Genomic DNA, 57,671 nt, shown 5'->3' on the forward strand with positions numbered 1-57,671 from the left:
GCTCAGCTGGGTACGGTGGCGATGGGCGGCGGCAGCGCCATCACGCTGACCTTCGACGGCAGCCGCCTGATGCATCTGCAGGTGGATCGCAGCACGCTCGACAACCTGGTCGAGAACCGTCAGCTGGTGCAGGCCGACGGCGGTCGCGTCTTCATGACGGCGGGCGCGGCGGACTCGCTGCTGGCCAGCACCGTGAACAACACGGGCGTCGTGCGCGCGCAGACCGTCGAAAACCACAACGGTCAGATCGTTCTGCTGGGTGGCATGAAAGCCGGCCACGTCAACGTGGAAGGCACGCTCGACGCCAGCGCGCCGAACGGTGGCGATGGCGGCACGATCGAGACCTCCGGCGCTTACGCGCACATCGGTGCGGCGGCCATCACCGCCAGTGCGCCGAAGGGCAAGTCGGGCACGTGGCTGGTCGATCCCTATGACCTGACCATCGACGCGACCGCCGCGAATACGATCTCCACCACGCTCAACGGCGGCACCAGCGTTACCGAGCAGACGACGGCCACCGGCGCCAGCGGCCAGGGCGTGACGAACGCCTCCGGCTCGGGCGACATCACCGTCAACGCGCCGATCGCCTGGACCAACGCCAGCGCCACGCTTACCCTCGACGCCTACCGGGCGGTCAATGTCAACAGCGCGATCACCGGCGCGGGTGGCGTCGTGATCAAGGCCAACGGCAACGGTGGCAACGGCAACATCACGCTGGGCACGGCGGGCACTATCGCAGGCGGCACCGGCGTCACGCTGACCGCGGCGAACCAGTTCATCAACAACGCGGGTGCCAGTGCGTTGTCGTCCGCTTCCGGCAAGTGGCTGGTGTATTCGGCCAGCCCGACGAGCGACACGCGCGGCGGCCTCACCCCGCAGTTCATCCAGTACAACGCCGGGGCGGGCGCGACGCCCCAGGGCACCGGCAACGGTTTCCTCTACCAGCTCGCGCCGACGGTCGCGATCACGGCGCTGACCGGTACGGTTGAGAAAGCGTACGACGGCACCACGGCCGCCAGTCTGACCGACGCCAACTTCACCCGGACCGGCCTCGTCGACGGCAACACGATGCGCGCGGTGGCCGGTACGTATGCGAGTAAGGACGCCGCGAGCGGCATCGTCGTCACCGCCCCCTCCGCGACGTCGGCCTATACGTTCGTCGACGCGACCGGCGCGATCCCCGTTTACGGCTATACGGTCACCGGGACGGGCCAGACGGCCAGCATCGGCCTGATCGATCCGAAGCAGCTCGGCATCGCGATCGTCAACAACCCGACCAAGACGTACAACGGGACGCAGACGGCGACACTGACGTCGTCCAACTACCTGACCAGTGGCCTGGTATCGGGTGAGAGCATCACGTTCAGCCAGCCGAACAGCGTGCTCTACGATTCGGCCAGTGCGGGTGCGGTCAACATCACCGCCAACTTCGTGGCATCGAACTTCGTCGCCGCCAACGGTACCAACCTGGCCAACTACGCGTTGCCCACGGTCGCCACGGGCATGGGCACCATCAACAAGGCCAAGGTTCAGCTCTCAGGCCTGATCGGTACCGACAAGATCTACGACGGCAGCGCGGTCGACACACTGGATAAGTCGCGCGCCTCCATCTTCGGCGTGATCTCGGGCGACACGGCGGACGCGACGCTCGACACGAGCGCCGGCGCCGGCCTGTTCGCGAACGCCAATGCCGGCAACGGCAAGTCGGTCACCGCGACCGGCTTCCAGCTGGTCGGCAGCAAGGCGTCCAATTACGACCTGGTACTGCAGTCGGACATCACCGCGTCGATCACGCCCAGGGCGTTGACCATCAACGGCGTGTCCGCCGTGAGCAAGGACTACGACGCCACCACGGCGGCGGCTCTGCTGTTGCAGAATCCCCAGCTGGTCGGCGTCGTCAGTTCCGACGCGGCCACGGTTTCGCTGGTGACCACGGGCGGCACGGGTACCTTCGCCAGCAAGAATGTCGGCACGGGCATCGCTGTGTCGGCGAGCGGCTTTTCGCTGGCGGGCAACGGTCTGGGCAACTACACACTGACCCAGCCGACCGGCCTTTCCGCCAATATCGCCCAGCGCCACCTCGACCTGAGCATCATCGGCAACCCGACACGCCTCTACAACGGCACCACGACGGCCAACCTGGTGGAAGGCAACGTGCAGATCGTCGGCCTGCAAGGCGGCGAGACGGCGACGGTGAAGCAGGCGTCGTCGGCTTCCTACGACAGTGCCAACGCGGGTTCGCGTACCGTCACGGCGCACCTGGAAGGTTCCGACTTCACGCTGGGCAACGGCGCGTCACTGTCGAACTACAGCTTCACCAGCGACATCGTGGGTGCGGGCACGATCGCCAAGGCGCCGCTCACCTGGACCATCGTCGGCAACCCGTCGCGTCAGTACGACGGTACGACCGCCGCCACGCTCAACGCCAGCAACTATCAGGTGTACGGTTTCATCGCCGGCGAGGGCGCCACGGTCAATCAGACCGTCGGTACGTATAGCGACAAGGACGTGGGCACGCGCGACGTCACCGCGGCCGTCGGCACGAACAACTTCGTAGCGACCGGGAGCACGCTGCTCTCCAACTACGTGCTGCCTACCAGCATCAGTGGCTACGGCACGATCACCCAGCGCGACCTCGGTGCGCTGTCGGTGGTGATCAGCGGCAACCCGACCCGTGCCTACGACGGCACCCTGCTGGCGACGCTCATCGCGGGCAGCCCGACCAGTGGTGGCGATTACACGATTACCGTCAACGACCCTGCCAGGGCATTCGCGCCGGGCGAGGGCGTCTACATCACCAAGACCACGGGAACGTACGCGAGCAAGAACGTCGGCAGGCAGCCGGTCAGCGTCTCGCTCGCCGACTCCGACTACACGCCCTACGGCGGCACCGACCTGTCCAACTACACGCCGCTGCCCACCGCCGCCTACGGTACGGGCGAGATCACGCCGGCATTGCTGACCGCCGCGATCATCAATACGCCGACGAAGGTGTACAACGGCACCACCTATATCTCGCTCACGGCGGACGACTACGCGATCTCCGGTTTCGCCAACGGTGAGGGCGCGCAGATCGTTCCTTCGAAGTTCGTCGACTTCGACAACCGCAACGTCGGCACCGGCAAGACCATCACGGCCCAGATGGCGACCACGTCGTACCTGGCCAACAGCGGCACCGACCTGTCCAACTACACGCTCGATCTGACCGCCACCGGTCCGGGTTCGATCACGGCGGCGCCGCTGTACATCCTCGGCGTGTCGGCGGTGAACAAGACCTACGACACGACGACCGCCGCCACGCTCAACAGCGCTGGCGCATCGCTTGTCGGCCTGGTCGCCGACGACGCGAGGAACGGTACGGTCACGCTGACCCGCGGAACGACCGGCACGTTCGCCACCGCCGACGCGGGCACCGGCAAGGCCGTGACGCCGCTCGGCTTCTCGATCTCGGGCAGCGACGCCGGTAACTACGCGCTGCAGCCCCTTACGGGCCTGACCGCAACGATCAATCCGTACACCCTGACGCTTACCGGCATCACGGCGATCAACAAGACCTACGACGGCAACACCACGATCGGCCTGAACTCGAGCGGCGCCGTCCTCGGCGGCGTGTTCTCCAGCGATCAGGGCAATGTCGCGCTCGACGCCACCGGCGCCACCGGCACCGTTCGCTCCGCGAACGCGATCTCCGGTCAGGCGGTCACCGTGACGGGCCTCGGCCTGAGCGGCAGTCGTGCGTCGAACTACCGTATCGACCAGTTCAGCGGTCTCACCGCCGATATCGCCAGGCGCGCCGTGACGGCATCCATCACCGGCAATCCGACCAAGCCGTACGATGGCTCGGACTCGGTGACCCTGCTGGCGAGCGATTACACCCTCGACGGCTTCGTCACCGGCCAGGGCGCCACCATCCCGCAGTCGTCCACCGCGAATTACGTCACGGTGAACGCCGGCAGCCATATCGGTCTGAAATCCACGTTGTCGGTTTCCGATTTCGTCGCCGACAGCGGTACCAATCTCTCGAACTACTCGCTGCCGACCGCGGCCACCGGCACGCTCGGCACCATCACGCCGTTCATCATCAACCTGATGAGCACGCGGGTCTACGACGCCACCGTCGGCGCGGACGCTTCCCTGTTCACCTCAGGCGGCACGGTCGCCGGTGTCAACGGCGAGAAGCTGACGCTGACCGGCTCCGGTAACCTGGTGACCAAGAATGTCGGCTCGAAGCGTGCCTTCGCGGACTTCGGCACACTGACCTTGGGTGCCAGCGGCGGCAGCACGGCCAGCAATTACACGCTTGCCGGCGGTATCGACTGGGTGACCATTACGCCCGCGTCGCTGACCGTGATCAACACGACGGCGGCGGACAAGGTCTACGACGGCAACACCGTCGCGCAGTTGAGCGGTGCGACGCTCCAGGGTGTGCTCGGCAGCGATACCGTGACACTCGATGGGGCGACCACGGCCACCGGTACGTTCGCCAGCAAGAATGTCGGCACGCGTGGCGTCACGACATCGATGCAGGTGACCGGCAACGACGCGACCAACTACGTCGTGATTCAGCCGACGGATATCTCGGCGACGATCTCGGCGAAGGCCATCACCGCCACGGCCACCGCGCAGAACAAGCAGTACGACGGTACGACGGCAGCGACCACGGCGCTGGCGTCCGCCGGTGTGGTCGCGGGCGACACGGTCACGTTCGCCAGCACCTCGAGTAACTTCGACGGCAAGGATGTCCAGGACGGCCGTACCGTCACGGTCAACGGCATCACCAAGGGCGGCGGAGACGCCGGCAACTACACGCTGAGCAACAACAGCGCGACGGCCACGGCCAACATCACTCCGCGCGTGCTGAACCTGTCCGGTTCGCGGACCTACGACACCACGACGGCCGCGTCGGCCGGTACGCTGAGCCTCGGCAACCTCGTCTCCGGCGAATCGCTGGTGTTGGGTGGCGCAGGTACTCTGAGCAGCAAGAACGTGGGCACCTACAAGAACGGCACCGGCTTCGATGCGAGTGGTCTCACGCTCGGCAACAATGGCGCCTACCTGGCATCGAACTACACGCTGACCGGCGGCGCGTATAACTACACGGTCAACAAGGCGACACTGAGGGTTACCGGTACGTTCGCGGACAGCAGGACCTATGACGGCACCCGAGATGCGGCGCTGCACGGCTCCGTCCTGGAAGGCGTACTGGGTGCCGATGTCGTCACGATGACCAACACGGCGCTCGGTACGTTCGATACGAAGAACGTCGGCACCAACAAGGTCGTGACCACGGCCATCGGCATCGACGGCGCCGACAAGAACAACTACACGATCGTCCAGCCCGCGGACGTCCGCGCCGACATCACGGCCAAGGCGATCGCGGTGGCCGCCACCGGCGTGAACAAGGTCTATGACGGCACCACCTCGTCGGGCGCCACGCTGGGCAGCACTGGCCTGGCATCGGGCGACAAGGTGACGTTCAGCGCGTCGACGAATACCTTCGATACCAAGGACGTGGGCGACGGCAAGCTGGTGTCGCTCACCGGGATCACCGCAAGTGGCGCCGACGCCGCCAACTACACGCTCAGCAATACGGCGGCCACGACGCATGCGAACATCACGCCTTACATCATCAGCCTGACGGGCACGCGTGCCTACGACCAGACGACGTCGGTGGCGGCGAGTCTTTTCGGTACCAACGGCGTGGTCAACGGGGTGAACGGCGAGAAGCTGGTCCTCACCGGCGCCGGCACGACCAGCTCGAAGAACGTCGGCACCTATAACCGGGCGGCCGATGGCACGGGTAATCTGGGGCTGGGAAGCCTCGCGCTGACGGGCATCGATACGGCGAGCGCGGGCAACTACTCGCTCGCCGGTGGTGTGGATCGCTTCGTCATCACGCCGTATGCGCTGACCGTGACGGCAACGGGCGTCGACAAGGTCTACGATGCCTCGCGCACCGCGTCGGTGTCGCTGGCGGGGGATCACATCTTCAGCGGCGACGATCTGAGCCTCGGTTACACGGGTGCGCTGTTCAGCGACAAGAACGCCGGCGCGAACAAGTCGATCGCCGTGACGGGGATCGGTGCGTCGGGAGCCGATGCAGGCAACTACACCGTGAACACCACGGCATCCGCCATCGCCAGGATCAGCCCGAAGAACATCACGGGCAGCATCGTCGCCGACAGCCGCACCTACGACACCACGACGAACGCGACCACGCACGGTACGCTCACCGGCGTCATTTCCGGCGACAGCCTGTCGTACAGCTCGACCACCGGCAGCTTTGCGGACAAGAACGCTGGCGCTGACAAGACGGTGACCGTATCGGGCGTACTGGCCGGCAACGATCTGAACAACTACGTCGTCACCGCCAACACGACGACGACGGCGTCGATCGCCAGGGCCAGCGTCATCGTGAGCACGGTCGCGAGCGACAAGGTTTACGACGGCAACACGGGCGCCTCGAGCGTACTGTCCGCCAGTGGCGTGCTCGGCAGCGACGTCGTCACCTTTTCCAGCAGCGGGGCCAGCTTCGACGACGCCAACGCGCGTACCGGCAAGACCGTGACCACCAGCGGTATCGCCGCCGGCGGCGCCGACGCGGGCAACTACATCTGGAATACGAGCTCGACGACGCTCGCGGCGGTCACGCCTTATGTCATCGATCTGCACGGCGAGCGTGTCTACGACGGCTCGACCGTCATCGCCGCCAGCGCGTTCGCCGGCGACTTCCAGGTGGACGGCATCAACGGCGACACCCTTACGCTCTCGGGCGCGGGGTCGGTCGCCGACAAGAATGTCGGGACCGGGAAGGGCCTCGTGTCGCTGGGTACGCTCGGCCTGCAGGGCAACGGCAGCGCGCTGTCGACCAACTACACGCTGGTCGGTGGTTCGCACTGGGCGACCATCACGCCGAAGCAGATCACCGTCGACGCGCAGGGCTCCACGAAGGTCTACGACGCGAATACGCTGGCCACCGCCGCGCTGTCGTCCACGGGCGTCATCGGTGGCGATCAGGTGGTCTTCAACGGCACCGGCGCGCTCTATGACGCGAAGAACGTCGGCACTGGCAAGACGGTTACCGTCACCGGCATCTCGGCCTCCGGTACCGACGCCGCCAACTACACGTATAACGCGACGGCGCTGACCACCGGCGACATTACGCCCTTGACCGTGCTCGGCACGATCGGCGCTCACGACAAGACCTACGACGGGACCACCACGGCGCAGACGCAGGGAGCGCTGACCGGTGTACTCGCCGGCGACGATCTCGGTATCGCCTCCCGCGGCGACTTCGTCGACAAGAACGCGGGCACGGCCAAGATGGTGAACGTCGCCGGTACCCTCACGGGTGCCGATGCGGGCAACTACACGCTGAGCAGCAACGCCACGACCACCGCCGACATCGGCAAGGTCGTGCTCGATCTGACCGGTACCCGCGTCTACGACGCGACGGCCATCGCCGGTGCCGCGATGTTCGGCAACCAGGGCGTGATCGCCGGTATCGCGGGTGAGTCGCTGACGCTCTCCGGCGCCGGCGTGCTGGCCAGCAAAAACGTCGCGACCCAGCGTGCGCTGTCCGGTCTGGGCACGCTCGCGTTGACGGGCAACGGCACGACGCTCGCCGACAACTACACGCTGGTCGGTGGCCGCGATGTGGCGACGGTCACGCCGCTGGGCATCATCGCCGGCATCGCTGCCGACGACAAGGTCTATGACGGCGGCACCGGCGCGGTGACGCATGGGACGCTCACCGGCGTGCTCGCCGGTGACCAGGTCGGCCTCTCGACCTCGGGGAGCTTCGTCGACAAGAACGCGGGCAACGGCAAGACGGTGAACGTGACCGGCGGTATCGCCGGCGGCGACGCATCGAACTACGCGCTGACCTTCAATCCGCAGACCACGGCCAGCATCACGAAGCGTTCCGTGGTCGTCACCGCGGTCGGTACCGACAAGTACTTCGATGGCAACAGCACCGACCGCGCGTTGCTCGGTACCAGCGGCATCCTGCCGGGTGACGTGGTGAACTTCATCGCGGGAAGCGCGCTCTTCGCCGATCCGGCGGTCGGTCTGCGCAAGCCGGTGTCGGTCAGCGATATCGGCGCGACCGGCGTGGATGCGGGCAATTACGCGTTCAACACGACGGCCGACACGGTGGCGAACATCAACCAGAACTCGTCGCAGGGTGCCTCGGCTACCGCGCTGACGCAGATCGATGCGGTGCTCAATCCGGACGCGATCGCTACGCCTTACGGTGTCGCCTCCAACGTCACCGTGGGCCAGTACAGCGGCAACCACAAGAAGACGCGTCAGCCGGTGGAGAAGAACGCGCAGCGCGCGGACTTCGTGCCGGGCCTCTCCCTGCAGGTGGTCGAGGGCGGCGTACGCGCGCCGGCGGATGCGATGCATTGATGCGTCGCTCCGCCGCCTCCGACCTCCCTTTTCCTTTTGTAACGGCTTATCGATGAAGACAGTCTCGTTCCCCCGCGGCACCGCGCATGTTCTCGGTGCGTGCATCGTCCTTGCTCTGGCCGGCGGCGCGCAGGCACAGACGCGCGCGCCTCAGACCGGCGACCTTCTGCGTCAGCTGCCGGCCCCACCGCAGCCGACGCGTAGCGACGACACGGGCTTGAAGGTCGCCCCGGTCGTTGCCGAAGCCACCGGCGACAGCGCACCGTTCCACGTCACAACGATCGAGGTGACCGGTGCCACGTTGCTTCCGGCGGCCGATGTGCACGCCCTGGTCGCGCCGGGCGAGGGCCGCGATCTCACGCTGTCCCAGCTCAACGAACTGGCGGCGAAGATCACCGCCGCCTATCGCGACAAGGGTTACCCGCTGACGATCGCCTATGTGCCGGCGCAGACGCTGTCGGGCGGCACGGTGCGCATCGCCGTGCAGGAAGCACGGCTGGGCAAGGTCACGCTGGAGAATCACAGCACCACGCACGACGGTCCGTTGCAGGCGACGCTCGATCCGCTGAGCAGCGGTATGCCGATCTCCTCGCACGGTTTCGATCGCAGCCTGCTGTTGTTCGGTGACATTCCGGGTGTGACGGAGAGCTCGGTGCTGCGTCCGGGCGACGAGCCGGGCACCTCCGACCTGGCCGTACGTGCGGATGACCGTCCGCGCTACACGGGTCTGGTCGCACTCGACGACTACGGCAACCGATACACCGGCCGCGCGCGGGCGACCGGTACTTTCAGCGTCAACAGCCTGCTGCACCAGGGCGACGTGCTCGATGCCACGGCGCTCAGCGCCGGCTCCAACATGAACTACGGGCGCCTGGGCTACCGCTACCTGCTCAATGGCCAGGGCACCGTGGTCGGCGCGGCGGTCTCCTCGCTCGACTACAAGCTCAAGGGCGATCTGCGCGTGCTCGACGCACACGGCACGGCCCAGGTGGCGAGCGTGTTCGTCAGCCAGCCCATCATCCGTTCCACGGAAGGCAACCTGTACGGTCAGCTCGGCTACGACCGCCGCCGCCTCAACGACATGATCGACATCGTCGACGTGCGTACGCGGCGTCACACGAACGGCTGGACGGCGACGCTCGCCGGCGACCAGCGCGACATGCACGGCGTGACCAACTTCAGCCTGGCCGCGACCTACGGCCGGCTGGGCTTCGACGACGCATTCGCCGAGTTCGTCGACGCGATCAGCGCGCAGACCAAGGGACACTACCTGAAGTACTCGCTGTCCATCGCCCGGCTGCAGCAGCTGTCGGAGAACAACGCGATCTACGTCGGCTTCCAGGGCCAGTGGGCGAACAAGAACGTCGACACCGCCGAGCAGTTCTATCTCGGTGGCGCCAACAACGTCCGCGGCTACGACACCGGCGCACTGGCCGGCACGCAGGGTCAGATGCTCAACCTGGAATATCGCCGTACGCTGCATCCCGGCATGCCGGGTACGTGGATCGCGATGGCCTTCGTCGACGGCGGTCGCGTATCCATCTACAAGGACACGTTCGCGCCGGGTACCAACAGCGTCCACACGCAGGACGCCGGTCTGGGCCTGCGCTGGCAGGGTGAGAACCAGTGGTCGGTCAGCGCCGACGTCGCCCACCCGATCGGCGCTCGTCCCGCGATCGTCGGCGAGACGCACGACGTCCGCGCCTGGGTACAGATTCAGAAGGGCTTCTGACGCTCGTCCGGCGTGTCGCGGATCGTGATGGCGGCCGCGACCGCCGCCATCACGGCGAGCGCCGCCGACAGCCACATGACGTGGCGAAAGCCGACGACGAAGGCCTCGCCCACCATACGGCGGGCCGCGGCCGAACCGGGCGGCAGCTCGATGCCGGCGAGTCTCGCCTTCTGCGCGAAGATCGTTTCGACGAGCTCGCTGGGCAGGCGCGTATGCATGCGTGCCGACTCCAGCGCCATGTCGAACCCATGCGTCAAGACGACACCGAACAGGGCGATGGCGAGCAGCCCCGCTACGCGCGACACGGCGTTGTTGATGCCGGACGCCGTGCCGGCCAGCGAGGGAGCAAGCGCGTTCATCACGGTGGTAGTCAGTGGCGCGATGGTGATGCTCATGCCGAGGCCGAGCACGACGGCCGCCGGAAAGAAGGTCGTCCAGTACGAGCCGCCCACACCGGGAACCGTGTAAAGCGCGAAGCCGGCGGCAGCCACGGTCGGACCGACGATCAGCGGCAGGCGCGCACCGACCACGTCCACCAGGCGCCCGCTCCAGCGCGACAGCACGAACATGATGGCGACGAAGGGCAGCAAGGAGGCACCGGCGGCGGTGGCCCCGTAGCCCTGCACCTGAATCAGGTTCAGCGGAACGAAGAACATGCTGCCACCCAGCGCGGCATACAGCAGAAGGGTCAGGATATTGGCACCCGCGAACCGCCGGTCGCGAAAGAGGCCGAGTGGCAGCATGGGCGCGGCGACGCGTCGCTCGACGATGACGAAGGCGATCAGCGCCGCGATGCCGGTGAGTGCCGCCAGCACGACATCGACGGCCGTCCACCCTTCTATCTGTGCTTCGATCAACGCATAAACGATACCCGCGAGACCGACTGTCGCCAGACACGCTCCCGCGATGTCGACCCGGCCCGTCGTCGCGCCACGGCTTTCCGGCACATGGGCGTGACAGATCGCCACCAGCGCGATACCCAGCGGAAGGTTGATCAGAAACGCCCAGTGCCACGACACGTGTTCGACGAGAAAGCCGCCGAGCACGGGACCGATGGCGGCGGTGACGCCACTGAAGGCCGACCATGTGCCGATCGCCGCACCGCGCAGATTTTTCGGGTAGGCCGAGGTGATCAGGGAGAGGCTGCCGGGCACCAGCAATGCCGCGCCCAGGCCTTGCACCGCCCGGGCCCCGACCAGCCAGCCGATGCCCGGCGAGGCCGCGCAGGCTGCGGAGGCGAGGGTGAATACGATGGCGCCGAGCGCGAACACGCGGCGTCGACCGAAGCGATCGCCCAGTACGCCGCCCACCAGCAGGAGTGCCGACAACAGCAGCGCATAGGCTTCCATGACCCACTGCGCATCTGCGGTGGTCGCCTGCATGGCACGCTGAATCGCAGGGAGCGCCACGTTGACGATAGTGCCGTCGACGAAGGCCATGCCCGAACCGACGATAGCGGCGACCAGGGTCCAGCGTCGCGCCGCCGCGGAGCAGGGGACGGCGTCGACCTCGTCTCCGGAGGGATGGTCGGTCGGGATCATGTGCGAAGGGTAGCGCGTCCACCAGGCCGTATCTTGGACACTCTGTTGACGGCGCGAGTGCTCTGCTCGCCAGACCTGATACCCGGAGTGCGGCCATGACGCATCGCGAAACGTACGACGAACCCACCACGGGCTCCGGCGATCCTGGCCACGGTGAGCAAGAATCGCCCGATGAACCCGTCAATACGGGATCGGGCGACCCCCAGCATAAGCCCGTCGATCGTTGACCTACGGACCCTGGAACGTAGGGCAAACCACGCCTGATCAGCCGCGTTGCATCGCTGCCACCGTTTCACGGACGAAGTTGCGATAGCTGCGCGGTGCGCGGCCGAGCACCGAGGTCATGATGTCGTTCGCCGCCGGCTTGGCCAGCATGCCGTCGGCGTGGAACCGCGCGAGCATCAGGCGCAGATCGTACGCCGCCCACGACGGCTGCTGGCGGGCGATGTTGGCTTCGGCGGTATCCAGGTCGTCGCCACCGTAGGCGACGGGACGTCCCAGCGCCTCGCTCCAGATCGCCGCGGCGCCTTCGCCCGTGATCGCGTCGGGACCGACCAGCTCGATGACTTCACGGGGCAGGGCGCCCGATGCGCGGCTACGGCGAAGCAACGACGCGGCGGCGACGTCGGCGATATCGCGGGTATCCACCATCGAAACGCCCACCTTGCCCAGCGCCATCGGGTAAACCCCGTGCTGGGCGATGACGTCCTTGATGTTGGCGTCGTTCTGCATGAAATACGACGGTCGCAGCACGGTCGCGGGCAGGTCGAACTGCTCGATCGCGCGCTCCACGGCGTACTTCACGGTGAAGTGCGGGACGTCGGTGAAGCGGTCGCCGTTGAGCACCGACAGGTAGACGATGCGCTGGATGCCCGCCTCGCGCGCCAGACCGAGGGTAGCGAGGGCCTGGGTGAGTTCATCGGGGACCACGGCATTCAACAGGAACAGGGTGTCGACGCCCTGCAGCGCGGCGCGCATGGATGGGATGTCGGTCATATCGCCGGCGACCGGCTGGACGCCGGCGGGTGCCTTGTACTTCCCGGGTGCACGGGTGAGTGCGCGGACCGGCGCGCCTTCGGCGGCCAGACGTTCGATGACGGCGGAGCCGATGCTGCCGGTGGCGCCAGTGACGAGAATGCTCATGATCGATGCCTTGGTGGTTGGGATGATCACTAATCTCGGTGTTTCGCATATGAGACGAAAGGCGCAACATCGGGACATCCTGTCTCGTCAGCGGAACACCATGGATCTGCAGGCCCTCTCGGACTTCAACGCCGTCGCGCTGCATGGTGGCTTCGGTGCGGCCAGCCGGGCCACGGGGCGACCCAAGGCGACCCTGTCGCGACGGGTACGCGAACTGGAGGATGTACTGGGAGCCCGGCTCATCGACCGCGGCGCAAGGCCTTTCCGCCTGACGGACGAGGGGGCGACCCTGCATGCCGAGACGCGCGCCATGCTGGACCGGATCGACGACGTGGCGGCGGACCTCGCATCGGCGTCCGGCGCGCCTCGCGGAAAACTCCGGGTCAGCGCGCCGGTCCTGTTCGCCCATCGCGGGCTGGGCCGGCTGGCGGCGCGCTTCGCACAACGGTACCCCGGCGTGCAGCTGGACGTCGTGATCGACGATCGCTTCGTCGACCCGCTGAAGGATGGCTTCGACCTGGTCATTCGGGCCAACCCTGAGCCCAGCACGGATCTGGCCGGACGCTGCTTCCTTCGCGACCGGCCGACGGTCGCCGCGGTGCCGTCGCTTAGGCGCCCGGCCGACGGGGGCGAGTTCCCGGCCATCATCCTGCGCGCGGCGCAGGGCGCCGAGCCCTGGCGCGTGAGGATGACCGATGGCGTGTCCACGCTGACGCCGCGCGAGGTGCTTCGTCTGTCGTCGATGGCGATGATTTACGACGCCGCGCTCGAGGGAATCGGCGCGGCGATCCTCCCCGCGTCGCTCATCCGGAAAGACCTCGAGGAAGGCAGGCTCGTCGAGTGGGGGCGTATCGACGGGCGCGGTCTGGAGGTCTGGGCGTTGTACCCGCCACAGCGGCATGTCTCCCTTAAAGTCTCCGCCTTCATCGGCATGCTGGTCGAGCAGTTCAGGGATGCGTCGCCGTCGCACTTCGACGATATATGAGACTCCGGTGCGTTGACACGTGCCGCCGTACCGACGAAAGTCGACCGTCATCCAATGTCGGGAGCGCGCCCTTGAATCGTCGTGACTTCGCGAAGGCGCTTGCCTTCGCCGGCACCATCGGGAGCGGCCTCTGGCCGGTTGCCAGGTCGACAGGGGCTCCGCTGATCGGCACGCGAGCGGGCGTCATCGTCGATCCGGTCCACATGCAGCAGTTGCAGCAGTCCTTCCTCGACCTTCGCTTCGGCATGTTCATCCATCTGAATATGGCGACCTTCGAAGAACGCGAATGGGGCGATCCGCTGCTTTCGCCGAAGCTGTTCGATCCGAAGCACCTCGACACCGACCAGTGGGCGCGCGCGGCGACATCCGCGAACATGGGCTACGCGTGCCTGACCACGAAACACCACGACGGCTTCTGCCTGTGGCCGACGAAAACCGGCAGCGCGAACGTCATGCAGTCGTCGTATCCGCACGATGTGGTGCGCCGCTATGTCGATTCGTTCCGAAAGGCCGGGCTCAAGGTCTGCCTCTATTTCTCGATCCTCGACCTGCGTCAGGACATCCGCGCGCGAACCGTCACACCTGAAAAAATCGCGCTGATCAAGGCGCAGCTCACCGAACTGCTCACCGGCTACGGGCCGCTCACCGCGTTGATTCTCGATGGGTGGAACGCATCGTGGTCGCGCATTTCATATGCTGAGTTACCGTATCGCGAGATCTACGACCTGGTGAAGTCCCTGCAGCCAAACTGCCTGGTGACGGACCATAACGCGGGAAGCTATCCGGGCACGGCGCTCTACTACACGGATATCAAACAGTACGAGCAGCACGCGGGCCAGAAGATTCCCGCGGACAGTCCGGTGCCGTCGCAGTCAGGTACGACGTTGCAAAGCGACTGGTTCTGGAAGAAGGCCTACCCCACCTCCGAGCTCGCCTCGGCGAAGACCATCGTCGACGAGTGGCTGGTGCCGTTCAACGAAAACCATTGCAACCTGATCCTCAACGTGGCGCCCAATCGCGACGGCCGGTTCGACGACAACGCGGTGGCGCGGCTCGCCGAGATCGGTTCACTGTGGAAGAACACGGGCCCGGCGCCGAAGGTGGGTCGCGCGGTGCTCATCACCACGCCCGACCTGGCCGCCGGCAAGCCCGCCTGGGCCAGCGCCAGTGACGAGGCGGTGGGTCCCGATCTCGCGTTCGACGATGATTACCGCTCGTACTGGCTGGCGGACAAGGGGAAGACCGACGGCTGGATCGAGATTCGATCCGAACAGCCGGTGTCGTTCAATACGATATCGATCGTCGAGCCGATACATGCCGATGGCTATGGCGATACTTCCAGGATCACCCGTTACAAGGTGGAGATGGAGCGTGACGGTGGCTGGGTGGAGATCGCCTCCGGCGGTACCCCGGCCCCTTACCAGTTTCACGAGATCGGGCGGGTCACGGCGAAACGGGTGCGACTGACGGTGTTCGGCAGGCAGCCCGGGGTGACGGAGCTGGGTCTGTACGACGAGCCGCGCTGACTGAGTCCGGCCGCAGGAGCGATACCCTTCACACCTTTAAAACCAGTCACTTGCCACCATCTAAGCGGGCTGAGGGCCAGTCCCGGAGGTGAGTCATGGCAACCGGATGGGCGGGTGACACCGCCGTACAGGACCAGATCGACGCGACCATCGAAGACGCCGTAAAACGGGCGCGCAGCCATATGCCCAGCGGCCCGGGTCTCGAGCACTGCGAAGCGTGCGACAAACCGATTCCGGACGCGCGCCGCAAAGCGGTGCCTGGCGTACGCCTGTGCGTGGCCTGCCAGGAAGAGGCCGATCGCGAGGAAGCCAGCTTCAGCGGCTACAACCGCCGCGGCAGCAAGGACAGTCAGCTGCGTTGACCGCGCCCGGTACAATCGCGGGCTCCCCCGCAGTACCGGCAGACATCCGTATGCTCGAACACCTGATCCTCGCCCGTCACGGCGAAACCGAATGGAATGTGGCCGGACGCGCACAAGGCCGAGCGGACAGCCCGCTAACCGCGGCGGGCATCGAACAGGCACGGTCGCTGGGACGCGTGCTCGCCGCGCGGGGCGTGGAGCACATCGTGACATCCACGCTGGGGCGGGCCATGCACACGGGTGAAGTCGCCGCGGGCATCGTCGGTTGCACCACCACCGTGGACGCGCGTCTGGTCGAGCGGGCCTTCGGGGTGCTGGAAGGCCGTTCGGTCGCGGACGTGTTCGAGGAAGATCCGGCGATGGTCGCGGTGTTGCGTGGCCATGATCCCGCCGTCGCCGCGGTGGGCGGCGAGTCGCTGCATGAGGTGGCGTCACGTATGCTTGCCGCGTTGGCGGATATTCGTGCGTTGCCGTACCGGCGCGTGGCGGTGGTGACGCACGGGCATTGCATGACGGCGACGCTGGGTGCGCTTCTGAACGGTGGCGAGTACGCGAGTTACCGACATGGCAATTGCGGATACACGCCGCTGGGGGTGAACTCCGACGGGTTCATCGTCGACCGGTGGAACATCAGTCCGGTCGAGGTCGCGACGGCCTGATTATCCCGGATCCTGCATCGTCTCATCCGCATCTCGTCGGATAGTCTTCATTCGCTTCCACCCCTAGCTTGGTAGTCGACCCGTCGCGCATCGCGACGACGCACTCCGAGGTGGGCACCATGAGCAAGACCTGGTTCATTACCGGCACGTCCTCCGGCTTCGGCCGCCTTCTGACCGAAATGCTGCTGGCGCGAGGTGACCGTGTCGTCGGCACGCTGCGCCAACCCGGCGCCCTCGACGATCTCAGGACGCGGTATGGCGACGCGCTCGATGTCGTCATCATGGACCTGACGAACACCGCGTCGATCCGCGAAGGCGTCCAGAAAGCCTTCGACGGAGGTCGCGTCGATATCGTCGTCAACAACGCGGGCTACGGGCTCTTCGGTGCGGCGGAAGAAGTCACCGACGAGCAGATCCAGCGCATCATCGACACCAATCTCATCGGATCCATCCAGGTCATCCGTGCCGCCATCCCCCGGCTGCGTGAGCAGGGTGGTGGCCGTATCGTGCAGGTGTCGTCCGAAGGCGGCCAGATCGCCTATCCCAACTTCAGCCTGTACCACGCATCGAAGTGGGGCATCGAAGGCTTCGTTGAAGCGGTGCTGCAGGAGGTCGCATCGTTCGGCATCGATTTCCTCATCGTCGAACCGGGTCCGTCGAAGACCGACTTCGGCAAGGGCCTGGTGACGCCTGAGCCGATGGCCATCTACGACGACACCCCGGTGGGCGAGCTTCGCCGTGGCATCGTGTCAGGCGCCTTCGTCATCCGTGGCAATCCCGAAAAGATGGCGCGCGCGATGATCGAAACCGTGGACCTGGACAACCCACCACGCCGGCTGGTGCTGGGCGGCGACGCCTACGACCACGTCGAGGCCGGACTCAGCGCGCGCCTCGAGGAACTTCGCACGCAGAAACGTGGCGCATACGACGCCGACGACGACGCAACGGCGTGAACGTGGCGACTGCCAGAGCGAGCCACCCCCGGATGCTGTCATGACATCTTCAAGTCATTGAAATAAAAACATAATATTCGGATTTTCGCTAAAGTCCCGGCACGCGGAGCCGATAGGGAGGCACCCCCGCTCTCCCCGAGTGTGTCATGCCCTTTCCTCGCTTCGCCCTGCCGACGCTCACCCTGCGTGCACGTCTTTCGCTTCGTCTCGCCGGCACGATCTTTTTGCTGCTGGCGCTCTGGATCGTCGGCGGGGTGCAGCTTCGCACCGCCGACGACCGCCTGCAGTCCGTGGTGACAGACACGCTGGCGCCCGTCGCCGATGTCGGTCACATCCAGAACGATTACAACGACCTGCTCGATGCGCTGGTGCATGCGACGCTGATGCGGTTGCCCTCCGCCGTCGACGACGCGGTCACCGCGATCGGCAGCAACCGCCATGACATCGACAAACAGTGGAAGTCGCTCACGGCCAGCGGCCTGGGCAAGGCGCAGGCCAAGCTGGTCACCCTGGCTGCCGAACACCGCAAGGCGGCCGATAAGGCGGTCGACGACGTCATCGAGCTGCTCAAGACGGAGCAGTTCGATCTGGCGCAGCTACAGCTTTCAAACGACGTCCAGTCGGCCGTCGGCCCCCTGAAGAGCGACTTCTCCAACCTCTTCGCGCTGGCGCTGGACAACGGCAAGGCCGAAGCCGCGGCACAGCGCGCCGACATTGCGAAGGGTGGCGTTTTCTCCGCGGTATTGCTCGGTATCGCTTTGCTGATCGCCAGCGTCATGGATGTCGCGATCATCCGCTCGCTTGGCCGGCGCCTGCGCCAGGCGGCGGACGTGGCAGCCTCCATCGCCGGTGGTACTCTGGGCACACGCGTCGAGATCGGTCGCGACGATGAGATCGGCAAGCTGCTGTCGTCGCTGGCGGCGATGGATGCCCAGCTCGGCAACGTGGTGACCCAGGTGCGCGACCGCGCCGACCACGTCGCTCACGCGGCCACCGGCATCGCCCGGGGTAACGAGGCGTTGAACGAGCGCACGCGCACGCAGTCCGCGCACGTCGACCTCACCACGGCCTCGATGAGCGAGATGGCTGGCGCGGTCTCGGACGGCCTGGGCCATGCGACCGCCGCCAGCCGTGCCGTCATCGACACCCGTGAGATGACGGACGAGGGCCACCGTGTGGCTCAGGATGCGGTCGGCAACATGCGCGAGATCCAGCGCACCAGCGAGCAGATGAGCGAGATGCTGGATCTGGTGGAGCAGATCGCCTTCCAGACCAATCTGCTCGCGCTGAATGCGGCGGTCGAGGCGGCGCGGGCGGGCGAACATGGCCGTGGCTTCGCTGTGGTCGCTTCCGAGGTCCGCGCACTGGCGCAACGCTGCGGCGCAACCGCCAGGGACATTCGTGCCCTGGTCGCGGCCAGCGATGAGGCGGTGCAAGCCGGCGTCGTGTCGGTGGATCGCGCGGGCCAGGTGCTGCACAGCATCGCGGACCGCGTGGTGACCCTCAGCGGTCTCGTCGCCTCGGTGATGGACGCCACCCGTGGACAGAGCGAAGGCATCGCACGCATCGGTGGGGCCATTCGTGGCATCGATGAGACGACACGCGAGAACGCGGCGCTCGTGCAGCAGGCGGCCTCGGCCAGTCACGCGATGCGCGAGAGCGCGGAAATCCTTCGCCGCGAGGTCGCCTACTTCGTGCTGGAAAGCGAGGCGGCGTAACGCTCGCTCACCATCCCGCGGGCATGGACGCCCGACGCGCGGCCGGCTCCTGCCTGCCGGCCGTTGCAACCTTAGAAGGTGGTCCGTCAGACGGTCTCGCGGACCGCTTTCAGGGTCTTGTACAACGTTGCGCGCGACAGCCCTAGCAGGGGCGCAACATAGGAAGCGGCGTTACGCACGTCGAACAGGCCGCGGCTCTCGAGCAGTCGCACGAGGGCCTCGCGCTGCTCGATCGCCATCACCGCCAGCGTCGTGCCGTGATCCGTGAGGAACTGCCCGACGAGATCGTTGACCTCCTCGCGCCAGTCGTTGCGAAAGAGCGCGGAGGGCTTTGCCTCGGTTTCACCGAACCGCAGGAAGTCCTTCGCCATGGCCTGCATCGACTCGAACATGCTGACGTCGACGTTGATGCACAGCAGTCCCACGGCGCGTCGGCGCCCGTCGCGAAGCACGGCGGTGATCGACTTCAGTCGGCGTCCGTCCCAGTTCGTCTTGGAATACGGGCCGATCACCGCTTCGTCCAGCGATTCGATATCGTCCAGTTCCGTCAGCGAGTCATCGCCCGGATGACGCGGCGACAGACGGTTGGCAATGTGACGAATGGTTCCCGTACCGAGATCGTGGATCACAACCTCGGCATGCGGACGCAGCACGGTGGCGATCGCATCGGCGACGGGGACGAAGGCGGCAAGAAAATCGGACATGCGCGGATCATCGCCCGCGGCAATACATCGAGTCCAGTGTGGACATTTCGTCGTGTATCCTCACGTCATCGGAAGGAAGGGACGCATGAAGATCGGCATTGTGGGCTACGGAACGGCGGGGCAGGCCAGCGCCATCCTCTTATCGGAACGCGGGCACGACGTGACCGTTTTCGAAAAGAGTCCGTCGCTGGGTCCCGTGGGCGCGGGATTTCTGTTGCAGCCGACGGGCCTCGCCGTACTGGAACGGATGGGCCTGCTTCCACGCGCGCTCGCACTGGGTCAGCGTATCGACGAACTCCACGGCGCCACGCCACGCGGGCGGGCGGTCATGGCCATGCGCTATGCCGATCGTCGTGCGGATTGCTTCGGCCTGGGTATGACGCGCGGCGCGCTCTTCGAATTGCTGCGCGAGGCGCATGTCGGCGCAGCTCAGGTACGCACGGGACATCGTATCGTTGCGTACGACCCGACGGCGGGGACGATCCGCGACGAGGCCGGCGCGGTACACGGCCCCTATGACCTGATGATCGCAGCGGATGGCGCGCATTCCGCCTTGCGAACACACTGCGAAGGCAACGTTCGCCGCGAACGCATGTATCCATGGGGCGCTGTGTGGTGCCTCCTGCGTATCGACGACTGGCATTCGCCCACACACCTGCTGCAGCGCTACGCGGGCACGAAATGCATGATCGGCATGCTCCCCGTGGGTGAACGGCCAGGGCACGAGGGGCGCTGGGTCACGTTCTACTACAGCCTTCCCGGAGACGCGGTCGAACGGTTCGACGATGGTGCCATCGATGGGCTGAAGGCGCAGGTCGCCACGCTGTGGCCCGAGCTCACACCGCACATCGCGCATCTGGACCGGGCGGAACAACTCAATCGTGCCCGCTATCGCGACGTGGTGCTGCGTCAGCCTCATCGCGGCCGCCTCGTCGTCATCGGCGATGCGGCGCATGCCATGAGTCCGCAACTCGGGCAGGGCGTCAACATGGCGCTGCTGGACGCGGCGGCCCTCGCCGAGTGCCTGGATGAGCAAGCCGATGTCGGGCAAGCGCTCGAGGCGTACCGCCGCCAGCGCCACGCGCATGTCCGCATATATCAGCGCATGAGCCGCTGGCTGACCCCGCTGTTCCAGTCCGATTACACGGTGCTCGCGTGGTGGCGCGACCTCTGCTTCGGTCCGCTGGGCAAGGCCCCCGGCGCTCGCCGGCCCATGCTCAGCATCCTCACCGGCGAAGCGGGGCATCGGCGGCGGTCACCCGCTACAAGCGGGACCAAACCGTCGCCATTACATTCGGGCTAGATATATATTCCGCCACTGGGGCGCGGGAAACCGGAAATTCGCATGAAACGTGTGCTGCTGACCATGGCGTTGTCCTTGTCGCTCGCTTCGACGGCCACGGCGGCCGTGCCGGTGTGGGGTGCGAAGCAATCCAGCGCGGCCGATGTGCCGCCGTCGCAGCTGAAACCGGGCGAATGGATATGGGGTGGGCGAGATGCCTCACCCGGGCCCATGGCCGTGATCGTGAGCCTGACAGAGCAGCGCGCGTACGCGTATCGCAACGGCATCCTCATCGGTGTCAGTACCGTGAGCACTGGAAAAAAAGGCTACGAGACGCCCACCGGCGTGTTCACGATCCTGCAGAAGGACAAGGACCACCACTCCAAGAAGTACGACAACGCACCGATGCCGTACCAGGAGCGCCTTACCTGGGACGGCGTCGCCCTGCACGCGGGCGGATTGCCGGGTTATCCCGAATCGCACGGCTGCGTGCATCTTCCGACGGAGTTCGCGCGGTTGCTGTTCGAGTCGACCAACATGGGCATGACCGTGGTGGTCGCGAAGGAAGGCACCGCGCCCGTGACCGTCGTCCACCCGAGTGCGGTGATCCCGATCGATCCGCGCAACGGCGCGGACCTCGATCTGCCACCGCTGGCCGAGGGCGAGCCATACCGCTGGAATCCCGATGCCTCGCCCACGGGGCCCATCTCGATGGTGCTCAGCGTGCCGGACGGCCGCGTCGTGGTCTTCCGCAACGGCATCGAGATCGGTCGCAGCCGCGTGGAAGTCAATGACCCGTTGACCGGTACGCATGCCTTCATCGTCGGGCAGGGCTATATGGCCGATACGCCGAACCGCGCGGGCCTGCGAATGCCCAACTGGATCACCATCGGCATCCCCGGGCACGGCGACGAAGCGGGCAAGGTCGTGGATGACGCCCTCGCCGACCGCGTCGCGGTGCCGCGCGAATTCATGGAGAAACTGCTGCCGCTATTGACGCCCGGCTCCGTGTTGCTTGCGACCGACGAAAGCATGTCGCCGGCGAGCACGGGCGGGAAGGTCGAGGTGATCGACTCAAACCCGCCGGGCGTCTGACGCGAAGCGCTTCAGTTGGGCAGCGGCAGCGAGATCGCCTTGCTCTTCACCGTGGCGCTCAGCGTCGGGAACGGATCGATACCGGTTTCGTCGATGATCGTGTCGACCGACACGACCGCGCAGACCGGGGCGTCGACGTTGGAGCAGCGCCATACGGCGGCGCCGCCTTCGGCCGGAATGTAAACCGCCTTCCAGGTGTAGTTGGGCACGATGACGGCATCCGCGCCGATCGTATCGGGCGTGGGGCCATCGAAGGCGGGGCCCGTGACGACCCAGGCCTCACCGTCTTCCGTCACCAGCGTGCGCAGGCTGGTTTCGATGCGCTCCCACTTGCCCGTGTTGAGCGTGTGGTTCTGCGGCACCATGTTCGCGAGCGAGAAGCTCTGCTTCTGCGCCGCGGCGTTGGGCTCATCGCCCGACGGTGTCATGTGGCCACGGTCGTATCCACTGCCCTTGTAGTCGGCCAGCTGGGAGCGATCCTCCTCGGGAATGGCGGTTTCCGCGTGGAACGCGTCCTTTCGCGGCGTGTTCTGCGCATCGGCGATCTGAGCGGCGGTGAGGTGTTCGGCGGACCAGAGCGGCCCCTTGGTGACGCCCGATGCGATCAATGCATAGGCATCGTTGCAGACGACGGTGGTGCGTTCGGCGAGCGACGTGTCGATGAGGTCGGGCGCCTGTTCCCCCTGAAAAAACTGTGGGCAAGCGGTGTCGGAAGCGTGGACCACACCGGCGACGGTGAAGACGACGACGGCGCAGAGTACGCGTGCGAAGCGATCGAGCATGTTGATTCCCCAGGCGATTGGAGATTTCCCCTGTTCGCGAGCGGTGTCATTCTTGCCACGTCAGATGACGTGCGTGGGACACCCGTATGCTGAAAGTGGGATGCGCGTCCCACTTCGGGAGGTCATTCGCAGAATCCGTTCTCGCCGATCGCTTCGCTGAGATAGGTCACGAAAGACGCGATGCGTGCCGAAATCGCGGTATTGCGGTAGTACACGGCGTTGATCGGCTGGCGAAACTCGGTACGGTGTTGCGGCAGTACTTCGACCAGCCGGCCCGCGGCGCGATCCGCGTGCGTCATGAAGTCGGAGAGGCAGACGATGCCGTTGCCTTCGATCGCCAGCTGACGAAGGGTCTCGCCACTCGCGGCACGGATAGTCGGTTTGATGCGTACGGGTAAGTGCTTCTCGTCGAGCAGCGGCCACTCGTTGAGCGACTCGGGCTCGGTGAAGCCGAGCAATGAGTGCTTCGGTAGATCCGCGGGCGTGCCTGGCTCGCCATGGCGAGCGAGATAGGCCGGACTGGCGAGACAACGTATCTGACTCGTTCCGATCGGTCGCGCGTGCAGGGTGGAGTCCTTCAGACGCCCGATGCGCAAGGCCACGTCGGTGCGTCGCTCGAGCAGGTCGATAAAGCCTTCGCTGCTGAGCAGTTCGAGCTCGACGTCGGGAAACCGCTCGCGATAGCCCGCGATCAGCGGTACCACCACGTGCAACATGAACGGCGTGGCGGCATCGACGCGCAGCCGGCCCGCCGGTCGGCTCTGTCGCGTCGCCATCTGCTCTTCCGCGTTTTCGACGGCGGCGACGATCTCGCGGGCACGTTCGAGAAACGCCTCGCCCTCATCGGTGAGTTCCAGCCGCCGTGTGGTCCGGCGCAACAGCGTGGTCTTCAGCTTCTGCTCCAGCCGTGCGAGCGTGCGGCTCGCCGCGGACACGGTCTGGTCCAGTTGCTGCGCGGCGCTGGTGATCGACCCGGTATCGACGACTGCGATGAAGTTCTGGATTTCGTCGAGGGTGATGTTCATGGCTCTGCTTATACCCGAGTCAGGGGATGGCGTAGCGCGTGCTGCGGCCACCGCCCGGAAGACGGACGAGGCAGCCCTTATCGAGCAGCTCGGCAAGGTGACGCGTGGCGGTGGCTTTGGAAACCCCGACGACCGCGCCGTACTGCGACGCGCTGATGCCGTGCGCGAATCCGCGCTCACCGCCATCGAGCAGGCGGTTGAGCACCTTGACCTGCTCCGCTGAGAGATGGTCGGCCCGATGCCGGTTCCAGAAACGGGCCTTCGCCAGCACGCGGTCGATCTGTGCGAGGGCACGCTCCAGGCTGTCCTTCAGCGTGGTCAGAAACCAGAGCAGCCATGGGGTGATGTCCAGCCCGCCCTTCTGGCTCGCTTTGAGGATGTCGTAATAGCCCTGCCTGTCGGCCAAGATGCTCACCGACATGGCATGAAAACGAATCGCCTCATGGCCGGCTTGTGCGAGTGCCAGATCGGTGAGCGCGCGGGTCAGGCGGCCGTTGCCATCGTCAAAAGGATGCAGGGTGACGAACCAGAAATGCGCGAGGCCTGCACGCAGCAGCGGATCCAGCGTGCGGTCCTCGCGGCTGGCGTCGAACCAGGCGAGAAAGGCGGTGAGCTGCTCTTCGAGGCCATCGCGGGGCGGCGCCTCGAAGTGAACGATGGGGCGATCGATCCGGCCCGAGACCACCTGCATCGGCTCCTTGCCGCGCAGCTCACCCACATGAATACGCGACGGGAGCATCGAATCGCCCGTCGGAAAGAGCCAGACATGCCAGCGAAGCAAGCGAGCCATATCGAGTGGGGAGTCGTACCCGTGCGTTGCGTCCACCATCAACGAGGCGAGGCCCTCACTACGTGGCGTCGCGCCCTTGGTATCGGTGACCACGCCGAGCCGTCGCGCGAGTGATGAGCGGACCGACGCCGCGTTGAGCGTCTCACCCTCGATGGCGGACGAGGTGATGACGTTGCGGAGCAGGCTGTCGAGTTCTTGAGAGGCTTCGACATCGTCAGCCACCGTGCCTGCAAGTCCGAGCAGTTTGCCCTGCAGCAGATGGCATTCGCGCAGCTGTGTGGACAGCGCCTGTTCGTCCCAGTGGAAGGTGGGCCATCCGGATTGCTGCCAGATCCAGCGGGGCGAGTACGATGTCATGAGCCGATTATACGGCCTATTCGGCTCACGAAATGAGCCGAATAGGCCGACTATTCGGCTCATGAGCCTATTATGTCCGGGTAGAACGATGGCGGCGAGGCTCAACTATCGCGATGCCGCCGTGCCCGTCGTGCCCGCCATGACGACCGCCATCGCGGGAGTATTCCGGCAGTGCCGTGCAGGTACGCGAACCGCGCAGGCACGGCGAGGCGTATCTCGGTGCCGCGAAGCGGCGCCGTGCGCAGGGTGAATCGGGCACCGATGTGCGCCGCGCGTTCGCGCATCCCGATGACACCGAAGCGCTTGTCCTCGTGCGGTACGACAACGCTTTCCAGAAAGCCCACGCCATCGTCGTGCACCGCCACCTGCAGGACCCGTCGCGAGAACTGCAGCGACACCGCGATGATCCGCGCGTGGCTGTGCTGAATCGCATTACCCAGTGCTTCCCGCACGATGCTGTAGATCTCGTCCTGCACCAGGCCGTTGACGTTGCGGGGCTTGCCTGAGACATGCACGACGATGGTCTCGTCCATGTCGCGGGCGAGCATGGCCAGACGGTCCGCGAGCTCGCCACCCGACGTGCGTCCCGAACGCAGACCCTGTACGCGATCGCGACCCTCGACCAGCAGATGCTCGGCGCGGTCGATGGCCCGCTCCAGCGCAGCACGCGATGCGTCGTCGTCGGACAGGCGGTCGACCAGCGCCTGGAAGCGAAGGACCAGCCCTTGCGCGCCTTGCAGCAGCGTGTCGTGCAGCTCGCGGGCGATGCGCTCCCGTTCGTTGTGGCGTTCGTTGAGGCGCAGCCGCAGCTGGCTGGTCAGCGCGCCGACACGCCAGCGATGCACCGACCATATGAAAGCGCCGAGCACGAGCACGCACAGCAGCTTGAACCACACGGATTCGATGAAACGCGGCAGCACTTCGATGTCGACCGTCTCCGCGCGATTCCAGCGCACGCGGTCGTACGAGGCCTCGACGATGAACGTATAGCGTCCCGGCCGTAATTGCCCGTAGGACGCCTCGCGACGCGATCCGGCGTCGTGCCAGCCCGCGTCTTCGCCGTCCAGCCGGTAGCGGAACGTCACGCCATTGGGATAGCCCGGGGCGATGGCGGTATAGGACACATCCAGGTCGCGGCTCCGTTTCATGACGACGACGGCATCGGGATCGAAGCTCTTGCCGCCGGACACGATGCGACGGATGACCGTGGGCGGCGGCGGCCGTGGCGCTGGCTGCCGCGTGGGATCGAGCCAGGCCAGGCCTTGCGCGCCGGCGAACCAGAGGCGGCCGTCACGCGACGCAAGGGCGGTGGGCAGCGGACGCACGAGTTGCGCGGGGCCGCCCAGACCATCTTCCATCGTCAGCGGGTCGACATGCGCGGGACGCTCCGGATGAGCAAGCACCGCCCGCCACTCGCTGCGCGTAAAGTGTGTGACACCGGCCGTACCGTAGATCCAGATGCCGCCGTCCTTGCTCTCGACGATGCCGGTGGCGGAATCCAGCGCGCCCGCCCGGTCGGGCACGACGCGCACGAACCGGTCGCCGTCCAGGAAGGTAAGCGCGTGCTCGGCTGCGACCACCAGATGGCCGTCCACACTGGCGATCGCCGTCACCGGACCCAGTCCAAGGCCCTGGTCGGCGCCGTACCGCGTCAGCTTCGTGCCGTCCAGCAGGGCGACCGACCCGTCCAGGTAACCGAACCACGGTCGCCCCTGGCGGTCCACGTGGATGAGTGCGGGGGCCAGTTCGGGGAACGCGGCGATCTGCGCCGCCGGCACCCACCCGTCGTCGTCCAACGCGAAGACACCCATCAGACGCATGGAGATCCACAGGCGACCGGCACCGTCCCGCGCGATCGCCTGCACGATGGCGTCGCGCGACGCGGCACCGCGTGGCAGGTCGACGGCCACGGGTCGCCCGTCGCGCATGCGCCACAGCTTGCCGGTGCCACCGAGCCATACCGTGCCATCGGTATCGCGAAACGCACTGACCACCGCGCCGCCGAAGCCGGACAGCGCCACCGGATCGGGCGTCAGTGCCCAGAGGCGGTCCATGTGCACGCTACGCGCCGATGTCCCCGTAAACACGCGGCCGTCGCCATCCTCGACCAGCGCGAAGTAAGACTCCGTGCTGGGAAAGCGCACACGCGCGAGCCAGCTGTCGCGGAAGCGGTCGACGCCCATCTTCGTGCTGACCCAGACGTCCCCGTCGCGGTCTTCCATCAGTGTCATCGTGGCCTCGGAACTCAGGCCCGCCGATTCGCCGAACGTCTGCGGCACCGAGGCGTCGAATCCGTGAATACCCTCGCGCTGCACGTCCTGCCAGCTGCCACGGCAGAGGTCGGCGGCGCAGGCCACGGTCCAGAGGTTGCCGTCGCGGTCGAACGTCACCGTATCGCTGTTCGCGCGCCGCTCCTGGTCGACGGCATGGGACTTGCCCCAGTCGCCTTCCGCGAGACGTACCTGACCGCCGCCATGGTCGATGACCACGATCCGGCCCTGCGGTCCGCGCAACAACATGCCGCCGCCGTGAGGCGAAAGCTCGATACGTTCGAAGTGCCGTGCATGCGGTGCCAACCGGTAGAAGCCCGCCGGCGCGCCGATCCACAGCCCGCCGCGACCGTCGTCGAACAGCTGCTTAGGCCTGTCGGGCACACCCCAGCTAGCATCGACGTGCTTCCAGCGCACGCCGTCGAAGCGGAACAAGCCGACTTCGGTCACACCCCATATCGCGCCGTCACTCGCCGAACGCATACCGAGCACGACGACGCCGTGCGGCAATCCATCCGCCTGGTCGTATAGCGTGACGGCGCCGTGCCGGAGGCGCGCGACGCCGCCATTGGCGAGTCCGACCCAGAGGTCGCCGCCGGGCGCGGCGAACAGGCTCCACGTCGCGTTGGTCTCGTTGGACATCGGTGGCAGCAACGGCACTTTCTCGAACGAGAAGCCGTCGTAGCGATACAGCCCCGCCGGCGTGCTGAGCCACAGCCAGCCATCCTCGGTCTGCGCCATGGCAGTCGCGCCGGCGGGCGCGCCGTCTTCGCCGCGCAACGCGGTGTGCTGCAGCTGGGCGAGCGTGCGCGTGGCGTCGGTCGCCCTTGCGCTATATGACGCGCTACATAGCGTCAGGCACGCGAGAAGCGCCACCGCTTTCATGAAACCCATACATCGCGTCATTCGAAATTTGTTATCAATCACAGGACATTTTACGCCTTAACATCAGGCGAGTAAGGCAGGCCATCCCGGTCGATCGCATCGACACTGACAGAGGCCCACCCAAGTGGACACAGTGAACGCACCAAAGCTTTCCCGCCGCACCTTCCTCAAGTTGGGTGCGGCCACCGCCAGCGCAACCGCCGTACCTCCCCTCGTCGCCAGGGCCGCGACGCCGGCACCGCCCCGGCAGCCGGTCACGGCAACACTGTCGATGCACGTCAACGGCAAGCCGCAATCGCTGACGCTGGATACGCGCACCACTCTGCTCGACGCCTTGCGCGAGCATCTGCACCTCACCGGTACCAAGAAGGGCTGCGACCATGGTCAGTGCGGCGCATGCACGGTCATCGTGGACGGACGCCGCATCAACAGCTGCCTGACCCTGGCGGTGATGCACGAGGGCGCAAAGGTCACGACCATCGAAGGCCTCGGCACGCCGCAAAAGCTTCACCCGATGCAGGCCGCCTTCGTGAAACACGACGGCTACCAATGCGGCTACTGCACGCCCGGACAGATCTGCAGCGCCGTCGCCGTACTCGACGAAATTCACGATGACATTCCCAGTCACGTGAGCGGCAGCCTCACCACACGGGCCACGGTCAGTGCGACCGAAATTCGCGAACGCATGAGCGGCAATATCTGCCGTTGCGGCGCGTACTCGAACATCGTGGAAGCGATCACCGAAGTCGCGGGGAGCAAGGCATGAAGCCCTTCACGTACGAGCGTGCCACCAGTCCCGCCTCCGCCGCTGCCGCCGCGGCTCGCCAGCGCAATACCAAATTCATCGCTGGCGGCACTAACCTGCTCGATCTAATGAAGCTCGAGATCGAGCAGCCCGAGCATCTCATCGACGTCAACGGTCTCGATCTGGATACGATCGCGGCGACCGAAGAAGGTGGACTGCGCATCGGTGCACTGGTACGCAATACGGATCTTGCCGCCGATACACGCGTGCGGCGTGACTATGGTCTGCTGACGCGCGCACTCGTCGCGGGTGCGTCGGGCCAGCTGCGTAACAAGGCTACGACGGCCGGCAATCTGCTGCAGCGGACGCGTTGCCCGTATTTCTACGACACCAATCAGGCATGCAACAAGCGCCTGCCGGGCAGCGGTTGTGCCGCCATCGGTGGCTTCAGCCGGTCGCATGGCATCGTCGGTGTCAGCACCTCCTGCATAGCGACCCATCCGAGCGACATGGCGGTCGCCATGCGGGCGCTCGATGCCACCGTCGAAACCGTTCAGCCGGACGGCAAGACACGACGTATCCCCATCGCGGACTTTCATACGCTGCCCGGTGCGACACCGCACATCGAGAACGTGCTGGCGCCCGGCGAGCTGATCACCGCGGTGACACTGCCAAAGCCGCCAGGCGGCACGCATATCTATCACAAGGTACGCGATCGCGCGTCGTACGCATTCGCGCTGATTTCCGTCGCCGCCGTGGTGCAGAAGGATGGCAGCGGCCGTGTGGCGCTGGGCGGTGTGGCGCACAAGCCATGGCGCGTGGAGGCGGCCGAGGCGGCGATGCCGCAGGGCGCGAAGGCGGTCACTGCAACGCTGCTTGCCGGCGCGCAACCGACCGGGGAGAACGCGTTCAAGATTCCGCTGGTGGAGCGCACACTAAGCGCGGTACTGGCCGAGGCGAGGGGCTGAGCCATGAAATTCGATAAACCCGCCACGACCAATCCGATCGATCGCATGAAGGTCGTCGGCCAGCCGCATGACCGGATCGACGGACCGTTGAAAACGACCGGCACGGCACCCTACGCCTACGAGCAGCATGCCGCCACGCCGGACCACGCCTACGGTTACATCGTGCCCGCCGCGATCGCCCACGGCCGCATCGTCAACATCGACACCAGCGTCGCGCGACGGGCGCCAGGCGTGCTCGCCATCGTCACCGCGGCCGACGCGGGAAAACTTGGCAAGGGCAAATACAACACGGCCACCTTGCTGGGTGGCCCGGAGATCCAGCACTACCACCAGGCGATCGCCGTCGTGGTCGCGGAGACCTTCGAACAGGCGCGCGCCGCCGCGTCGCTAGTGCATGTCGATTACGCGCGCACGCCGGGACAGTTCGATCTGGCCGCGATGAAAGACGGTGCCATCAAACCGGACGATCCCGACGCCGACACCTCGCGGGGCGATTTCGACGGGGCGTTCGCCGCGTCGCCGGTCAAGCTCGATGCGACCTATCGCACGCCCGACCATGCGCACGCGATGATGGAGCCCCATGCCTCCATCGCGAAGTGGGAGGGCGATAAGCTCACCCTGTGGACATCGAACCAGATGATCAACTGGGGTAAGGGCGATGTCGCGCTTACGCTCGGCATCCCCAAGGAAAACGTGCGTCTGATCTCTCCGTACATTGGCGGTGGCTTCGGCGGCAAGCTGTTCGTCCGTTCCGACGCCCTGCTCGCCGCGCTGGGCGCGCGAGCGGCCCGGCGTGCCGTCGCGGTCACCCTGCCGCGTCCGGTCATGTTCAACAACACCACGCATCGCCCCGCCACGATCCAGCGTATTCGCATCGGCACGGACACGGCGGGGAAGATCCAGGCCATCGCCCATGAAGGCTGGTCGGGCGATCTGCCCGGTGGTGGCCCCGAAACGGCCGTCCAGCAGACGCGCCTGCTCTACGCGGGTGCCAACCGCATGACGGCGACACGTCTCGCCGTGCTCGACCTCCCCGAGGGTAACGCCATGCGCGCGCCGGGCGAGGCGTCCGGCCTGATGGCGCTCGAGATCGCCATGGACGAGATGGCCGAGAAGCTGAAGATGGATCCGGTCGAATTCCGCATCCTCAACGATACCCAGGTCGACCCCGAGCATCCGGAGCGCCCGTTCTCCCAGCGGCAGCTGGTCAAGTGCCTGCGCGACGGTGCCCAACGGTTCGGCTGGAGCAAACGGAGCCAGACCCCGGGCAGCGTACGTGACGGCCGCTGGATCGTGGGCATGGGCGTCGCCGCCGCCATCCGCAACAATCTGGTGATGAAGTCCGGCGCACGCGTTCGTCTGGGGAAGGACGGCCGGGCCACCGTCGAAACCGACATGACTGACATCGGCACGGGCTCGTACACGATCATCGCGGCGACCGCGGCCGAGATGCTCGGGCTGCCTCTGGACGCCGTGAACGTCACGCTTGGTGACTCGTCCTTGCCCGTATCGTCCGGTTCCGGCGGACAGTGGGGCGCGAACAGCTCGACGGCCGGCGTCTATGCGGCCTGCGTCAAGCTGCGCGAAGCCATCGCGGCAAAGCTGGGTCTCGATCCCGCCACCGCTGTGTTCGAGAACGGCCACGTCGCCGCCGGCGGCCGCACGCTGCCGCTGGCACAGGCCACGCGCGACGGCGAACTGGTCGCGGAAGACACCATGGAATACGGCGACCTCGCCAAGAAGTACCAGCAGTCGACCTTCGGCTCGCACTTCGTCGAGGTGGGTGTCGACGCCGCGACGGGTGAGATCCGTGTGCGGCGCATGCTCGCCGTCTGCGCGGCGGGGCGCATCCTTAACCCCAAATCCGCGCGCAGCCAGGTGATCGGTGCGATGACCATGGGCGTGGGCGCGGCGTTGATGGAAGAGCTGGTCGTCGACAAGCGCCTGGGTTTCTTCGTCAACCACGATCTGGCGGGCTACGAGGTTCCGGTGCATGCCGATATCCCGCACCAGGAAGTCGTCTTCCTCGACGAGGCCGATCCGATCTCGTCACCGATGAAGGCCAAGGGCGTGGGCGAGCTGGGTCTGTGCGGTGTCGCAGCGGCGATCGCCAACGCCGTTCACAACGCCACCGGCGTACGCACTCGCGAATACCCCGTCACGCTGGATAAACTCCTCGACCGTCTCCCTGCGATGTCCTGACTGAGCAATGGTCCGGTTCGACTGCACGATGTGTGGCCGCTGCTGCCACGGCCTCCGCCTGCCACTGAGCCTGGCGGAGGCCGTGGGCTGGTTGCGCGACGGTCACGAGGTGCAGCTCTTCTGCGAAGCCATTCCCTGGCCGTCGGAACCGTCCGACGACAACCTGCCCGCCATGCACAAACGGCGACGTTCGTTTGAGGCAACGAGCGGCTCCCTGCCGATCCGGGTCATCGTGACGCTGATGGCGTCGTTCGACGGGCCGTGCCCCAACCTGCTGCCGGACAAGCGCTGCGGTATCTACGACCGCCGGCCGGCGACGTGCCGTATCTATCCCGCCGAGGTGAATCCGTTCATCGCGCTGGATCCTCGAGCCAAGCTCTGCCCGCCGGAGGCCTGGGAAGGCGAGACGCCGATCATCGCGGACGACGGGCGCTGGGCCAATGCGGACCTTGCATCGACGATCGTGTGTTCGCGCGATGCCGACGCCTACGATGCGGCACTCAAGCCGCGGCTGTGCGCGATGCTCGGCTGCGCGACGGCGGCGTTGTCCAACGAGGGCATGGTGATTCATTCGCCGTCGCGCGAGGCGCTGCTCGCTGCGCTCAACGCGACGCTCGGTGCCGATGGCGATCGCTTTCCGGGCGACGACACGTCATGGCAGCTGGTGACGAACCGGCAGCCCACCCATGATGCGCTGGCCGAGATCGGCGCATCGCACGCGTCGCCCGCCGGCATGGCGGTCGCCGGACTCGACTATCTCGGATACTTCGCCACGGACCTCGTCTGATGGCGCCGCACGTTCAGGGCGACCCGTCGTCTGGCTCGGGATCGCCGTCGACGACGACACGGTTTCTGCCCTCGCCCTTGGCACGATAGAGCGCGGTGTCCGCGGCACGGCAGAGGCGCTGCACGTCGTAGCCGATGGTATCGGTACAGGCGACACCGACGCTCGCGGCCAGCGTGACCGAACCGTCCTCGGTCGACATAGGGTTGCCATGGACGGCGGATCGCATGCGCTCGGCCACGGCTCGGCCCTGTTCGCGTGACGTGGCCGGAAGCACCATACCGAACTCCTCGCCGCCCAGTCGCCCGAACAGGTCGGCCGGCCGAAGCTGCGCCTTGCACACCTCGACGGCGTGCTTCAGGGCCGCGTCGCCCACGGTGTGGCCGTAGGTATCGTTGACGACCTTGAAGTGATCGAGGTCGAGCGTGACGTAACAGGCGGTCGCCTGTCGCCGCTTCAGCTTACCGAGCATGCGCTCCATCTCGCCGATGAAGTGCTGCTGGATGAAAATTCCTGTCAGGCCATCGTGGGCGGAGAGACGTTTGAACCGAAGCTGCGACCGTCTCAGCCTGACCATCCAGAGTCCGAGCGCCAACAGCGCAATGACCATCAAGGCGATATGCAGCCGGCTCATCTCCAGCGCCTTTTCGTCCAGCTCGCCCTGCAGCCGCAGGATGTCGTTCTCCTCGATCAGTTGAGCCGCCTGCATGCGCTGTGCGAGCACGCGCTGGCGTGCCGCCTGATAGGCCATCGCCCGTGCGTTGACATCGTGGCGAAAGCTCTGTTCCTGCCTGACGTATTGCTCGTGGTACCGGAGTGCCGCAGCGGCATTTCCGGACGCCTTCTCCACTTCGTAGAGCACCTGGTACGCATCCCTGAGCCACTCGTTGAAGTCGCCAGGGTGACTCATGGTGACGGCTTGCAGTGCCCAGCTTCGCGCTTCCGCGAGGTTACCCATCTGCTGGTACGCCTGGCCACGATGCTTGGTCATCGCCACGAGCGCGGGAAAGTAACCGCTCGCCCGAATGGACGGTTCGATCCGGTCGAGCACCGCCATTGCCTTCGTCGGCGCGCGCTCGGCGATGTACATGTCGACAAGGATGAGGGATGCCGCGTTTCCGATCACCGGCTCGCCATTCGCCGTACAGCTGGCGGTGGCTTCCGCGAGTTCGGGACTCGTCGACGTCAGTCGCTTGAGGCCCTCCAGCGCGGCGGTCTTCATGTACAGGGCCGGGCAGGGCGATTCGCCGGGCGGTGTCGCCGGTACCATCATCTCGGCGTATTTCAGCGCGAGGTCCTGCTGTCCGGCGAAATTGAGCGTCTGCGAAAGGTGCGACAGCAGGGTGAAGCGTGCCTGCGGATCCGTGACGCGAGGGAGCATGTCTGTCGCACGATTCGCCTCGACATAGGCATCGGCATAACGCGCCTGAAGCACGAGATTGTCCATCAGCAACGCCGTGGACTTGGCGACAAGCGCGGCATCACCCGAGTGCGCGATGATCTCGCGGAAATCGGCTTCGGAGGCCGGATAGTGCCCCTCGAACATGCTTTCCCAGGCATCGTTGTAGCGCAGTCGCCACGTCTGCTTCGGGTCCATCTGCGGAAGATCGTGGTGGAGCTTCTCCAGCAGCGTCACGAAGCGGGCGTGATCCTTCAGTCGAAGCTTCTCCGCCTGCATCATGCGCGTGTCGATGTCACCTGGTGAGGCGGCGGCCACAGCCACGCCGGAACAGGCCAACAGAACGAACAGCACAAAGCACAAACGACCGGTCATGCGGTGCCGCGGCGAGCAGGCAGCCCGAAGGGAAGAGGAAGCGGAAGGGTAGCCGTGTCGCCCGTATCGCCGTGGATCACAACGCGATTGCGACCGGCACGCTTGGCCTGGTAAAGCGCCGCATCGGAAGCGCGACACAGCGGCGAGAGGTCGTAACCGATCCTCTCGGTACTGGCGAGGCCCATGCTGGCCGAGAACGGAACCACCAGATCGTCGATGATCAGCGGGGACGCCTCGAACGCCGCGCGAAGCTGTTCGGCGATGACCATACCCTGCAGGCAAGGCGCGTCCATCAACAGGACGCCGAACTCTTCGCCCCCGAGCCGGCCGAATATGTCGGCGCGACGAAGATGCGACTTGGTGATCGCCACGGCATGTTTAAGGACGGCATCGCCTACGGCATGGCCGTGCGTGTCGTTCACTTGCTTGAAATGATCGAGGTCGAACGAGACAAGGCAGCCGTGGCCCCGGCGCTTCTCCAGCGTACGCAATGCACGCTCCGCCTCGGTCATGAAGTGCTGGTGGTGGAAGATGCCGGTGAGGCCGTCACATGCGGAGAGCCACTTGAATCGCAACTGCGAACGCTTGATGCGAACCATCCAGAAGACGATGGAAAGCAACGCCAGCACCAGCATGGCGATGTAGAGACGGCTGGTCTCCACCGCCTTACCGTCAAGGTCCTGTTGCAGACGCAGGATGCGGTTCTCCTTGCTGAGGCCCTCGGTTTCGAGTTTTTCGGTGAGGAAGTGCTGGCGTGCCGCCTCATAGGCGACGTTCCTCACTCTCGCGTCCCGAAGGTAACCCTGATCCTGAGATACGTAGTGTTCGTAGTACCGCAATGCGTCAGCGAAATGGCCCTTTGACTTTTCGATCAGGTACAAAACGCGATACGCGCCCCTCAGTGCGTCATCGACGTCGCCGGGATGGCCCATGTTCACGGCTTCCAGTGCAGCATTTCCTGCTTCTGAGAAATTGCCTAGCTGGAAGTAGATCCTGGCGCGCTGGGTTGCCACGCTCATGACATGAGGGAAGTATTGCGTCGCCTTGATGGTCGGTGTGAGGCGATCCACGACAGCCATCGCCTCCGGAAACTTTCCCTCATCGACAAGGCGGTCGATCAGGATGAGAGACACCGTATCCGCATACACGGGTTGACCCGCGGCCGTGCAGATATCTATGGTTTTCAGAAGCTCGGGACTGCGGGAATTGAGCGATCGGCTGCCTTCCAGCGCGGCAACGCGTTCGACCAGAGCCTGGCACGGCGTATTGCCGGGCGGCACTTCGCTCACCATCATGTCGGCGTACTTCAGGCCGAGTTCCGGCTGACCTGCAAACGTGAGCATCTCGGACAGGTTTGCAAGGAGAACGAAGCGAGCGAGCGGATCTCGCACCTGCGGAAGGGTCTCGGCGGCACGCGTTGCCAGGGCGTAGCTTTCAGCGTACTTACCTTGCTGGCTGAGGTTGTTCATCAGTAGCGCGGTGGCGCGTGTTTCCAGCGTCTCGTCGGCAGAGTGCTCGATGACATCTCGAAGAACCAACTCGGCCTCCGGGTAGCGTCCTGCGAAATTGATCTCCCACCCGTCCAGAAAACGCAGATACCACTTGTCGCGGGAACTCAGGCGAGCCTCGTTCCTGTGCAGGCGTGCCAGCGCTTCGACGAAGCTGGCGTGATCCGACGTCCGTATGGCATCCACCCGCTCAAGCTGGTCGATGCCAGTTTCGTCAGCGACGGCCGGCATGGAAGCCGCCGGCATGGCCAGCACGCACAGTATGAATCCTGCCGAGAGTAGCCAGGAAAGCAGGCGCTGTGAGCACGTAGTGGCCATGCCGGCGACGGGTCAGCGCGGTGTGTCGGGATCGTTCGGCTGATCGGGTGAATCGTCACTGTCACCTTCATCATCATCCTCGTCATCGTGATGATCGTGATCGTGATCGTGATCGTGATCGTCGTCGTCGCCTTCGTGAGCGCCCGTCTGACTGTGGTGCTCGCCGTGCATCTTGGTCAGGCCCAGCTCTTTCGTCAGGGCGGTGTCATCGCCTGACACACTGAAGTCGCGCAAGCCCTGCGAAGCATCGTTCTCTTCGAGCAGTGATGCCAGCTCCTCCGGTGAGGCATGTCGGAGCGCGGCATTGCTGCCGATGGCCTCGAGCAAATCGATCGTATCGTGCATATTTTCCCCCTGTCTTCAAATCCGCGGCGACCCGAGCAGGCGCGCCGGTGACGCTTTCTTTCCGATGCCAGGCGCGATATCGGCGGCTCTGGCGCTTTCTTTAGCGCACTACACCGACGCAGCTATTTCCAGATCCGCGGCGTGCACGGCATCGAGGGCATCCAGGCGAGCCCGCATGGCGACATTCCTCTTCAGCGGTCCTGTCGGCGGTAGTACCAGTGTTTCCTGCCCCGTCAGTTCGACATTCGGGAAGTCGACCAGGGAAACCCTCTCGATACGCGTCGCCTCGACCGGAAGTGTCGCCGCACGATAGACGATGACCTGGTGGTCGGCAGGGTAGTCACGCAGCAGGCGTTCGACGAGGAGTTCGCGGTAAGGGCGCGGTGTGGTGAAACGCCCCAGCGACCGGTCTCCCAGCACGCCAAGCTGCCAGAGAATCACGTGGCCGGTGGTGTCCAGCGTTCGTTCGTAGAACAGCATCTGGCTGGCCTCTATATGCTGGCATCCCAGGCTTCCGGGATCGATCCCCAGGTCCGCATAGAGACAGTCTTCCGCTGACACCCCGGCCTCCATGTGGGCTTCGTAACCTTCGGCGCGTGCGAGCTGGATGACCTTATGAGGGGACCAGGCGAAGATGCCAGGGTGACCATAGAAGACGGCGCAGACGCGCTTGCCGGCCCGAACTTCGGCGATCATGAGTTCGACCCACTCCCGGTAGGTCTTCATGCGCGATTTGCCGGCGGAATAGTACTTCTGAAGGCTGCGCACATCCGGATGCATACGTTGCAGCCAGAGCTCCGTCACGTTGTCGGCGAGGGCCGCAAACACCACGTCCGCCTGCTCGATATGACTCCGCGACAGCGGCGTCAGATGCGAGCCCAGCGTGATACCCATGCCGACGCAGGCGATGCTGCCGCGGCGCTTTTCGGTCGGTGTCGTCAGGGATGTGTTCATGGCGTGATAGTAGGCGAAATTTCGGCAAGAGGCGTGACGTGAAATCGCGCAATTTGACGAACCGCGATCTCGGCGCAACGCTCGATCCAGCGGCGTTACTCGGTTTCGGCCCCGTACCTGTCGCAGGAACCTCCCGGGTCAGAAAAGAAGTCCATTTCGAATCATTTACTTAAGTGGAGCTCCCTTGCGGCGACAGGTGGATGCCGCCAAATGCTGGCCGACCTTGGGGCGAGAGCCAGCGTTCGCGAACAAACCTCGCCACCTCTCCGGCCAGTTCCCTGTCCTCCGGCGTCCCCATGAATCCCCCATGGGGCATAGCCTCGAACACATGCAACTCCACAGGCACGTTGGCACGGCGCAACAGTCGATGCATACGCACCGCGGTCGACAGGAACAGATCGCGCGTCCCGCTCTGCAGAAATACCGGAGGGAATCCTTGGCCGAAATCACCGAACAGTGGCGACAGGTAAGGATGAGTCAGGTCGGCGCCGCCGGCATACAGCAGGTTGTTCGGCATCAGCGACCCGGTCAGCATCACGTCGACAAGGCGATTGACCTCGAAGCTGTCACCCGACTCGGTGAGATCCAGCTCGGGCGACAGGAGTACGACGCCAGCCGGCAGCGGCAATCCTTCGTCTCGCGCCCGGAGCACGGTGGCGGCGGCGAGGTTGCCGCCCGCCGAGCGTCCGCCGATAACGATGTTGTGGGGCGCGTATTGCTCCAGTACATGGCGATAGATCGCCATGCAGTCGTCCAGCGCGGCAGGATAGGGATGCTCCGGAGGCATGCGGTAGTCCACTCCGTAGCAGCGCACACGGTGCAAGACGGCCTGCATCTGCGCGCCGACGCGGCACGCCTCTCCGCCACCGAATACCAGGGCGCCGCCGTGCAGGTCGATATAGGCACGCTCGGCGGAAGCCATGTCTTCCGGTGTGGCCACATGTACGGTGGCATCGCCGACGGTACGGGTCTCTACGCTGGCCTTGAGCGTGCCGGCGAGACCTTTCATGCCCGCCGCATATTGCCGGTCGGCGGCCGCCTTGACCTGCATCCAGGCATCGCGATCCTCAGGCGCTGGCATCACGTGCAGCGAATTCACCGGCATGCCCTGTGCATCGACCAGCCGCCGCAGCGCCGCCTGGGCCTCTTCGCTGATCGACCGGGGGAAAGGCACCACCCGCTCCGGGAGTTTTACGCCGTCGGTCATGCACCGACTCCGTTTCCGAAACCGCAAATGCTACCGCTACACTATTCCGGTGACCACGCCCCTCCAGAACGGCTACATCCTCACCCGCAACTGGCGTGACACCAAGGACGGCAGCGAGGTCGAACTGTGGGTCGCCACCGAGGCCGGTGCGCGTCGCATCGTCATCACCGGACAACGCAGCGTCGCTTTCGTGGCGGCGTCAGCCCGTGACGCTATCGAAGCGGTCGCGCGCAACGATGCATCGGTGGAACTGACACCCCTCCCGCTGAAAACCTTCGGCCAGGATCCCGTACTCGGCGTCTACGTCCGAGGCTACCGGACGATGCTCGCGCTGGAGAAGCAGCTCGCCGAGCGGGGTATCGCGCTGCACGAAGCGGATATCCGTCCGGACGATCGCTACCTGATGGAGCGCTTCATCACGGCGGCGGTGACGATCGAGGCGGAAGATGGCGACGCGGCGACGCTGGTCAATCCGCGCCTCCGTCCCGGCGACGCATACCGTCCCTCGTTGAAATGGGTGTCGCTGGATATCGAGACCAGCGCCGAAGGCGAGGTCTACTCCATCGCGCTGGAAGGCTGCGGCCAGCGGCAGGTCTACATGCTCGGCCGTCCGCAGGACGGCGATGCCGCGCCCGATGATTTCGACCTGGTATACGTCGACGACCGGTCGCAGCTCATCACCGCACTGAACAACTGGTTCCGGCACTACGACCCCGACGTCATCATCGGGTGGAACCTGATCCAGTTCGACTTGCGCCTGCTGCAGGCATGTGCGGACCGCTCCGGACTCGTGCTGACACTGGGCAGGGGTGGCACCTCGATCGACTGGCGTGACCATCGCAGGCGCGACAACTACGTCTTCGCATCCATTCCCGGACGTGTTCCCATCGATGGCATCGAAGCCTTGCGGTCGGGCTCGTGGAGCTTTGCCTCATTCAGCCTGGAAGCCGTGTCGCAGGAACTGCTCGGCGAGGGCAAGGACATCGACGATCCGTACAGTCGCATGGCGGAGATCGAGCGCCGGTTCCATGAGGACAAGGTGGCACTGGCCCGCTACAACCTGCACGACTGCGAACTCGTCACGCGCATTTTTGAAAAGACCCGCCTGATGGACTTCCTTCTCGAGCGCGCCAACGTCACTGGCCTGCAGGTGGATCGTTCGGGTGGCTCGATCGCCGCCTTCACGTACCTGTACCTGCCGCGCATGCACCGCGAGGGTTATGTGGCGCCGCGGATGGGCAGGTCCACCGGTGAGTCCTATCCGGGTGGCTTCGTGATGGACAGCCGTCCCGGCATCTACGATTCGATCCTGGTGCTGGACTATAAAAGTCTCTATCCGTCGATCATCCGGACGTTTCTGGTCGATCCCATCGGCCTCGTCGAGGGCATGCTGACGACCGACCCGACGGCCTCGATTCCCGGTCCGCTCTATACCCGCTTCTCGCGGACGACGCATTGCTTGCCGGGCTTGATCGCCCAGTTGTGGACAGGTCGGGACAAGGCGAAGCGGGATGGCAACACGCCGCTGTCCCAGGCATTCAAACTGCTGATGAATGCGTTCACCGGCGTGCTGGGTTCGCCGGACGCACGCTTCTTCGATCCCCGGTTGATATCGGCGATCACGCTGCGTGGTCACGAAATCATGCGGCAGACGCGCGCATGGGTTGAAGCCGAAGGTTACGACGCGATCTATGGTGACACCGATTCCATCTTCATCTGGCTGGGGCGCCGATACGGTGAAGCAGACGCACAAGCCATCGCCGATGGGCTGGTGTCACGCATCAATGCCGGGTGGGCTGCGAAGCTGAAAGCGGAGTTCGACATCGACTCGTTCCTCGAGATCGAGTTCGACACGCACTACCAGCGGTTTTTCATGCCGACCATCCGCAACAGCGAGATGGGGAGCAAGAAACGGTACGCCGGGCTGGTCGTCGATGATGACGGCAAGGAGGAGCTCGTCTTCCGCGGTCTCGAAACCGTACGCAGCGACTGGACCCCGCTGGCGAAGCGTTTTCAGCAGGATCTGTTCCGCAGGATCTTCCGCGGCGAGCCGTACGACGATTTCATCAAGTCCTACGTTCGCGACATGCGGGAAGGACGTCTAGACGGTCAACTCGTCTACCGCAAGCGTCTTCGCGGAAAACTCGATTCGTACGACCGCACCACGCCCCCGCAGGTTCGTGCGGCGCGCATGGCCGACGAGCACAATGCGCGGACAGGTCGGCAGCAGCAGTACCAGAACGGTGGCTGGATCCGTTACGTCATGACGCTCAACGGTCCCGAGCCGGTAGAATTAAGGCGCTCTTCCATCGACTACGAGCACTACCTCGAGCATCAGCTGAGGCCGATCGCCGACGCGATCCTTCCGCAGGTAGGTGGCCGGTTCGACGTGCTGGTGTCGCAGCAGAGCGAGTTGTTTTAGCCGCCGGCCGCGCCGCTCGCCGGAAGGCGCGCTGAAAGGTTTCGTAACATTATGTACTTAGTACATATTTTGTGATATCCATATCCTATGTCTACGTCCAATGATTTCGCGACCATGGACCTCCGTGCTCGCCGACGGCTCGTCATCCGGAACACCATTTCCCGCGTTGCCAACCGCCTTTTTCTCGAGCGGGGCTTCGACCACGTGACGGTGGAAGAGATCGCCGCCGGTGCCGAAGTCGGCCGCATGACGGTGTTCAATCACTTCCCGCGCAAGGAGGACATGTTTTTCGATCACGACGAACAGGCCCGTGAACTCCTTCGCACCATTCTCCGCGAGCGCGCTCCTGGCGTCAGCCCGGGCGAGGCGTTGCGGAGGCTCGCTCATCACTTGGTCGCCGAAGGCAGTCCGTATATCCGTTTTACGCCCGGCGGCCAGCGTTCGGTGGAGACGATCGAAGCCAGCGAAACGCTGAAGGCTCGCGTGCGCGCCCTGCGCGACGAGGTCGCTCAGCTCATCGCGGTGGTCATGGCCGAGGGGGCCGGACGGGAAGCGGACGACGCCGACGCGCACCTGGCGGCGGATATGCTTCTGGCAACGTGGTCCGTCGCACTCGTCCAGTCACACCGCCGGTATCGCCGCGATCAGGATGCGGCCAGGGCCGCGGCCACCTTTCTCGCGCTGATCGATCAGGGCACGCTCGGTGTCAAGGCGGCCATGGCGGGAACGCCGTTCGGGTAGAGCTATCGTCCCGCCTCGGGCAACAGCAGCTTTCTGAGACCGTTGTCGACGATATCCGCGAACACCTTAGGCTCGCCGTACGCGCGGGCCGTGAGCATCGCTCCGTAGACGAGCGACATGAACGACTCGGCCTCCAGGCGAGCCGATCCCTGGAGCGTGAAGCGCCCCATCTGCGCGCCGCGGGTCAACAGCGTCTCGAGCCAGTTCGACAGGTCGCGGAAGTGCGCGCGTACGGCGTCGGCGAGATCGCCCGGCAGCGTCGGCAGCTCGGTGGCGAGCATGCCCGCCACGCAGAAGGGCGCCGATGCATCGGCGATGCACTTCTCCCAGTAACCGGTGTACATCGCCAGTTGTTCTTCCGGATCGAACGCCCCGGCGGCGAGCGACCGGGTCTGCTCGGCGATGATGCCGCGCGACCGCTCGACCACGGCTTTCGCCAGATCGGACTTGGACGGGAAATGGTGGTGGATGCTGGCCTTCTTCACCTGCACCTGTTCGGCCACGTCCGCGTAGCTGAAGCCGTTGTAGCCCCGCATCTGGATCAGCTGGCGCGCGGAATCGACGAGTTTCTGCTGCGTAGTCATGGGATAAGTCTACCAGCTGGTAGGTAGCGCGCGCTGGTCCAGGCATGGCACATTGACGGTCAGCCATCCTACTAGTAGGGTGGCTACTCTCCCGCCATGGACTTCCCCGTGAATACGCTTCGCAATTTTTACTATCTCCGCGCCATCGTGGCTTTTGCCTGGGTCGCCATCGTTCTTGCCGCCGCCAAGGCGCCTCCCCTGGTCGCCGGCACTCTGCTGGTCATCTACCCGGCGTGGGACGCGATCGCGAATGTCATCGACGCGCGGCGCAGCGGCGGTCTCGCAGCCAATCCGGGCCAGCGGTTCAACGCGCTGACCAGCATCATCACGGCGGTCGCCATGGCCGTCGCCTTTACGTTGCGCGGCAACGAGGGTGGCGTGCTGGTCTTCGGTGTGTGGGCACTGCTCGCCGGCCTGTTCCAGCTGGCCGTGGGCATCCGTCGCCGCAAGCTGGGCGGCCAGGCCTTCATGATGATCAGCGGCGCCCAGTCGGCACTCGCGGGCGTGCACTTCGTGTTCAAGGCCTTCGACAACGCGCCGTCCGTGGCGCAGATCGCTCCGTACGCCGCCTTCGGCGGTTTTTACTTCCTGCTGTCGGCGCTGTGGCTGACGTTCAGGAAATCGCCACGGCCGGTCACCGTCGCATAAGGCGCAGGGCGCGCGCTCGTCAGCGCGCGTCCCTCTGCTGGGATCGCCGTGAATCCTTTTCCTGCGCACCGTCGACAGCGAGACCTACCGCATGCGCCAGATCGGAACGCGTGAACGGTTTGGCGAGAATACCCGCGTCCCTGACCGTGTCTTCGTTCGCGGCGAGGTTTCGCGGGTAGCCCGACATGAAGAGCACCTTCAGTCCGCTCTTGATGCGCCGGGCCCGCTGCGCCAGTTCCCATCCCGACATGCCGGGCATCACCACGTCGGAGAGCAGCAGGTCCACGGTGACGTCGGGGCGTTCGAGAAGCCTGATGGCCGACTCGCCATCGTGAGCTTCCAGCACGCGATACCCGAGATCCCGCAGTACCTCGACGACATAGGCACGGACATCGTCGTTGTCCTCGGACACCAGGATGGTCGCCTCCCGTTTCTCGTTTTCACCGCTGCCGATGCCGCCATCGTGCGCCACCGGCAGCGCGCTCATGGAGCGCGGGAAAATCAGGGTGACGACGGTGCCGACACCGACCGTCGACTCGAGGAGCACCTGCCCGCCCGACTGCTGGACGAAGCCGTACACCATCGACAAGCCCAGCCCCGTCCCCTTGCCGACTTCCTTGGTCGTGAAGAACGGCTCGAACACGCGGGCCATGGTCTCGGCGGACATGCCTTCGCCCGTGTCCTTGACGCGCAACATGACGTATTGACCCGGATCGAGACCGGGAAGACGGGCCGTATCGCCTTCGCCCAGGTGCGCGTTGCCAAGCTCGATGGTGAGCGCGCCGCCCGACGGCATCGCATCCCTCGCGTTGACCGCGAGATTCAGCAGTGACGCCTCGAACTGGGCCGGGTCGAGTTCCACGGACCACACCTCCGGCGCAACGATCTTCAGCTGGACCAGTTCGCCGAGTGCACGCCGCAGCATGTCGCCCATGCCGAGTACCTGGGCCCGGCAGTCGACGGGTTGAGCGATCAGCGGTTGCCTGCGAGCGAAGGCCAGCAGCCTCTGTGTGAGGCTTGCCGCGTTGGATACCCCCTTCAGCGCATTATCGAGCGCCCGCCCGGACTTCTCCGCCGAGTCCGGACGGTCGAGAAGCATCTTCACGACTTCGATGTTGCCCGTGATGATCGTCAGGATGTTGTTGAAGTCGTGAGCAATGCCACCGGTGAGCTGGCCGATGGCCTCGATCTTCTGAGCCTGCTGCAGTGCGCGCTCGGCCTCGCGGCGCGCGGTGGTTTCCACAGCCTCGGCCACCATGGCGGTAATCGCGCCCGCGGGGTCGCGTAGTGGACGGAAGGAGAACTCGAAACTGCGCAAGCCGGTCGCCAGTTGCAGCTCGAACTCCTGACGCGACGATCTACCGTCCGCGGCGCCGGCAATGGCCGTCTCCACGACGCTCGCCGATCCGGGTGTCGACGCGAACCAGGCGGACTCGCTCAGCCGCTGGCCGCGCACTTCGCGCTTTTCCAGCAGTACCGCGGCGAGCGAGGCGACATTCGCATCGATGATCGTGCCGTCGGGCGCAAGCAGGATCTGCAGCTGAAAGCTGGACTCGAAGATGGCCTCCAGCCGGCTCTCACTGCCCTGCAAGGCCACGGAGTGATCGATCACCTGGCGCTCGAGCGAGCCGTTGGTTTCCTTGAGCGCGAGCTCGGCACGCTTGAGCTCACTGATATCGCGCGCGAGCATGTAATAGCCGGCAATCGTGCCGTCGGATGCGATTTCGGCCACGCAGTCGATCTGGGCGTGCCGGGCCGCGTCACCGGCGTGTCCGGGCAGCTCGATCTCGAAGGTGGTGCGTTCGCCTGCGATGGCGCGTACGAGGAACGGCTCGGCGCCGGCGAACCAGTCTCTTCCGAAGACGTCGCCGGCATGCATGCCGACCAGCCGGTCAGGCGCGAGGCCTACCCAGTGCCTGTGCGCGTCATTGGCGAACAGGTAGCGATGTCCGGCATCGAGGTGTCCGATCAGGGCGGGAAGCGCATCGGCGATCGACTGCAGGCGCTCCTGGCTCAGTCGCAGGTTTTCCTCCGCGAGGCGAAGCTTGTTCAGCTCTTCGTTTTCGCGAAGCCCGCGCAGGATGGCATCGGGCAATCGCTGGAGCCGTTGCTTCACCACGTAGTCGCGGGCGCCGCGTTTCAGTGCCTGGACCGCGAGTTCCTCGGTCAGGGTGCCGGACACGAAGATGAAGGGCAGCTCGGGCGCGTGTTCACGCGCCAGCACGAGCGCGCTGTCTCCATCGAAGCCGGGCAACAGGTGATCCGACAGGATGACATCGAAGCGACGTTCGAACAGCGCCGCAAGGAACGTGTCGCGCGTCCACACCCTGTGGATGGCGACGCTGAGCCTGGCAAGGTGCAGCTGGGCCGTGATCAGTTCCGCATCGAGCGCGCTGTCTTCCAGCAGCAGGATGCGTATCGGCGTGCCGGGTACCGCTTCGATCATGCGTCGCGGCTCGAGGGGAGAATGGGACGGATGGGCGGCGGCGGCTGGTTGGTGATGCCCCAGAACATGCCGAGTCCCTGAATGGCCTCGAAGAATTCCTTGAAGTCCACCGGCTTTACGACGAAAGCGTTTACGCCCAGCTTGTAGCTGGCCACCAGGTCCTGTTCCTCGCGGGACGAGGTAAGCATCACGATCGGCGTGCTGCTCAGCTTGGGATCGCGACGCACCTCCTCGAGGACTTCCAGGCCGGTGAGCTTGGGCAGCTTCAGATCGAGAAGAACGACGACGGGACCGCCGTGGGTGGCGTCCACATACTTGCCTTCGCTGCGGAGGTATTCGAGCGCTTCGACGCCGTCGCGCACATGAGTGACTTCGTTGAGCAGCTGGCAGCGGGACAAGGCGGCCAGGGTGAGCTCCGCGTCCTTGGGGCTGTCTTCAACGAGAAGAATGGGTCTGAGATCCCTCACGAATGGCCTCTTACTGAATCGGGAATGGAAAAATAAATGGTCGCTCCCTGGCCGAGTACGCTCTCCGCCCAGGTCCTGCCTCCATGACGGCTGACGATCCGACGCACATGCGCCAGACCGATGCCTGTTCCTTCGTATTCTTCTACGTGATGCAGGCGCTGAAAGACGCCGAAAAGTTTGTCGACGTAGCGCATGTCGAAACCGCAACCATTGTCGCGCACGAAAAAGATCGACTCCTCGTCGCCACGCTCGTGGCCCACTTCGATGGCTGGCTCGGGACTGTCCCGTGTGAACTTCAGGGCATTGGAGATGAGGTTCTGCCATACCAGTCGCAGCATGGCCGGGTCGGCCTTGACCGATGGCAGCGTCGCGATGGTCCATCGGATGTTGCGGCCGAGCGCCTCCATCTCAAGACGTTCCCTGACGTCCTCGACCAGAGTGCCCATGTTGATCGTCATGGTGCCCATGGTCGAACGGCCCAGCTGCGAGAAGCTCAGCAAATCGTCAACCAGCCGACCCGCCGATTTGGCCGAATCCACGATGGTGTCGAGGAAGCGTCGCTCCGTGTCGTCCAGCCGGTCGTTCGCGGCCGAGGCCAGCAATTCCGAGTAGCCGACGATATGACGGAAGGGTGCCCGCAGGTCGTGGCTCACCGAATACGAGAAGGCTTCCAGCTCTTTGTTGCTGCGTGTGAGCTTCTCGTTGAGGAGCGCCATTTCCTCGGCTTTGCGCAGCACGATGTCGACGATGGCGACGCGCAGATCCATGGCCGCGTCGCGATCGACATCGGTCCATGGCAGCGAACGAAGTCGCACCGTCTCTTTCCATGCTTCAAACGACAGTCGCGGCGAAATCTTCTCGCCAGAAATGACTTTGCGTGGCTCGCCGCCCCAGCGTACCGTCCGGATGACCTCCGGCCGGAACCAGATCAGATAACTGTCGTGCAACTGCGAGATGGTAATCGCCAGCACGCCGCTGGCGCGCTCGGCATACGCTTCGGCCGCCGGCCATTCGGTCGGCAGACGGTCCGTGCTGAAGACATCGTCGTTGCCCCGGCGTTCGGTGAGCCAGGGAATCAGCGCGCGCACTTCTTCGTCGGTGGGGCATTCGCCGATGAGGATGCATTCATCGTTCTGCACGATGGCGGCGCCGGACGCGCCGGTCACGGCGAGGAAGCTCTTCTGGTCGCGCTTGAGCGCAAGAATGAAGTCCTGTTCACCCGACATGCGACCCAGCAGGTGCATCTGTGAGGCGCGGCGCATGGCGCGCTCCTCGACGTTGCCGACGCGTTCCTTCTCCGCGATCTGCAGCGAGAGGATCTGCCCGATCAGCTCGCATGCGGTACGGACATGGTACGGAACACGCTTCGTCGCCTCGTTGTGGCAGGAGATCAGACCCCACAGGTGGCTGTCATGCAGCAGGGATATCGACATGGAAGCGCCCGTGCCCATGTTGCGCATGTATTCCAGGTGCATGGGAGACACGCTGCGAAGCACGCACGGGCTGAGGTCCGTGGGCGGCGCGGCCCGGTACTGTGGCGCGCGAACGAGCGGGGTGCTCCGGTAGTTATTGTCCGCGATCAGGCGGACGCGGTTGCGCCGGTAAAGCTCCCGGGCCTGTGCCGGAATATCCGATTCCGGGAAGCGCAGGTCCATATAGGACGGCAGTACGTCGTTGCGGTCCTCGGCGATAACCGATCCGTTCCATTCCTCGTCGAAGCGGTAAACGAGCGTGCGATCGAAATGCGTCAGCTGGCGCACGTACTGCGCACCCAGTTCGCAAAGCTTACCGATGCTGGACGCCTGCTCGATCTCACTCATGAAACGGCGGATAACGGGATACAACGCCTCGAGCGAGCCGGACTCACCCGGCAGTGACTGCTCGAGTTCGACGATCAGCAGATTGGCATCGGTGCGATGCGCGAGAGCGTGATGCTGGCCATGGCTGCCCAGGGCCAGCATGCCCAGATAGCTCGACGTGCCGACGTCCAGTGCGGTGATCGACTCCGACCACCCGGACAGGTGGCCGCCCAGCACGCTGTCCAGCGCCGCGCCCAGCGGCTCGCCGAACGCCTCCACGATGCGGGCGTCAGCGACGGCACACTCACTGACCGTGAGCGTTTCGGGGTCGATGACCAGCACGACACCGTACGGCTGCACGGCGCCCGGGGTGCGAATCGGTTCGTCAGCACAGTTGGACAAGTCAAGCGCCGGTGCGGTCGCGATTTGCGATTGCATAAAAACTCCAGCCACCGATCGTCTTCACGCCCTGCGCGTGGAGAACACCGACCACGCGGCACCCGCCGCGATGGCCTTAATCAGCTGATGCAGCGTCAACGGCTAAGCGCTTTATGTTGCCCGAAAGAGTCCGGCATTCCCACATCAAACGTGCCACTTTGACATGGGTGAAAACTATGTGAAGGCGTCGCCCCATCGGCCAAGGCTCCGCATCCTCATCGTCAGTCCAGATCGCTGGCCTGGTGCCGCTCGGGCACCTGGCCGGCGGGATCGCCCATCACGCGGTTCACTTTCCGGCCGCGGACCACCGCGCGGCGCGACGCCACCTCCCTGGCCCAGCGCTGGAGATGGGTGTACTTGCCGACATCGAGGAACTCCGCGGCGCCATACAACTGCCCCAGCACGAGGCCGCCGTACCACGGCCAGATGGCGATATCCGCTATCGAGTAGTCGTCGCCCGCCACGTAGCGATGCGTCGCCAGCTGGCGATCGAGCACGTCGAGCTGGCGCTTGGTCTCCATCGCATAACGGTTGATCGGGTATTCCAGCTTTTCCGGCGCATACGCATAGAAGTGACCGAAACCGCCGCCGACGAACGGTGCCGACCCCATCTGCCAGAACAACCAGCTCATGGTTTCGGCGCGGGCCGACGGTTCGGTCGGCAGCAAGGCGCCGAACTTCTCGGCCAGATACACGAGGATCGCGCCGGATTCGAACACGCGCGTCGGCGTGGGCGTACTGCGGTCGACCAGCGCGGGGATCTTGGAGTTGGGATTGACCTCGACGAAACCGGACCAAACTGGTTGCCCTCGTTGATGCGAATCAGCCACGCATCGTATTCGGCCCCGGCATGACCCAGCGCCAGCAGCTCCTCGAGCATGATGCTGACTTTCTGCCCGTTGGGCGTAGCCAGAGAGTAGAGCTGCAATGGATGCTCACCGACCGGCAGAGGCGCTTCATGCGTGGCGCCGGCCACCGGCCGGTTGATGTTGGCGAACGCGCCGCCGCCGGTGTCCGGCACGGTCCAGACCTTGGGCGGTACGTACGGTGTAGTGTCACTCATGGATATGGCGCTCCGCTGGATTGGGGGCCACGACTGGCTACGTGGCATCAGCGTTCTATGGGTACCCATGCGGTGAAAACCCAGTGGGGCGAGCTCGCCGCCAGCGTTTGCAGTTCGTCCAGGATCGGCCGCATGACACGGCCGTCCCGGGAGCCCCTGGGCTGCGCCGGCGGCAGGCCCTGATGTCTGACACCAATGCCTCCTTGTTGGCATAGCCGTCCGGGCAGGTTGCGATTTCGCCCAGTCCGTCACGTACCGGTTGGCAAGTTTTTGCTAACTTTGCCGAAAATGCGCAAAGTCCCCCGCCGCTGTTGTCCGGCGCGAAGGTGGCTGGCGCCAGGGGCAGGGGACAGGGGCGACATGTACATCAGCAGTCGGATCGAGTGGAACCGCGAAACGCGGCGCATGGAAGTCATTACCGAATACGTACCGGGGGAGCCACCCGAGGAGCCCGAGGCGCCACGCCGCCCCGTCAATCTCGGCGCGTGCCTGGTCGTCACGGCGGCGGTCGCCACGACCGTGCCGACTAGCGCCTGGAGCGCGACGACGACGTCGATCTACCAGCAGGCTTCCGATGCCGAGCGCTCGCATATCGATGGCAGCGGCGTGCGCGTGTTTCATTACGACGGCGGTATCAATCCGCTGTCGTTCAATGGGCCGGGTGTCGTCGATTCGCAGGGCGACTACCCGGACATGTCCGCCTATAAGAACAATGTCTACAAGGTCGACGGAAATTACGTCGGGCTTTACGACAGCGCCAGCGATCCCGGCGGTATTGGCTACGGCGCGCTCGCCAGGAAGAACAATCACGGCCCGTGGATGAACTACACCCTGCTCCAGCAGGCGCCGGGTGTGACATTGCTGACAGGCTGGACCAGCAACTGGGCGCAGACCTTCGCCGTCGCCAGCGATCCCAACGGGTATCACGCAAGGGTGATGAGCGCGTCGGAACTCGTCTGGTATGGCTCGCTCCAGCCGTCGGAAATCGCCGCGCTCGACAAGGTCGTGGCCAACGACGGCCTGCTGCTGCTTGCCGCTGGCAACGACCCATCGTGGGCGAGCACGGTTCCTGTCGGCATGTCGCCGAGCTATGACATCAAATACTTCGGGCACGTCATCCCGGTCACCGGGACCAATCAGTACACGGGTGATTTCTCGACCAACCTCACCTCGTGCCACGGCGCGAAGTACTACTGCGTGGCGGCCCCTCAGGGCACCTTGCAACGCGACGCGGACGGTAACCCCATCCGCTCCGCCAACGGACGGTATCTCTACAGCAACGGTGCCGGCACGTCCTGGTCCGCCCCCAACGCGAACGGCGTCACCGCCGAAGTCGTGCAGCGCTATCCGTGGATGACGGCGCGCAACCTCACGGAAGTGATCCTCGGGACGGCCGATCCCCGGGGTACCGACAATATCGACGAGAACACCGGCTGGGGCGAGGTCAATCGCGACGCCGCCATCGGCGGCTACAAACAGTTCGCCTGGGGCCAGAGCAAGCTGGCCATTCCCGCGGGACAGGTGGCGTACTTCGACAACGATATCGGCGACGAACGCGCCGACGCGGTCACCACCGGCATCTACAACAACGATGCCGCCACGCTGGGTAACGTCAGCACGATGCTCGCGGGCGGCTTCGACAAGTCCGGCGACGGCACGCTCGTGCTCAACGGCGACAACACCTATCACGGCAGGGGCAACGTGCTGGGCGGCATGGTCGTCGTCAATGGGCGCAACGACAACGCGGCGTTCGCGGTGAGCAAGAGCGCCATCCTCCAGTCCGGCGACAACACCGCCGGCATGTCGGTCGGGTCGCTGGACAATGCGGGCACGCTCGCGCTGCGGCACGTGGGCACGACGTTCGACGTCATGGGCGATTACACCGGCCACGATCTGAGCCTGCTGCTGATCAACACCTATCTGGGCGACGACACGACGACCCGGACGCCGGTGCTGCACGTCCACGGCAACACCACGGGCACGTCCATCGTCGCCATCGCGAACGCGGGCGGTCCGGGCGGACTGATCGCGGGTACACCTTCGAGTCAGGACGGCCACCTGCTGGCGCAGGTCGACGGTACGTCCGGCGGCGAGTTCGTGCAGGAAGGCCGCGTCGTCGCGGGCGCATACGATTACTTCGTGCGGCGTGGTACCACCCATGGTGTGGCCGCCAGCAAGAACTGGTACCTGAGCAGCACGCTGACGCCGGTGCCCACGACGCCGGTCACGCCGCCTGCGACGCCCGATCCCGGCGCCGGTTCGACTCCGGATGTACCGGCAGTGCCCACGCCGCCCGGCGACACGGCGACGCCGCCCCCGGTTGTCGTCACACCGGCTACGCCCCCCGTATCGCCGACGGATGCCCCGCAGCCCCCGGAGATCAACGCGATCCGCCCCGAAGGCAACATTTACCTGGCCCAGTCCGTCGCCGCACGATCGATGTTTCAGGAGGGTCGCTGGCTGGGCAACCGTCTGGTCGGTGCCATGCCGGAAGACTGGGATATGCGTGGCTCCGTATGGATGACAAACCAGCATAGCGACCGTCGTTACGAGGCCAGTGCCGACGGCGGCACGATCGCGGCACAGGACAATGTCGTCCAGGCGGGCGCGGGTGCGATGGTCGGTGACCATCTGGCGATCGGCGCTCGCGTCGGTTTCGGCGATACCCATACGTCGACGCGCTCGCCGCTGACCGGCTTCCACGCCACAGGTCGAACCAGGGGGACGCAGCTGGGCGTCTACGCGGATTACCGACAGAATCCGCAGGGCCTGTCCGGCTTCTCGGCGACGGCGGAACTTTCGGGCGCACGTTACCGCAACGAAGTGCACGGACAAGGTCTGCCGTCCGAGAGCTACCGGCTCACCTCCACCGATCTCACGGTCGAGGGTGCCTATGACAGTCGCTGGCCGATGGGCGGCGACAAGGCGATCGTGTTCCGTCCGCATATGGCCGCCGCCCAAAGCCGGCTGCAGCGCGAGCAGCACGTCGAGGCGGGCGCTACGCGCGTCCGGTTCGACAGCCGTCCGAACACGCAGGTGCTTGCGGGCCTGCAGGTGGCGGGCGACCTGCGACAGATCGGCGATACGCACTGGATGCCGTATGCGGGTTACGACCGTATCCACAACAACCACTCGCCGCGGATCGCCATGGACGATACGAGTCTGTCGACGCGCGCGATGCGCAACGTCAGCCGCTATACCGTGGGCGCGGAGGCCCGGTTCCTCAACGGATTGCATCTTCGGCTCGACGTGCGCCACGAACACTCGGGTAAGGGGCTGAACGACAACGTGGCGCAGGCGTCGCTGGCGCTCGCGTTCTGAGGCGGTCAGTGTGCGCTGAACAGCTCGACGACGCTGTGTGGTGCGTCGTCGCCGAAGAAGCGCCGATGGTTGTGTGCCGTCAGCGCGGCGAAGTGCGCACTGCGAGGGAAGAGCGCCGCTTCATAGGCGGTGAGCGCGGCCTCGATGTCACCCGGATGCTCGCGTAGCGCCAGAGCCAGCTCGGCGCCGTCGAGAATGGCGAGGTTCGCGCCTTCGCCCGCGAAGGGCGACATCAGGTGGGCGGCATCGCCCAGCAAGGTCACGCCTTCGAGGCGCGCCCAGCGGTGATCGATCGGCAACGCGTGGATCGCGCGCACGATGGGAAGCGTGTCGCTGTCGGTGACCAGAGCTCTCAGCGACGGCGCCCAACCTTCGAAGGCTTCCGCCACACGGCGGAGCGCATCCTTTGGCTCGGTGAAGTCGAGAGCGTCGATCCATGTTTCCGGCCGGTTCAACGCGACATAGGTATGCAGCGTTCCGTCGGCATACCGGTGCGCGAGGATGCCCTTGCCTGGTTGAACCGCCATCAGCGTACCGTTGCCGATGGCCTCGGCGCTGACTCTGTGTGTCGTATCCCCATCGAACAGGCGTAACTCGACGAAGGTGGTACCGACGTACGCGGGCCTGGCGGAAGACAGCAGTGGCCGGACCTTCGACCAGGCGCCATCGGCACCGACCAACAGGTTGGTGGTCATGGTCGAACCGTCCGCGAAGACGAGCTCGTGCTGGCCATCGCCAAGGCGGCTCGCCCGCGTCAGCTTGCGGCCCCACTGGATGGTGTCGTCCGGCAAGGAATCGATCAGCAGCTGGCGCAGCGCGCCACGATCGACCTCGGGCCGAGCGGTGTCGGGCGATCCCGGTTTATCGAGCAGAACCTCGCCGTTCCTGTCGACGATGCGCTTCGCATCCTCTCCCGGGAGGGCGAGCGCGAGAAACGCCTCGTAGAGACCGGCCGCCTTCAGGCCGATCTGACCGTTGTACGCGTGGATGTCGAGCAAGCCGCCCTGAGCTCTCGCCGTCGCCGATGTTTCGGCTTCGACGATGGTCGAAGCAATGCCGTTGATGTGCAGCACGCGCGCGAGGGTGAGACCGCCGAGGCCGGCGCCGACAATGGCGATGCGTGAGGTGTGCTGGACAGTCATGGCGCGCTCCTGAGGCCGACGGATATCGGTGGGAACGCTGGCCGACCACGCGAAAGCGGGGTGACTTGTATTCGGCTGCCCCGATCGGGACGTGGCAGCCGTTTTTCGCGGTCTTCGTGGGCGAAGGATCGCACGCGCTTTCGTTAATGGCCAGCCAGTGCTCCCTGCACGAACGAAGCGAACTGCCTGGCTTTCGCGCTGGCCAGCCGGCCCGACGGATAGACGGCCCACAGATCGATGGATGGCAGCGTCCAGTCGGCCAGCACGCGTTTGACCGTGCCGCTGGCGATCTCGGCGGCAAACATCCAGTCCGAGGCGATGGTCAGCCCCATGCCCGCGAGCACGGCAGCGCGGATACCTTCGGCGGCGCTGAAGCGCGCGCGACCGCTGACTTGCACGGAAACTTCGGTACCGTCACGCGTGAATGCCCATGCCCCGACGAACTGGCTGCCAGCGATGACCTGATGGTCCGCCAGGTCGGCCGGTCGCTTCGGCTCGCCCGCACGTTTGAGGTAAGCCGGTGTCGCGAGGAGCGAGCGTCCACCCGTCGCCAGCTTCTGTGCGACGGCGCCGGAGTCATTCAGCGTACCCATGCGCAGCGACAGATCCACGCCCTCCGCCACGAGGTCAATGACGCGGTCGTCGAGAATCATGTCGACCTGCAGTTCCGGATGGTCCGCGAGGAAACGGGGCAGGTGAGGCACGACATGCAGACGGGCGAACGTCGTCGCCGCCGAAACGCGCAACCGGCCCGACAGCCCGAGGCTCGCGTCGCGCGCCGCCAGTTCCGCCTCGTCAGCCTCCTGCAGCGAGGCGGTAGCCCGTTCGTAAAAGCGAAGGCCCGCCTCGGTCGGGCTGAGGCCGTGGGTCGAGCGGTTCAACAAGCGGACGCCGAGCCGGTCTTCCAGCTGCGCCACCGTCTTGGACACAGCGGGCTGGCCGACGTGCAGCAGGCGCGCCGCGGCGGAAAACGAGCCGGTGTCGACTACCCGGACGAAGGCGGTCATGGCCTGAAAGCGATCCATGGGTATTCCTCAAAGGAATGAGCATTATCGCTTCGCGCCATCTGCCGTGTCGATGGGCGCAGGGCCACCATGTGCTCATCCGGCGGCAACCGATGCCGCTCAGAACCCTCCGAGGAGCCCATCGCATGTTTCACGTCCACGCCTTCGCCACCCCCAACAGCATCAAGGTGCCTGTCGCCCTTGAGGAACTCGGGCTCGACTACGAACTGCATGGCGTCAACGTCAAACAGGGCGAGCAGCGCGCTCCCGCCTTCCTCGCCCTCAATCCGAACGGCAAGGTGCCGGTGCTGATCGACGCCAGGGCCGGAGAGACGCTGGTGCTGACCGAGTCTGCCGCCATCCTTGTTTACCTCGCCGAACGTGAGGGCAAGCTTCTCCCGGCGACGGGCGAAGCACGAGCCCGCGTCTTCGAGCAGCTGTTCTTCCACGCATCCGGTCTCGGCCCGGCCTTCGGTCAGAGTGGTTTCTTCCAGCGCCAGGCGGCCGAGCCGCAGCCCCTCGCTATCGAGCGCTTCAGCAAAGAAGCGCAGCGCACGCTGGGCATGCTCGACAGCGTGCTCGCGCTGCGCCCCTTCGTCGCCGGTGACGACTACTCCATTGCCGACATCGCGCACTTCGGCTGGCTCTGGCGCCGCGAATTCGCCGGTGTCTCATTTGACACCACGCCACACGTAGCCCGCTGGTACGACGCCGTTGCAAGCCGACCCGCTACTCAGCGCGCCATCGCGAAGATCAACGCCCTCGTGCCTTCCGCCTGAACTCTCCCGACTCACACACCACAGGAAACGCTGACATGTCCCGCTTCGATTCGTACCGCAACCGCTACGCCAATGCTTGCCTGACCCGGTCCGACACCGGCGTCCTCGAAGTCGCATTGCACACCGATGGCGACAAACTGGTGTTCAACGGTCACACCCATGAGCAGTTCGTCGATCTCTTCCACGACATCGGTTCCGATCCGGAGAACCGCGTGGTCATTCTTACCGGCAGTGGCGATGCCTTCATGGACGCGATCAGCCCGGAGGGTTTCGACTTCTTCACCCCGCTCGGGTACGACAAGATTTTCCGTGAGGGGAAAAAGGTCCTGATGAACATCCTCGACATCGAGGTGCCGCTGATCGCCGCACTCAATGGTCCGGTGCTGTTGCACTCCGAATACGCGCTGCTCGCCGACATCGTACTGGCAACGCCCGAGACCGTTTTCCAGGACAAACCGCATTTCGATTTCGGCATCGTCCCGGGCGACGGCGTGAACCTGCTCTGGCCCGAAGTGATCGGCAGCGTGCGCGGCCGCTACTTCGTGCTCACCCGCCAGGTGCTCGACGCGAAGACCGCGAAGGAATGGGGTGCGGTGAACGAGGTGGTCCCCGCCGCCGACCTTCTGCCGCGTGCACGTGAAATCGCCGAGTCGCTGGCCGCGCTGCCGCCACTGACCGCGCGTTATACCCGCATCGCGCTGACCCAGAAACTGCGCCGCATCGTCGATGAAGGTGCGGGCTACGGTCTGGCACTGGAAGGTATCAGCGCGGCGGAAGTCGCCCGTTCGATGGCTCAGGCTTAAGGAGAACAACGCCATGTCCCTGCAAGAACGACTCGACGCCTTCAAGGCCGACTTCGAAGCCGGCAAGCCGCCGTATAGCGTCCCCTATACGGTCATTGAAACCATGCATCGCGCCACCGCCGAGCTGATCGCATCCGGCGCAGCCACCCGCGCCCTGAAGGCGGGTGACAAAGCGCCTGCCTTCACTCTTCCCGATCCCGATGGCAGGCCGGTGTCCTCGGACGACCTCCTTCGTACCGGACCGCTGGTGATCAGCTTTTACCGGGGCGTGTGGTGCCCGTACTGCAATATGGAATTGCAGGCGCTGCAGGCCGCGCTGCCGGAGTTCGCGGCGTTGGGCGCGAAACTGGTCGCCATCTCGCCGCAGCTTCCTGCCAGCAGCCGGAAATCGTCGCGGCAGAACGAGCTGAGTTTTCCGATTCTGTCGGACGGCCATAACGACGTGGCGGATGCGTTCGGCCTGCGTTTCCAGATGCCGGACTATCTGATCGAGTTGTACCGGGGTCTGAAGAATGACCTCCCCGCGTTCAATGGCGATCCGAGCTGGACGCTGCCCATGCCGGCACGTTACGTCATCGATCGCGACGGAACGATCCTGTATGCCGAGGTCAATCCGGATTACACGCGTCGTCCGGACCCGCAGGACATGCTGCCGGCGCTGCGACAGGCGAATGCTGCGCAGCCAACATCCTCGCTCGATGTATGAGCAACTGTGCTTGAATGGGTAGCGGTTAGCGGGTCGGGGGTGTCTGGCACCTCTGACTCGGGACTTCGACTAGGCAGCAGGAAAAAGGCTAGCCGCCAGCTCCTCACATCGATCACGCAGAAAATCCCTCAACTGCGTGATCGCCGGGGTCAGTCGCGACCGGTGCGCACATACGAGATTGAGCGGTGACGGCTCGCAGTGGGCATGCGGAAATATCTCGCGCAGACGACCGGATGCAATGTCATTGATCAAGTCCAGTCGCGACTTATAGAGCAGGCCTTC

Annotated in this window: 42 protein-coding genes (2 of these 42 cut by a window edge); 22 read left to right on the forward strand and 20 right to left on the reverse strand. The window is 65.3% G+C overall.

Features of this window, described 5'->3' with window-relative positions; translation table 11 throughout:
• Positions 1-8,412 carry the 3' portion of a YDG domain-containing protein gene (locus FA87_RS00195; RefSeq protein WP_043691552.1) on the forward strand. The gene continues 642 nt to the left of window position 1, outside the view, so only the last 8,412 of its 9,054 coding nucleotides appear in the window; the start codon falls outside the window, past its left edge; its stop codon occupies positions 8,410-8,412.
• 52 nt (positions 8,413-8,464) lie between these two features.
• On the forward strand, positions 8,465-10,144 hold the full coding sequence (locus FA87_RS00200; RefSeq protein WP_043691554.1) for a ShlB/FhaC/HecB family hemolysin secretion/activation protein: 1,680 nt from the start codon (positions 8,465-8,467) through the stop codon (positions 10,142-10,144).
• Here FA87_RS00200 and FA87_RS00205 read toward each other — a convergent pair.
• Complete coding sequence (locus FA87_RS00205) at positions 10,129-11,685, reverse strand: DHA2 family efflux MFS transporter permease subunit (RefSeq protein ID WP_052191044.1); 1,557 nt, start codon at positions 11,683-11,685, stop codon at positions 10,129-10,131. The two genes, FA87_RS00200 and FA87_RS00205, sit on opposite strands and share 16 nt — an antisense overlap.
• A gap of 95 nt (positions 11,686-11,780) precedes the next feature.
• On the opposite strand from FA87_RS00205, the gene FA87_RS21250 reads away from it, so the two are divergent.
• Entirely contained in the window at positions 11,781-11,912 is a 132-nt protein-coding gene (locus FA87_RS21250; protein ID WP_255349728.1) for a hypothetical protein, read from the forward strand.
• A gap of 37 nt (positions 11,913-11,949) precedes the next feature.
• Here FA87_RS21250 and FA87_RS00210 read toward each other — a convergent pair whose 3' ends face one another.
• Positions 11,950-12,828: an NmrA/HSCARG family protein gene (locus FA87_RS00210; RefSeq protein WP_043691557.1), complete on the reverse strand. Its 879-nt coding sequence runs from the start codon at positions 12,826-12,828 to the stop codon at positions 11,950-11,952.
• Between the two features lie 100 nt (positions 12,829-12,928).
• Between FA87_RS00210 and FA87_RS00215 the strand changes: the two genes are divergently transcribed.
• The 6 genes from FA87_RS00215 to FA87_RS00240 all read left to right on the forward strand — a co-directional run bounded on the left by FA87_RS00215 (position 12,929) and on the right by FA87_RS00240 (position 19,031).
• Positions 12,929-13,813 carry a LysR family transcriptional regulator gene (locus FA87_RS00215; protein ID WP_043691559.1) on the forward strand — a complete coding sequence of 295 codons (885 nt, stop codon included), beginning with the start codon at positions 12,929-12,931 and terminating at the stop codon, positions 13,811-13,813.
• Positions 13,814-13,884: 71 nt separating this feature from the next.
• Complete coding sequence (locus FA87_RS00220; RefSeq protein WP_043691561.1) at positions 13,885-15,339, forward strand: alpha-L-fucosidase; 1,455 nt, start codon at positions 13,885-13,887, stop codon at positions 15,337-15,339.
• A gap of 95 nt (positions 15,340-15,434) precedes the next feature.
• Positions 15,435-15,701 carry a DksA/TraR family C4-type zinc finger protein gene (locus FA87_RS00225; protein ID WP_043691564.1) on the forward strand — a complete coding sequence of 89 codons (267 nt, stop codon included), beginning with the start codon at positions 15,435-15,437 and terminating at the stop codon, positions 15,699-15,701.
• 50 nt (positions 15,702-15,751) lie between these two features.
• Entirely contained in the window at positions 15,752-16,360 is a 609-nt protein-coding gene (locus tag FA87_RS00230) for a histidine phosphatase family protein (RefSeq protein WP_052191045.1), read from the forward strand.
• Positions 16,361-16,479: 119 nt separating this feature from the next.
• Positions 16,480-17,313, forward strand: coding sequence for an SDR family oxidoreductase (locus tag FA87_RS00235; protein WP_043697002.1), 834 nt, complete (start codon positions 16,480-16,482; stop codon positions 17,311-17,313).
• Between the two features lie 146 nt (positions 17,314-17,459).
• Complete coding sequence (locus FA87_RS00240; protein WP_052191046.1) at positions 17,460-19,031, forward strand: methyl-accepting chemotaxis protein; 1,572 nt, start codon at positions 17,460-17,462, stop codon at positions 19,029-19,031.
• 86 nt (positions 19,032-19,117) lie between these two features.
• Here FA87_RS00240 and FA87_RS00245 read toward each other — a convergent pair whose 3' ends face one another.
• Positions 19,118-19,735: a PAS domain-containing protein gene (locus tag FA87_RS00245; protein WP_036116757.1), complete on the reverse strand. Its 618-nt coding sequence runs from the start codon at positions 19,733-19,735 to the stop codon at positions 19,118-19,120.
• An 85-nt stretch (positions 19,736-19,820) separates the two neighbouring features.
• Here FA87_RS00245 and FA87_RS00250 point away from each other — a divergent pair, with 85 nt between their 5' ends.
• The gene (locus FA87_RS00250; RefSeq protein ID WP_052191047.1) at positions 19,821-21,038 is read left to right on the forward strand and encodes an NAD(P)/FAD-dependent oxidoreductase; all 1,218 of its coding nucleotides are present in this window, start codon (positions 19,821-19,823) and stop codon (positions 21,036-21,038) included.
• Between the two features lie 42 nt (positions 21,039-21,080).
• Positions 21,081-22,112: a L,D-transpeptidase gene (locus FA87_RS00255; RefSeq protein WP_156128465.1), complete on the forward strand. Its 1,032-nt coding sequence runs from the start codon at positions 21,081-21,083 to the stop codon at positions 22,110-22,112.
• Positions 22,113-22,123: 11 nt separating this feature from the next.
• On the opposite strand, the gene FA87_RS00260 is transcribed toward FA87_RS00255, so the two are convergent.
• The 4 genes from FA87_RS00260 to FA87_RS00275 all read right to left on the reverse strand — a co-directional run bounded on the left by FA87_RS00260 (position 22,124) and on the right by FA87_RS00275 (position 28,230).
• Positions 22,124-22,894, reverse strand: a complete 771-nt coding sequence (locus FA87_RS00260; RefSeq protein ID WP_043691570.1) for a DNA/RNA non-specific endonuclease — start codon at positions 22,892-22,894, stop codon at positions 22,124-22,126.
• Positions 22,895-23,016: 122 nt separating this feature from the next.
• The gene (locus FA87_RS00265; protein WP_043691573.1) at positions 23,017-23,919 is read right to left on the reverse strand and encodes a LysR family transcriptional regulator; all 903 of its coding nucleotides are present in this window, start codon (positions 23,917-23,919) and stop codon (positions 23,017-23,019) included.
• 19 nt (positions 23,920-23,938) lie between these two features.
• Positions 23,939-25,066: a Fic family protein gene (locus tag FA87_RS00270; RefSeq protein WP_043691575.1), complete on the reverse strand. Its 1,128-nt coding sequence runs from the start codon at positions 25,064-25,066 to the stop codon at positions 23,939-23,941.
• Between the two features lie 101 nt (positions 25,067-25,167).
• A complete protein-coding gene (locus tag FA87_RS00275) occupies positions 25,168-28,230 on the reverse strand; it encodes a sensor histidine kinase (protein ID WP_043691578.1) in 3,063 nt (1,020 codons plus the stop codon).
• 124 nt (positions 28,231-28,354) lie between these two features.
• Between FA87_RS00275 and paoA the strand changes: the two genes are divergently transcribed.
• Genes paoA through FA87_RS00295 form a run of 4 tightly spaced genes read left to right on the forward strand, consistent with a single transcriptional unit; the run spans position 28,355 to position 32,923 of the window.
• Positions 28,355-28,987, forward strand: coding sequence for an aldehyde dehydrogenase iron-sulfur subunit PaoA (gene paoA / locus FA87_RS00280; RefSeq protein ID WP_197056525.1), 633 nt, complete (start codon positions 28,355-28,357; stop codon positions 28,985-28,987).
• Positions 28,984-29,934, forward strand: a complete 951-nt coding sequence (locus tag FA87_RS00285) for a xanthine dehydrogenase family protein subunit M (RefSeq protein ID WP_036116749.1) — start codon at positions 28,984-28,986, stop codon at positions 29,932-29,934. The genes paoA and FA87_RS00285 overlap by 4 nt, the downstream gene beginning before the upstream one ends.
• 3 nt (positions 29,935-29,937) lie before the next feature.
• Positions 29,938-32,136 (forward strand): aldehyde oxidoreductase molybdenum-binding subunit PaoC, encoded by a 2,199-nt coding sequence (paoC, locus tag FA87_RS00290; RefSeq protein WP_043691581.1) that lies wholly within the window; start codon positions 29,938-29,940, stop codon positions 32,134-32,136.
• 7 nt (positions 32,137-32,143) lie between these two features.
• A complete protein-coding gene (locus tag FA87_RS00295; protein WP_043691584.1) occupies positions 32,144-32,923 on the forward strand; it encodes a YkgJ family cysteine cluster protein in 780 nt (259 codons plus the stop codon).
• 13 nt (positions 32,924-32,936) lie between these two features.
• Here the strand turns inward: FA87_RS00295 and FA87_RS00300 are convergent, their stop codons facing one another.
• The 5 genes from FA87_RS00300 to FA87_RS00320 form a co-directional block, all read right to left on the reverse strand.
• Positions 32,937-34,694, reverse strand: coding sequence for a GGDEF domain-containing protein (locus tag FA87_RS00300; protein WP_052191048.1), 1,758 nt, complete (start codon positions 34,692-34,694; stop codon positions 32,937-32,939).
• A complete protein-coding gene (locus FA87_RS00305) occupies positions 34,691-36,448 on the reverse strand; it encodes a GGDEF domain-containing protein (RefSeq protein ID WP_239709137.1) in 1,758 nt (585 codons plus the stop codon). The genes FA87_RS00300 and FA87_RS00305 overlap by 4 nt, the downstream gene beginning before the upstream one ends.
• Positions 36,449-36,532: 84 nt before the next feature.
• Positions 36,533-36,865: a hypothetical protein gene (locus FA87_RS00310; protein WP_043691587.1), complete on the reverse strand. Its 333-nt coding sequence runs from the start codon at positions 36,863-36,865 to the stop codon at positions 36,533-36,535.
• A gap of 108 nt (positions 36,866-36,973) precedes the next feature.
• On the reverse strand, positions 36,974-37,819 hold the full coding sequence (locus tag FA87_RS00315; RefSeq protein WP_052191050.1) for an SAM-dependent methyltransferase: 846 nt from the start codon (positions 37,817-37,819) through the stop codon (positions 36,974-36,976).
• A 169-nt stretch (positions 37,820-37,988) separates the two neighbouring features.
• Positions 37,989-39,026, reverse strand: coding sequence for an alpha/beta hydrolase (locus FA87_RS00320; RefSeq protein ID WP_081996409.1), 1,038 nt, complete (start codon positions 39,024-39,026; stop codon positions 37,989-37,991).
• Positions 39,027-39,075: 49 nt separating this feature from the next.
• Here FA87_RS00320 and FA87_RS00325 point away from each other — a divergent pair, with 49 nt between their 5' ends.
• Both FA87_RS00325 and FA87_RS00330 read left to right on the forward strand, forming a co-directional pair.
• The gene (locus FA87_RS00325; RefSeq protein ID WP_043697023.1) at positions 39,076-41,448 is read left to right on the forward strand and encodes a DNA polymerase II; all 2,373 of its coding nucleotides are present in this window, start codon (positions 39,076-39,078) and stop codon (positions 41,446-41,448) included.
• A 114-nt stretch (positions 41,449-41,562) separates the two neighbouring features.
• The gene (locus FA87_RS00330) at positions 41,563-42,189 is read left to right on the forward strand and encodes a TetR/AcrR family transcriptional regulator (protein WP_197056526.1); all 627 of its coding nucleotides are present in this window, start codon (positions 41,563-41,565) and stop codon (positions 42,187-42,189) included.
• Between the two features lie 2 nt (positions 42,190-42,191).
• Here the strand turns inward: FA87_RS00330 and FA87_RS00335 are convergent, their stop codons facing one another.
• Complete coding sequence (locus FA87_RS00335; protein ID WP_036116739.1) at positions 42,192-42,773, reverse strand: TetR/AcrR family transcriptional regulator; 582 nt, start codon at positions 42,771-42,773, stop codon at positions 42,192-42,194.
• Positions 42,774-42,881: 108 nt separating this feature from the next.
• On the opposite strand from FA87_RS00335, the gene FA87_RS00340 reads away from it, so the two are divergent.
• Positions 42,882-43,421, forward strand: coding sequence for a hypothetical protein (locus tag FA87_RS00340; protein WP_197062344.1), 540 nt, complete (start codon positions 42,882-42,884; stop codon positions 43,419-43,421).
• A gap of 19 nt (positions 43,422-43,440) precedes the next feature.
• On the opposite strand, the gene FA87_RS00345 is transcribed toward FA87_RS00340, so the two are convergent.
• The 4 genes from FA87_RS00345 to yghU all read right to left on the reverse strand — a co-directional run bounded on the left by FA87_RS00345 (position 43,441) and on the right by yghU (position 49,401).
• Positions 43,441-45,867 carry a response regulator gene (locus FA87_RS00345; RefSeq protein ID WP_052191052.1) on the reverse strand — a complete coding sequence of 809 codons (2,427 nt, stop codon included), beginning with the start codon at positions 45,865-45,867 and terminating at the stop codon, positions 43,441-43,443.
• Entirely contained in the window at positions 45,864-46,334 is a 471-nt protein-coding gene (locus FA87_RS00350; RefSeq protein ID WP_036116735.1) for a response regulator, read from the reverse strand. Before FA87_RS00350 ends, FA87_RS00345 begins: the two co-directional genes overlap by 4 nt.
• The gene (locus FA87_RS00355) at positions 46,331-48,535 is read right to left on the reverse strand and encodes an ATP-binding protein (protein ID WP_239708923.1); all 2,205 of its coding nucleotides are present in this window, start codon (positions 48,533-48,535) and stop codon (positions 46,331-46,333) included. The genes FA87_RS00350 and FA87_RS00355 overlap by 4 nt, the downstream gene beginning before the upstream one ends.
• Before the next feature lie 257 nt (positions 48,536-48,792).
• Entirely contained in the window at positions 48,793-49,401 is a 609-nt protein-coding gene (gene yghU / locus FA87_RS00360; protein ID WP_239708926.1) for a glutathione-dependent disulfide-bond oxidoreductase, read from the reverse strand.
• Positions 49,402-49,994: 593 nt separating this feature from the next.
• On the opposite strand from yghU, the gene FA87_RS00365 reads away from it, so the two are divergent.
• Entirely contained in the window at positions 49,995-52,955 is a 2,961-nt protein-coding gene (locus FA87_RS00365) for an autotransporter outer membrane beta-barrel domain-containing protein (protein WP_043691599.1), read from the forward strand.
• 5 nt (positions 52,956-52,960) lie between these two features.
• Here the strand turns inward: FA87_RS00365 and FA87_RS00370 are convergent, their stop codons facing one another.
• Positions 52,961-54,097 carry an NAD(P)/FAD-dependent oxidoreductase gene (locus FA87_RS00370; protein ID WP_043691602.1) on the reverse strand — a complete coding sequence of 379 codons (1,137 nt, stop codon included), beginning with the start codon at positions 54,095-54,097 and terminating at the stop codon, positions 52,961-52,963.
• A gap of 143 nt (positions 54,098-54,240) precedes the next feature.
• Positions 54,241-55,122: a LysR family transcriptional regulator gene (locus tag FA87_RS00375; RefSeq protein WP_043691605.1), complete on the reverse strand. Its 882-nt coding sequence runs from the start codon at positions 55,120-55,122 to the stop codon at positions 54,241-54,243.
• Between the two features lie 125 nt (positions 55,123-55,247).
• On the opposite strand from FA87_RS00375, the gene FA87_RS00380 reads away from it, so the two are divergent.
• The 3 genes from FA87_RS00380 to FA87_RS00390 are packed head-to-tail and all read left to right on the forward strand — an operon-like array spanning position 55,248 to position 57,389.
• Positions 55,248-55,880, forward strand: coding sequence for a glutathione S-transferase N-terminal domain-containing protein (locus tag FA87_RS00380; RefSeq protein ID WP_036116721.1), 633 nt, complete (start codon positions 55,248-55,250; stop codon positions 55,878-55,880).
• 35 nt (positions 55,881-55,915) lie between these two features.
• A complete protein-coding gene (locus tag FA87_RS00385) occupies positions 55,916-56,683 on the forward strand; it encodes an enoyl-CoA hydratase/isomerase family protein (RefSeq protein ID WP_043691608.1) in 768 nt (255 codons plus the stop codon).
• A 13-nt stretch (positions 56,684-56,696) separates the two neighbouring features.
• Entirely contained in the window at positions 56,697-57,389 is a 693-nt protein-coding gene (locus tag FA87_RS00390) for a peroxiredoxin-like family protein (protein WP_036116717.1), read from the forward strand.
• Between the two features lie 69 nt (positions 57,390-57,458).
• Here FA87_RS00390 and FA87_RS00395 read toward each other — a convergent pair whose 3' ends face one another.
• On the reverse strand, positions 57,459-57,671 hold the 3' end of the coding sequence (locus FA87_RS00395) for a LysR family transcriptional regulator (protein WP_043691611.1). The gene runs 705 nt beyond the window's last position; 213 of the gene's 918 nt are visible here — the last part of the coding sequence; its start codon lies beyond the right edge, outside the window — the gene reads right to left on this strand; the stop codon is at positions 57,459-57,461.

It is taken from the genome of Luteibacter sp. 9133, assembly GCF_000800155.1.
GTDB lineage: Bacteria > Pseudomonadota > Gammaproteobacteria > Xanthomonadales > Rhodanobacteraceae > Luteibacter > Luteibacter mycovicinus.

What these genes read in the sequence shown, in the direction of transcription:
- FA87_RS00225 (WP_043691564.1), top strand. Translation starts at nt 15,435, where the DNA reads ATGGCAACCGGATGGGCGGGTGACACCGCCGTACAGGACCAGATCGAC.
- FA87_RS00230 (WP_052191045.1), top strand. Translation starts at nt 15,752, where the DNA reads ATGCTCGAACACCTGATCCTCGCCCGTCACGGCGAAACCGAATGGAAT.
- FA87_RS00390 (WP_036116717.1), top strand. Translation starts at nt 56,697, where the DNA reads ATGTCCCTGCAAGAACGACTCGACGCCTTCAAGGCCGACTTCGAAGCC.
- FA87_RS00250 (WP_052191047.1), top strand. Translation starts at nt 19,821, where the DNA reads ATGAAGATCGGCATTGTGGGCTACGGAACGGCGGGGCAGGCCAGCGCC.
- FA87_RS00210 (WP_043691557.1), bottom strand. Translation starts at nt 12,828, where the DNA reads ATGAGCATTCTCGTCACTGGCGCCACCGGCAGCATCGGCTCCGCCGTC.
- FA87_RS00255 (WP_156128465.1), top strand. Translation starts at nt 21,081, where the DNA reads ATGAAACGTGTGCTGCTGACCATGGCGTTGTCCTTGTCGCTCGCTTCG.
- FA87_RS00370 (WP_043691602.1), bottom strand. Translation starts at nt 54,097, where the DNA reads ATGACTGTCCAGCACACCTCACGCATCGCCATTGTCGGCGCCGGCCTC.
- FA87_RS00275 (WP_043691578.1), bottom strand. Translation starts at nt 28,230, where the DNA reads ATGGGTTTCATGAAAGCGGTGGCGCTTCTCGCGTGCCTGACGCTATGT.
- FA87_RS21250 (WP_255349728.1), top strand. Translation starts at nt 11,781, where the DNA reads ATGACGCATCGCGAAACGTACGACGAACCCACCACGGGCTCCGGCGAT.
- FA87_RS00365 (WP_043691599.1), top strand. Translation starts at nt 49,995, where the DNA reads ATGTACATCAGCAGTCGGATCGAGTGGAACCGCGAAACGCGGCGCATG.
- FA87_RS00235 (WP_043697002.1), top strand. Translation starts at nt 16,480, where the DNA reads ATGAGCAAGACCTGGTTCATTACCGGCACGTCCTCCGGCTTCGGCCGC.
- FA87_RS00200 (WP_043691554.1), top strand. Translation starts at nt 8,465, where the DNA reads ATGAAGACAGTCTCGTTCCCCCGCGGCACCGCGCATGTTCTCGGTGCG.
- FA87_RS00245 (WP_036116757.1), bottom strand. Translation starts at nt 19,735, where the DNA reads ATGTCCGATTTTCTTGCCGCCTTCGTCCCCGTCGCCGATGCGATCGCC.
- FA87_RS00335 (WP_036116739.1), bottom strand. Translation starts at nt 42,773, where the DNA reads ATGACTACGCAGCAGAAACTCGTCGATTCCGCGCGCCAGCTGATCCAG.
- FA87_RS00240 (WP_052191046.1), top strand. Translation starts at nt 17,460, where the DNA reads ATGCCCTTTCCTCGCTTCGCCCTGCCGACGCTCACCCTGCGTGCACGT.
- FA87_RS00300 (WP_052191048.1), bottom strand. Translation starts at nt 34,694, where the DNA reads ATGACCGGTCGTTTGTGCTTTGTGCTGTTCGTTCTGTTGGCCTGTTCC.
- paoC (WP_043691581.1), top strand. Translation starts at nt 29,938, where the DNA reads ATGAAATTCGATAAACCCGCCACGACCAATCCGATCGATCGCATGAAG.
- FA87_RS00270 (WP_043691575.1), bottom strand. Translation starts at nt 25,066, where the DNA reads ATGACATCGTACTCGCCCCGCTGGATCTGGCAGCAATCCGGATGGCCC.
- FA87_RS00315 (WP_052191050.1), bottom strand. Translation starts at nt 37,819, where the DNA reads ATGAACACATCCCTGACGACACCGACCGAAAAGCGCCGCGGCAGCATC.
- FA87_RS00205 (WP_052191044.1), bottom strand. Translation starts at nt 11,685, where the DNA reads ATGATCCCGACCGACCATCCCTCCGGAGACGAGGTCGACGCCGTCCCC.
- FA87_RS00305 (WP_239709137.1), bottom strand. Translation starts at nt 36,448, where the DNA reads ATGCCGGCGGCTTCCATGCCGGCCGTCGCTGACGAAACTGGCATCGAC.
- FA87_RS00265 (WP_043691573.1), bottom strand. Translation starts at nt 23,919, where the DNA reads ATGAACATCACCCTCGACGAAATCCAGAACTTCATCGCAGTCGTCGAT.
- FA87_RS00310 (WP_043691587.1), bottom strand. Translation starts at nt 36,865, where the DNA reads ATGCACGATACGATCGATTTGCTCGAGGCCATCGGCAGCAATGCCGCG.
- FA87_RS00260 (WP_043691570.1), bottom strand. Translation starts at nt 22,894, where the DNA reads ATGCTCGATCGCTTCGCACGCGTACTCTGCGCCGTCGTCGTCTTCACC.
- FA87_RS00215 (WP_043691559.1), top strand. Translation starts at nt 12,929, where the DNA reads ATGGATCTGCAGGCCCTCTCGGACTTCAACGCCGTCGCGCTGCATGGT.
- FA87_RS00385 (WP_043691608.1), top strand. Translation starts at nt 55,916, where the DNA reads ATGTCCCGCTTCGATTCGTACCGCAACCGCTACGCCAATGCTTGCCTG.
- FA87_RS00330 (WP_197056526.1), top strand. Translation starts at nt 41,563, where the DNA reads ATGGACCTCCGTGCTCGCCGACGGCTCGTCATCCGGAACACCATTTCC.
- FA87_RS00285 (WP_036116749.1), top strand. Translation starts at nt 28,984, where the DNA reads ATGAAGCCCTTCACGTACGAGCGTGCCACCAGTCCCGCCTCCGCCGCT.
- FA87_RS00345 (WP_052191052.1), bottom strand. Translation starts at nt 45,867, where the DNA reads ATGATCGAAGCGGTACCCGGCACGCCGATACGCATCCTGCTGCTGGAA.
- FA87_RS00380 (WP_036116721.1), top strand. Translation starts at nt 55,248, where the DNA reads ATGTTTCACGTCCACGCCTTCGCCACCCCCAACAGCATCAAGGTGCCT.
- FA87_RS00295 (WP_043691584.1), top strand. Translation starts at nt 32,144, where the DNA reads ATGGTCCGGTTCGACTGCACGATGTGTGGCCGCTGCTGCCACGGCCTC.
- FA87_RS00320 (WP_081996409.1), bottom strand. Translation starts at nt 39,026, where the DNA reads ATGACCGACGGCGTAAAACTCCCGGAGCGGGTGGTGCCTTTCCCCCGG.
- FA87_RS00375 (WP_043691605.1), bottom strand. Translation starts at nt 55,122, where the DNA reads ATGGATCGCTTTCAGGCCATGACCGCCTTCGTCCGGGTAGTCGACACC.